The 46,937-nt window shown below is 64.1% G+C and carries 50 protein-coding genes and 1 pseudogene; 23 read left to right on the top strand and 28 right to left on the bottom strand.

Features of this window, described 5'->3' with window-relative positions; genetic code table 11:
• Positions 1-54: 54 nt before the first annotated feature.
• The 5 genes and pseudogenes from Q7T45_RS18595 to Q7T45_RS18575 all read right to left on the bottom strand — a co-directional run bounded on the left by Q7T45_RS18595 (position 55) and on the right by Q7T45_RS18575 (position 2,450).
• Positions 55-495 carry a nuclear transport factor 2 family protein gene (locus Q7T45_RS18595; protein ID WP_304872535.1) on the bottom strand — a complete coding sequence of 147 codons (441 nt, stop codon included), beginning with the start codon at positions 493-495 and terminating at the stop codon, positions 55-57.
• A gap of 175 nt (positions 496-670) precedes the next feature.
• Positions 671-932, bottom strand: a pseudogene (locus Q7T45_RS18590) (hypothetical protein).
• A gap of 120 nt (positions 933-1,052) precedes the next feature.
• Positions 1,053-1,502 carry a nuclear transport factor 2 family protein gene (locus tag Q7T45_RS18585; RefSeq protein ID WP_304872533.1) on the bottom strand — a complete coding sequence of 150 codons (450 nt, stop codon included), beginning with the start codon at positions 1,500-1,502 and terminating at the stop codon, positions 1,053-1,055.
• Positions 1,503-1,558: 56 nt separating this feature from the next.
• The gene (locus Q7T45_RS18580) at positions 1,559-2,044 is read right to left on the bottom strand and encodes a nuclear transport factor 2 family protein (protein ID WP_304872532.1); all 486 of its coding nucleotides are present in this window, start codon (positions 2,042-2,044) and stop codon (positions 1,559-1,561) included.
• Between the two features lie 262 nt (positions 2,045-2,306).
• Positions 2,307-2,450, bottom strand: coding sequence for a hypothetical protein (locus Q7T45_RS18575; protein WP_304872531.1), 144 nt, complete (start codon positions 2,448-2,450; stop codon positions 2,307-2,309).
• A gap of 223 nt (positions 2,451-2,673) precedes the next feature.
• Here Q7T45_RS18575 and Q7T45_RS18570 point away from each other — a divergent pair, with 223 nt between their 5' ends.
• From Q7T45_RS18570 to Q7T45_RS18560, 3 genes are all read left to right on the top strand, one after another.
• On the top strand, positions 2,674-3,780 hold the full coding sequence (locus Q7T45_RS18570; RefSeq protein WP_304872530.1) for an alpha/beta fold hydrolase: 1,107 nt from the start codon (positions 2,674-2,676) through the stop codon (positions 3,778-3,780).
• Between the two features lie 357 nt (positions 3,781-4,137).
• The gene (locus tag Q7T45_RS18565; protein ID WP_304872528.1) at positions 4,138-4,617 is read left to right on the top strand and encodes a hypothetical protein; all 480 of its coding nucleotides are present in this window, start codon (positions 4,138-4,140) and stop codon (positions 4,615-4,617) included.
• Positions 4,618-4,663: 46 nt separating this feature from the next.
• Positions 4,664-5,263 carry a hypothetical protein gene (locus Q7T45_RS18560; RefSeq protein WP_370691314.1) on the top strand — a complete coding sequence of 200 codons (600 nt, stop codon included), beginning with the start codon at positions 4,664-4,666 and terminating at the stop codon, positions 5,261-5,263.
• An 87-nt stretch (positions 5,264-5,350) separates the two neighbouring features.
• Here Q7T45_RS18560 and uvrB read toward each other — a convergent pair whose 3' ends face one another.
• Complete coding sequence (uvrB, locus tag Q7T45_RS18555) at positions 5,351-8,473, bottom strand: excinuclease ABC subunit UvrB (protein ID WP_304872526.1); 3,123 nt, start codon at positions 8,471-8,473, stop codon at positions 5,351-5,353.
• A gap of 73 nt (positions 8,474-8,546) precedes the next feature.
• Here uvrB and Q7T45_RS18550 point away from each other — a divergent pair, with 73 nt between their 5' ends.
• From Q7T45_RS18550 to pgm, 3 genes are all read left to right on the top strand, one after another.
• On the top strand, positions 8,547-10,535 hold the full coding sequence (locus Q7T45_RS18550; RefSeq protein ID WP_304872523.1) for an alkyl/aryl-sulfatase: 1,989 nt from the start codon (positions 8,547-8,549) through the stop codon (positions 10,533-10,535).
• A gap of 157 nt (positions 10,536-10,692) precedes the next feature.
• The gene (locus tag Q7T45_RS18545) at positions 10,693-13,497 is read left to right on the top strand and encodes an ATP-binding protein (RefSeq protein ID WP_304872520.1); all 2,805 of its coding nucleotides are present in this window, start codon (positions 10,693-10,695) and stop codon (positions 13,495-13,497) included.
• A gap of 89 nt (positions 13,498-13,586) precedes the next feature.
• Positions 13,587-15,266, top strand: coding sequence for a phosphoglucomutase (alpha-D-glucose-1,6-bisphosphate-dependent) (gene pgm / locus Q7T45_RS18540; protein WP_304872518.1), 1,680 nt, complete (start codon positions 13,587-13,589; stop codon positions 15,264-15,266).
• Between the two features lie 146 nt (positions 15,267-15,412).
• Here the strand turns inward: pgm and Q7T45_RS18535 are convergent, their stop codons facing one another.
• The 3 genes from Q7T45_RS18535 to Q7T45_RS18525 form a co-directional block, all read right to left on the bottom strand.
• Positions 15,413-15,613, bottom strand: coding sequence for a hypothetical protein (locus Q7T45_RS18535; RefSeq protein ID WP_304872517.1), 201 nt, complete (start codon positions 15,611-15,613; stop codon positions 15,413-15,415).
• A 23-nt stretch (positions 15,614-15,636) separates the two neighbouring features.
• Complete coding sequence (locus Q7T45_RS18530) at positions 15,637-15,885, bottom strand: hypothetical protein (protein WP_304872516.1); 249 nt, start codon at positions 15,883-15,885, stop codon at positions 15,637-15,639.
• Positions 15,886-15,963: 78 nt separating this feature from the next.
• Positions 15,964-16,863: a LysR substrate-binding domain-containing protein gene (locus Q7T45_RS18525; RefSeq protein ID WP_304872515.1), complete on the bottom strand. Its 900-nt coding sequence runs from the start codon at positions 16,861-16,863 to the stop codon at positions 15,964-15,966.
• 102 nt (positions 16,864-16,965) lie between these two features.
• Between Q7T45_RS18525 and Q7T45_RS18520 the strand changes: the two genes are divergently transcribed.
• Positions 16,966-17,736 (top strand): sulfite exporter TauE/SafE family protein, encoded by a 771-nt coding sequence (locus tag Q7T45_RS18520; protein WP_304872514.1) that lies wholly within the window; start codon positions 16,966-16,968, stop codon positions 17,734-17,736.
• A 16-nt stretch (positions 17,737-17,752) separates the two neighbouring features.
• Complete coding sequence (locus Q7T45_RS18515; protein WP_304872512.1) at positions 17,753-17,989, top strand: hypothetical protein; 237 nt, start codon at positions 17,753-17,755, stop codon at positions 17,987-17,989.
• Positions 17,990-17,997: 8 nt separating this feature from the next.
• Here the strand turns inward: Q7T45_RS18515 and Q7T45_RS18510 are convergent, their stop codons facing one another.
• Positions 17,998-19,437 carry a carbohydrate porin gene (locus tag Q7T45_RS18510; RefSeq protein ID WP_304872542.1) on the bottom strand — a complete coding sequence of 480 codons (1,440 nt, stop codon included), beginning with the start codon at positions 19,435-19,437 and terminating at the stop codon, positions 17,998-18,000.
• 177 nt (positions 19,438-19,614) lie between these two features.
• Here Q7T45_RS18510 and Q7T45_RS18505 point away from each other — a divergent pair, with 177 nt between their 5' ends.
• The 5 genes from Q7T45_RS18505 (at position 19,615) to Q7T45_RS18485 (ending at position 24,171) form a co-directional block, all read left to right on the top strand.
• Positions 19,615-20,517: a metal ABC transporter substrate-binding protein gene (locus Q7T45_RS18505; protein ID WP_304872539.1), complete on the top strand. Its 903-nt coding sequence runs from the start codon at positions 19,615-19,617 to the stop codon at positions 20,515-20,517.
• Entirely contained in the window at positions 20,514-21,425 is a 912-nt protein-coding gene (locus tag Q7T45_RS18500; RefSeq protein ID WP_370691313.1) for a manganese/iron ABC transporter ATP-binding protein, read from the top strand. Before Q7T45_RS18505 ends, Q7T45_RS18500 begins: the two co-directional genes overlap by 4 nt.
• Positions 21,425-22,294 (top strand): metal ABC transporter permease, encoded by an 870-nt coding sequence (locus tag Q7T45_RS18495; RefSeq protein WP_304872536.1) that lies wholly within the window; start codon positions 21,425-21,427, stop codon positions 22,292-22,294. The genes Q7T45_RS18500 and Q7T45_RS18495 overlap by 1 nt, the downstream gene beginning before the upstream one ends.
• On the top strand, positions 22,291-23,166 hold the full coding sequence (locus tag Q7T45_RS18490; protein ID WP_304872510.1) for a metal ABC transporter permease: 876 nt from the start codon (positions 22,291-22,293) through the stop codon (positions 23,164-23,166). Before Q7T45_RS18495 ends, Q7T45_RS18490 begins: the two co-directional genes overlap by 4 nt.
• Before the next feature lie 297 nt (positions 23,167-23,463).
• Positions 23,464-24,171 carry a glutathione binding-like protein gene (locus Q7T45_RS18485; protein ID WP_304872509.1) on the top strand — a complete coding sequence of 236 codons (708 nt, stop codon included), beginning with the start codon at positions 23,464-23,466 and terminating at the stop codon, positions 24,169-24,171.
• Positions 24,172-24,352: 181 nt separating this feature from the next.
• On the opposite strand, the gene Q7T45_RS18480 is transcribed toward Q7T45_RS18485, so the two are convergent.
• Positions 24,353-25,144 (bottom strand): crotonase/enoyl-CoA hydratase family protein, encoded by a 792-nt coding sequence (locus Q7T45_RS18480; RefSeq protein WP_304872508.1) that lies wholly within the window; start codon positions 25,142-25,144, stop codon positions 24,353-24,355.
• 82 nt (positions 25,145-25,226) lie between these two features.
• On the opposite strand from Q7T45_RS18480, the gene Q7T45_RS18475 reads away from it, so the two are divergent.
• Positions 25,227-25,910 (top strand): TetR/AcrR family transcriptional regulator, encoded by a 684-nt coding sequence (locus Q7T45_RS18475; RefSeq protein ID WP_304872507.1) that lies wholly within the window; start codon positions 25,227-25,229, stop codon positions 25,908-25,910.
• On the opposite strand, the gene Q7T45_RS18470 is transcribed toward Q7T45_RS18475, so the two are convergent.
• The 7 genes from Q7T45_RS18470 to Q7T45_RS18440 form a co-directional block, all read right to left on the bottom strand.
• Entirely contained in the window at positions 25,807-26,451 is a 645-nt protein-coding gene (locus Q7T45_RS18470) for a SagB/ThcOx family dehydrogenase (RefSeq protein ID WP_304872506.1), read from the bottom strand. The genes Q7T45_RS18475 and Q7T45_RS18470 overlap by 104 nt on opposite strands.
• A 2-nt stretch (positions 26,452-26,453) precedes the next feature.
• The gene (locus Q7T45_RS18465; protein WP_304872504.1) at positions 26,454-26,726 is read right to left on the bottom strand and encodes a hypothetical protein; all 273 of its coding nucleotides are present in this window, start codon (positions 26,724-26,726) and stop codon (positions 26,454-26,456) included.
• A 266-nt stretch (positions 26,727-26,992) separates the two neighbouring features.
• Positions 26,993-27,193, bottom strand: coding sequence for a hypothetical protein (locus Q7T45_RS18460; RefSeq protein WP_304872502.1), 201 nt, complete (start codon positions 27,191-27,193; stop codon positions 26,993-26,995).
• Entirely contained in the window at positions 27,194-28,135 is a 942-nt protein-coding gene (locus Q7T45_RS18455) for an aldo/keto reductase (protein ID WP_304872501.1), read from the bottom strand.
• Positions 28,030-28,989: a 1-acyl-sn-glycerol-3-phosphate acyltransferase gene (locus Q7T45_RS18450; RefSeq protein WP_304872499.1), complete on the bottom strand. Its 960-nt coding sequence runs from the start codon at positions 28,987-28,989 to the stop codon at positions 28,030-28,032. Before Q7T45_RS18450 ends, Q7T45_RS18455 begins: the two co-directional genes overlap by 106 nt.
• Positions 28,990-29,236: 247 nt before the next feature.
• Entirely contained in the window at positions 29,237-29,698 is a 462-nt protein-coding gene (locus Q7T45_RS18445) for a GNAT family N-acetyltransferase (protein WP_304872497.1), read from the bottom strand.
• 119 nt (positions 29,699-29,817) lie between these two features.
• Positions 29,818-30,636, bottom strand: a complete 819-nt coding sequence (locus tag Q7T45_RS18440; protein ID WP_304872495.1) for a PAS-domain containing protein — start codon at positions 30,634-30,636, stop codon at positions 29,818-29,820.
• Between the two features lie 202 nt (positions 30,637-30,838).
• Here Q7T45_RS18440 and Q7T45_RS18435 point away from each other — a divergent pair, with 202 nt between their 5' ends.
• Positions 30,839-31,204 carry a DMT family protein gene (locus Q7T45_RS18435; RefSeq protein ID WP_304872493.1) on the top strand — a complete coding sequence of 122 codons (366 nt, stop codon included), beginning with the start codon at positions 30,839-30,841 and terminating at the stop codon, positions 31,202-31,204.
• Positions 31,205-31,333: 129 nt separating this feature from the next.
• Here the strand turns inward: Q7T45_RS18435 and Q7T45_RS18430 are convergent, their stop codons facing one another.
• Both Q7T45_RS18430 and Q7T45_RS18425 read right to left on the bottom strand, forming a co-directional pair.
• The gene (locus tag Q7T45_RS18430) at positions 31,334-32,527 is read right to left on the bottom strand and encodes a CaiB/BaiF CoA-transferase family protein (RefSeq protein WP_304872492.1); all 1,194 of its coding nucleotides are present in this window, start codon (positions 32,525-32,527) and stop codon (positions 31,334-31,336) included.
• A gap of 187 nt (positions 32,528-32,714) precedes the next feature.
• Entirely contained in the window at positions 32,715-33,644 is a 930-nt protein-coding gene (locus tag Q7T45_RS18425; RefSeq protein ID WP_304872490.1) for a glycine reductase, read from the bottom strand.
• Between the two features lie 113 nt (positions 33,645-33,757).
• Here Q7T45_RS18425 and Q7T45_RS18420 point away from each other — a divergent pair, with 113 nt between their 5' ends.
• The 5 genes from Q7T45_RS18420 to Q7T45_RS18400 all read left to right on the top strand — a co-directional run bounded on the left by Q7T45_RS18420 (position 33,758) and on the right by Q7T45_RS18400 (position 36,735).
• Positions 33,758-34,552, top strand: coding sequence for an enoyl-CoA hydratase/isomerase family protein (locus Q7T45_RS18420; protein ID WP_304872489.1), 795 nt, complete (start codon positions 33,758-33,760; stop codon positions 34,550-34,552).
• A 177-nt stretch (positions 34,553-34,729) separates the two neighbouring features.
• The gene (locus Q7T45_RS18415) at positions 34,730-34,999 is read left to right on the top strand and encodes a hypothetical protein (protein WP_304872487.1); all 270 of its coding nucleotides are present in this window, start codon (positions 34,730-34,732) and stop codon (positions 34,997-34,999) included.
• 268 nt (positions 35,000-35,267) lie between these two features.
• Complete coding sequence (locus Q7T45_RS18410; RefSeq protein WP_304872485.1) at positions 35,268-35,444, top strand: DUF3606 domain-containing protein; 177 nt, start codon at positions 35,268-35,270, stop codon at positions 35,442-35,444.
• A 341-nt stretch (positions 35,445-35,785) separates the two neighbouring features.
• Entirely contained in the window at positions 35,786-36,103 is a 318-nt protein-coding gene (locus Q7T45_RS18405) for a hypothetical protein (protein WP_304872483.1), read from the top strand.
• 11 nt (positions 36,104-36,114) lie between these two features.
• Positions 36,115-36,735, top strand: coding sequence for a hypothetical protein (locus tag Q7T45_RS18400; protein WP_304872482.1), 621 nt, complete (start codon positions 36,115-36,117; stop codon positions 36,733-36,735).
• A gap of 79 nt (positions 36,736-36,814) precedes the next feature.
• On the opposite strand, the gene Q7T45_RS18395 is transcribed toward Q7T45_RS18400, so the two are convergent.
• The 4 genes from Q7T45_RS18395 to Q7T45_RS18380 form a co-directional block, all read right to left on the bottom strand.
• Positions 36,815-37,963 (bottom strand): PQQ-dependent sugar dehydrogenase, encoded by a 1,149-nt coding sequence (locus Q7T45_RS18395; protein WP_304872480.1) that lies wholly within the window; start codon positions 37,961-37,963, stop codon positions 36,815-36,817.
• Between the two features lie 100 nt (positions 37,964-38,063).
• On the bottom strand, positions 38,064-38,240 hold the full coding sequence (locus Q7T45_RS18390; RefSeq protein ID WP_304872479.1) for a hypothetical protein: 177 nt from the start codon (positions 38,238-38,240) through the stop codon (positions 38,064-38,066).
• A gap of 146 nt (positions 38,241-38,386) precedes the next feature.
• On the bottom strand, positions 38,387-39,046 hold the full coding sequence (locus Q7T45_RS18385) for a glutathione S-transferase family protein (protein ID WP_304872478.1): 660 nt from the start codon (positions 39,044-39,046) through the stop codon (positions 38,387-38,389).
• 218 nt (positions 39,047-39,264) lie between these two features.
• Positions 39,265-40,497 (bottom strand): glycosyltransferase family 87 protein, encoded by a 1,233-nt coding sequence (locus Q7T45_RS18380; protein ID WP_304872477.1) that lies wholly within the window; start codon positions 40,495-40,497, stop codon positions 39,265-39,267.
• Positions 40,498-40,691: 194 nt separating this feature from the next.
• On the opposite strand from Q7T45_RS18380, the gene Q7T45_RS18375 reads away from it, so the two are divergent.
• From Q7T45_RS18375 to Q7T45_RS18365, 3 genes are all read left to right on the top strand, one after another.
• Positions 40,692-41,894: a pyridoxal phosphate-dependent aminotransferase gene (locus Q7T45_RS18375; RefSeq protein WP_304872476.1), complete on the top strand. Its 1,203-nt coding sequence runs from the start codon at positions 40,692-40,694 to the stop codon at positions 41,892-41,894.
• A 142-nt stretch (positions 41,895-42,036) separates the two neighbouring features.
• Positions 42,037-42,564, top strand: coding sequence for a DUF992 domain-containing protein (locus Q7T45_RS18370; RefSeq protein ID WP_304872474.1), 528 nt, complete (start codon positions 42,037-42,039; stop codon positions 42,562-42,564).
• Between the two features lie 193 nt (positions 42,565-42,757).
• Entirely contained in the window at positions 42,758-43,234 is a 477-nt protein-coding gene (locus Q7T45_RS18365) for a DUF992 domain-containing protein (RefSeq protein ID WP_304872473.1), read from the top strand.
• Positions 43,235-43,314: 80 nt separating this feature from the next.
• On the opposite strand, the gene Q7T45_RS18360 is transcribed toward Q7T45_RS18365, so the two are convergent.
• The 4 genes from Q7T45_RS18360 to Q7T45_RS18345 form a co-directional block, all read right to left on the bottom strand.
• Positions 43,315-43,881 carry a ferric reductase-like transmembrane domain-containing protein gene (locus tag Q7T45_RS18360; RefSeq protein WP_304872472.1) on the bottom strand — a complete coding sequence of 189 codons (567 nt, stop codon included), beginning with the start codon at positions 43,879-43,881 and terminating at the stop codon, positions 43,315-43,317.
• A 74-nt stretch (positions 43,882-43,955) separates the two neighbouring features.
• Positions 43,956-44,444: a Twin-arginine translocation pathway signal gene (locus Q7T45_RS18355; RefSeq protein ID WP_304872470.1), complete on the bottom strand. Its 489-nt coding sequence runs from the start codon at positions 44,442-44,444 to the stop codon at positions 43,956-43,958.
• A gap of 171 nt (positions 44,445-44,615) precedes the next feature.
• Positions 44,616-45,755: a hypothetical protein gene (locus tag Q7T45_RS18350; protein ID WP_370691312.1), complete on the bottom strand. Its 1,140-nt coding sequence runs from the start codon at positions 45,753-45,755 to the stop codon at positions 44,616-44,618.
• A 138-nt stretch (positions 45,756-45,893) separates the two neighbouring features.
• Entirely contained in the window at positions 45,894-46,646 is a 753-nt protein-coding gene (locus Q7T45_RS18345) for an SDR family NAD(P)-dependent oxidoreductase (protein WP_304872467.1), read from the bottom strand.
• Positions 46,647-46,937 lie beyond the last annotated feature (291 nt).

Below are 46,937 nucleotides of genomic sequence, written 5' to 3'. Positions count from 1 at the left end.
GCCTGCCGATGGTATTGATGGGTGCACATCGGCGCGAAATTGTGGCGGCCGAACTTACGCGAACGACGCCATCTTCGGCAGATGAATCGGACGGCCGAGCGCCTGCTCCACCAGGTCGAAAGTATCGACCAGGATCCGGATGTTGAGCAGGCGGCCGGCCCTGAATTGCGCGAAGTGCGCGACCCGCAGGCTGAGCGGCTTGTCCGAATCCAGCGCGGTCAGCGAATAGCGCAGCATCGAGGCCGCCGAGTCCACGCCCAGCATGATGGTCTCGCGATCGAAGCGGTGCACCCGGACGTTGTGCGCGATCTGCCTGACGACGTCGACCACCGCTTCGCGGCCGCGGCGCGCGCCGAAGAAGGGGAACATGTCGATCGGACCATAAATGGTCCAGTCGACGTCGTCATCGATCAAGGCTTCGAGGTCTTCGAACCGGCGTTCATTGATCGCGCGATGCAACGCGCGCGAAAAACGCCAGAGACTGTGCTCTGTCATTTGATGTAGGTCCTGAAACTCTGGAATTGGCAAAAACAGCATATGGCCGCAATGAGCGTCATTCGCGACGCCTGGCTCAGATGCTGCACTTCGTTGTTGGCATTACAAATACAAGACTTTGACTAAAACTCAACGGACATTTTTGCATTGCACAAATGCGGCTTGTTCCACTTGTTTACCGGTCGCGCCGGCGCGCCGGCTCCTGCTCGATGGCGATTTCGGCATCGCGAATCGCGATCACGCCGAACAGCAGCGCGCCGCCCGCCGATCGCGGCCCCCAGCGGCATGAAGGTGAAGAACACCAGCATCCCGCTATAGCCTTCAAAATTCGAGGTTTTGAAGAATTCCACCCAGGCGAGCCCGGCGCCGATTCCAAGTGCCGCGCCGCCCAGCGCCCCCAACAACAGGCCGAGCAGGACAAGCAACGCAATTTTCATGGATGTGGTTTCTTTGTGTCGGTGGCCGCAAAACCTCGTGATGGGTCGCGGCAGGGTGCGGGAAGGTTCAATGCGGCGGTCGCGAATAAAATGCCAGCCGCACGCCAGGGGCAGCAGCGCTCAGCTGTTCCCGGGTTTGGTATCGGCCAGAACCGCGGCGACGTCGCGCTCCAGCACCTGCTGCACCAGGTCGAAGGAATCGATGACCTCGCGGATCTGCGTGATGCGGCCGTCGCGAAAGGTGAAAAAAATCGCGATGTCGAACTGCACGATTCGGTCGTTGCCGCTCTTGCGGAAGAACGCCCGCACCAGCGCGGCGACCTTGTCGCCTTCGGCGACGATATAGGGCAGCTCGTAGCGCATGCTGGAATAGCGGGTGTGGACGGTCTGCCACATCTCCCGGATCTGCGCCTTGCCCTGGCGGTGGCCCAGATGCGGCAGGATATCGATCGGCGCGGCCGCCATGTAATCGATGTCGTCGCTGAGGCGGGCCAGCGCGCCCTCGAGATCGCGGGAGTAGAACGCGTCGAACAGATTCAGCACTCGCTGCCGGTTGATTTGCTCGATCATTGTCTTCTCCGCCGGTGTTGCGTCGGACTCGCGCTTGCCGCTCGACTAGAGCTCGACTAGATCCTGCGCGGCTTGTTCCCGGCCAGATCCGCGGCGACGTCGCGTTCGAGCACCTGCTGAACCAGATCGAATGTGTCCATGACTTCGCGGATCTGCGCGATCCGGCCGCCGCGAAAGGCGTAAAACGCCGCGATATCGATCTGGATCGTCCGGTCGTTGTCCCGCTTGTGGAGGAATGCGCGAACCTTCGCCGCGACCTTGTCGCCTTCGGTAACGATGGTGGTCATCTCGTAGCGCATGCCGGAATAGCGGCTGTAGATTGTGCTCCACATTTCCCGCATCGCGGCCTTGCCGTGCCGGTGGCCCATATGCGGCATGATGTCGATGGGGACGTTGGCGACGAAATCGACGTCGTCGGTGCAGCAGGCCAGTGCGCCCTCGATATCGCGGGAGTAGAACGCATCGAGAAAATTCCGCACACGTTGCCCGTTGAGTTGCTCGACCAATGTTTTTTCCCCGCCGGTGTCGCGCCCGACTCGCATCGCCCCGTTCCATTGTGGACGGAATTTCGTCGTTATCAATCGGCAATAAGTTCCGACCGTTTGACGTGCGCGGAGTGGAATGGGTTCACAACTCAGGGATGTATTTTGGTTGTATTTAGGGATTTCTTCCCGAAACACGCGAGCGGCAATCGCGACGCGGCGGCAGGGGAATTCGGGCCGGCGGCGCAGCGCCGCAGGCGCGCAACGCCGTCATGACCGACACCGATGCGCCGCGCCCTGCAATAGGGGCTGAAACCGGGGTCTAGCTCTTCTTGTTCGGGCTCTGCCCGGCGGGGGTCTTGCCGGCCGCGAACGGATTGACCGGCGCGGCGCCGCCCTTCTTGAGATTCTTGTCGGCCTTCGGTTTCTTCTTTTCCTTGTTGCTGCGCATCTGACCCTTGGCCATGACCATCTCCCCTGGCGCCCGGTTGAAAGACTCGGCGCGGCGGCAGACTAGCAAAGGCGCGGGCGTTTGTATGCAAGCGGCGGAAACCGCAGCGCGGTCGATTTATTCCGCACGCCCCGCCGGGCAAATCTTCGCTTGCCGGACTTGCCCGCGGCTCCGCAGCCCGTATCCTCCGGGCGCAGGAGGGCGGCCGTCAAAGTCCCTCCGCTTCCGGGAGAAGACCATGAAACGCATCGCCTGTCTCGTCGCCGCCGGCTTGTGGCTGTCGCTGCCCGCCATGGCCCATACGCCGCAGCAGCCGCCGCACCAAACCTTCGCCGAGGGCGACCTCAAGCTGGAAAGCGGCGAGGCGATCAGGGATTTTGCGATCTCCTACGTCACCCACGGCACGCTGAACGCCAAAAAATCCAACGCCATCCTGATGGTGACGGCGATCTCGGGCAACCACCACCGGCTCGATTTCATGATCGGCCCCGGCAAGGCGCTCGACCCCGACAAGTATTTCATCGTCTGCACCGACGCCATCGCCAACGGGCTGACGACCTCGCCGAGCAACTCCACCGCGCAGCCTCGCATGAGCTTTCCGAAGTTTAGCATCCGCGACATGGTGGAATCGCAGTACCGGCTGATGAAGGAGAAATTCGGCATCGACCATGTCGTCGCCGTGGTCGGCCCATCGATGGGCGGCATGCAGGTGCTGCAATGGGGCGTCAGCTACCCCAACTACATGGACGCGCTGGTGGCGATGGTGCCGCTGGCGAAGACGCCGGCATGGACCGTGGCGGTGCTGGAAGCCTCGCGCAAGGCGATCATGACCGATCCGGCGTGGAAGGACGGCAATTATGACGCGCCGCCGGAGAAGGGCATCCGCTTGTGGCGCGACATTCTCAGTTTTCTTTCGGCGCGCACGCCGGAAATGTATTCGGCCCAGTTCAAGAACGGCATGGACGTGCTGCCCTGGCTGGAGGCGCAGGAAACCGCGCTGCTGAAGGCGTTCGACGCCAACAACTGGATCTACCAGACCTGGGCCTATGAGCGGCACGACGTCGGCACCACCAAAGGCTTTGACGGCGACACCGCGAAGGCGATGGCCTCGATCAAGGCGAAGACCCTGATCCTGACCGGCACCAAGGACCTGCTCAATCCGGAATTCGAACCGATCGAACTGGGCAAGAACATCCCGGGTGTGAAGATGATGACCATCAGCCCGGGCACCGTGACCGGCCACGCCTCGGCCGGCGGCGGCATGCCGGCGGATGTCGAATTCCTCAACCGCGAGACCGGCGCGTTTCTGGACGCGGTGACGGAAGGCGGGAAGAAGTTGAATTGAGCGAGTGTCCATCACCGCTCGTCATTGCCGGGCTTGACCCGGCAATCCAACCGCTTCGCGAGGGTAGGGTGGGCAAAGCGAAGCGTGCCCACCATCTTTGCCGAGCATCACATGGTGGGCACGGCGCGAAGCGAGCGCCTTTGCCCACCCTACGCCGCTACGCCGCTGTCCGAACTGCGGATCAACGGGCTTAGGTAAAGAAGCGCCAGTGAAAAGATGGCCGAAGTTCGTGGGTGAACGCGATTTTTAGCGTTTGCGTGCACTGCAAACCCGTTTCTCGCTTGAATTGTGAGCGTAGCCAGCCTTCTATGTTCGGCCTCAACTCTGGAGTCGAACTCCCAAGCGGAATTGTCGATTATGGCTGGAAATCGCCCACTTCTTCTCACGAGACTTTCCGAACGTCTGCACGGGCTGTTTGACGGGCTGATCAACCTAAATGATGTTGCCGGCAAGCCTGAGAAAGATATTGAGAATTTCTTTTTAACCAGATCATTAGCGGCATTATCGCTTATGGACGACGCCGATCTTCGACCGGATCAGGCCGCAATCTGCGTTACCGATGGCGGATCTGATGACGGTATTGATGGGCTCTACATAGATGAGAAAAAGAAGGTCATCTATTTTGTCCAAAGCAAGTGGCGTTCTGGAACCAAAGGAGTTGAGCTTTCGGACTTCACGAGATTTAGGGACGGCGTGAAAAGCGTCTTGGAATTGAAGTGGACAACCGACAACTCCAACCTTCATCCATTTATTCCAAAAATTGAAAATGCCCTAAAAGATATCGAGACTACACTCGTTATCATTCTGGCGCATAATCTCGCTACAGGGAACGCCTGAGGGGTTCGCTTCCAGCGTTACCAGGTCAAACAATACTCAAAACGACTTGAACGCTTCCGACTTCGTCGCTTTTGATCCGAATCAGGAGCGATTGAGACGTGAGGCGGTCCAGTTAGGCATCACGTATGCGTTTAGGAGAGGCGAGCCGGACCCGCCCCCTGGTTCGGGTTTCAATATTCGAACAGCGACAGTGGCTGCTGCCTGCGCTTCTGGCGATCTAAAATTGGCTGTCTCTGCGAAGCGTTACATCAGTGGCCTGTGGGATGATATTAAGAAGGAGCCGTATACAAAGCTCTTCAATGACGGCACGAGTGCCGCTTACCTATGGAATATTGTTCAATTAATGGCGGTCGTAGATGGAAAGTTGGCCGGGGAAGCAGACGAACTTGAGGGCAGGGAGCGCCTAATTGCTGTTCACGGCAATCGCTTCATTTTGTTTCGTGTCTTTTGTCTGATTGATTTGGAGGCGCTGAAGGACTCAAATTTCGATTTGGGATCCATGAAGATTACGTGCGAAAAGATGGCCGTCGAGATTCTGAACGCGATAATCCCTGCGATCAATGAGAAATTTCCCGACGCTTATCCGGGGAATGTCTTTAAGAATCAAGATCGCCAAGCTGAATTATTGGCAGCCATCTCATCGTAATCGCTATCGAATTGTCCTGATAGCTAGATCATGACGTTAGTCGTTTGGTGTCCTTTCCGCATGCCGACTAATGTTTGCTAAATAACATCACCGCTTCTTCCACCCACCCCGATGCCCCGGCGCACCGCCTGAGGATCGCGGCACCGGGCCGAATTCTGGCCCCGATTGTCGCGAGTCGGTGGGCTGGAAGATCTTGCTGCCGCTGCCTGCACCCGCGTCACCGAGGGAAGGTTTGCGCGGGCGTTTGCCGTCTGGACGGTAGGGCAGGGATTCCGCGGTGTGCATTTCGTCGAGATGGGGCTTGTGGACCTTTGAGCCCGTGCCCGGCGAAGATGACGATGCCGCCCGCGGCGTGTTGTTACCGCCGCGCTTCGATGAGCCCTTCGGCAAATTCGCCGACTCGCCGTATTTCTTCGTGCCGGCATAGGCGCCGGCTTTCGTCGCGACACCGCGCTGTTTGATCGTGGGGTCGTCGACCACGGCCAGTTCGGTCGCGCGCAGGCGTTTGACTTCGTCGCGCAGGCGGGCGGCTTCCTCGTAAGTGAGGTCGGCGGCGGCTTCGCGCATCCTGGCTTCGAGATCGCCGAGCACGGCCTCGAAATTGTGGCCGATGCTGATGACGTCGTCGGCCATGCCGCCGTCGCCGATTTCCACCAGCACATGGTCGCGCTCGTAGACGCTGTTCATGATGTCGCCGATGGATTTCTTGATGCTTTCGGGCGTGATGCCGTTGATGGTGTTGTATTCGACCTGCTTTTCGCGGCGCCGGTCGGTCTCGGCGATGGCGCGCTCCATCGAACCCGTGACCTGGTCGGCGTAGAGGATCACGCGGCCGTCGACGTTGCGCGCGGCGCGGCCGATGGTCTGCACCAGCGACGTCTCGCTGCGCAAAAAGCCTTCCTTGTCGGCATCGAGGATCGCGACCAGCGCGCATTCGGGAATGTCGAGGCCTTCGCGCAGCAAATTGATGCCGACCAGCGCGTCGAACGCGCCGAGGCGGAGATCGCGGATGATCTCGATGCGTTCGATGGTGTCGATGTCGCTGTGCATGTAGCGCACGCGGATGCCCTGCTCGTGCAAATATTCGGTGAGGTCCTCCGCCATCCGCTTTGTCAGCACGGTGATCAGGCTGCGATAGCCGGCATTGGCGGTGGCGCGGACTTCGCCGACGAGATCATCGACCTGGGTTCGGGCCGGGCGGATGTCGACCGGCGGATCGATCAGGCCGGTGGGGCGGATCACCTGTTCGACGAACACGCCGCCGCTCTCGTTCAGCTCCCACGCCGACGGGGTCGCCGACACCGCGACCGTTTGCGGGCGCATCATGTCCCATTCCTCGAACCGCAGCGGGCGGTTGTCCATGCAGGAGGGCAGACGGAAACCGTATTCCGCCAGCGTCGCCTTGCGCCGGAAGTCGCCTTTGAACATGCCGCCGATCTGCGGCACCGTGACGTGGCTTTCGTCGGCGAAAACCAGCGCATTGTCGGGGACATATTCGAACAGCGTCGGCGGCGGCTCGCCGGGTCGGCGGCCCGTGAGGTAGCGCGAATAGTTCTCGATGCCCGCGCAGGAGCCGGTGGCTTCCATCATTTCGAGATCGAAGGTGGTGCGCTGCTCCAGCCGCTGCGCTTCCAAGAGGCGGCCCTGGTCGTGCAGCTGGTCCAGCCGCCATTTCAGTTCCGACTTGATCGACTTGATCGCCTGCACCAGCGTCGGCCGCGGCGTCACGTAATGCGAGTTGGCGTAGATCTTGATGAATTCGAGGTCGTCCTGGCGGTGGCCGGTGAGCGGATCGAACTCCTCGATGTTCTCCACGGTATCGCCGAACAGGTTCACGCGCCAGGCGCGGTCTTCATAGTGGGCCGGGAAAATGTCGATGACGTCGCCGCGCACCCGAAAGGTGCCGCGGGTAAAATCGGCTTGCGTGCGTTTGTATTGCAGCGCCACCAGGTCGGCGATCAACTGGCGCTGGTCGATGCGCTCGCCCTTCTTCAGCGCAAAGGTCATCGCGGTGTAGGTTTCGACCGAGCCGATACCGTAGATGCACGACACCGAGGCGACGATGATGACGTCGTCGCGCTCCAAGAGCGCCCGCGTCGCCGAATGGCGCATGCGGTCGATCTGCTCGTTGATCGAGGAATCCTTCTCGATATAGGTGTCGGTCCGCGGCACATAGGCCTCGGGCTGGTAGTAGTCGTAGTAGGAGACAAAATACTCGACGGCGTTGTCGGGAAAAAAGCTCTTGAACTCGCCGTAGAGCTGCGCCGCCAGCGTCTTGTTCGGCGCGAGAATGATGGCGGGCCGCTGCGTCGCCTCGATCACCTTGGCCATCGTATACGTCTTGCCGGAGCCGGTGACACCGAGCAGTACCTGGGTGCGGTCGTTGCGCGCGATGCCCTCGACCAGTTCCTTGATCGCGGTCGGCTGGTCGCCCTTCGGCTCGTATTCGGATTTGATGACGAAGCGGACGCCGCCCTCGGATTTTTCCGGGCGCGGCGGGCGATGCGGGGTCCAGATCTTGACCTGGCCGTCCTCGCCCTTGAATTCGGGACGGCCGTCGCGGATCAGGCTTTCCAGCGCGTCCGCGGTGGCGGCGACGCCGAGCGCCTCCATCTTGTTGCGCGGCGGCCGCGCCAATGCGGCGAGGTCTTCCTCCTCGGTGGTGAAGCCGAGCTGCTTTGCCAGTTCCGGATCGAGGGTGGGGATGGTGGCGGATGTGCCGTAGTTGGCGGGCGCGAATTCGCGCTGCGGGGATTCGCCGAGGCCTTCTTCTCCCCTCCCTCCGCGCGCCCTGGCGCGTGGCGGGGAGGGGTCGGGGGTGGGGGGTCTATCGGCTGGAGCCGCTGCATCGGTGAATGCCGCGCCACCCCCCACCCCCGACCCCTCCCCGCCATCCGCCTTCGCCCAAGGGCTACGGCGGACGGGGGGAGGGGAGGAAGATGACACATCGCGCTTCGCCACATCGTCGCTGCTGCCGCGCGTCGACGCCCGCGCGCGATGCAGCGCGGCCTCGCCGCCGGAGCGGCGGTCTTTCGAATTATCCGGCGGCGGCCGCAATCCGGTGCCCGAACCCATGCCGGCATCGCCGCGGTTGATCGCGGGATTGAGCAGTTCCGCCAGCGCAGGGCCGATTGGCTGCACATCGGGTCGATGGGCCTTGGATTTCGGGGTTTTCGAGGGCTTTTTGGGATTGTCTGGATTCTTCGCCATGGCACGAATATGGGATGAGTCCGGCTGACATAAAAGGGCAAAGAGCCCTCGAGAGCCGTTGGGGAAAACGCGGATGAAAAGTCTTCTCAGGACGGTGGCATTGCTTGCCTCGTTCACCGTCGGTTCGCTGCATTGTCAGCAGGTGTCAGCACAGACCAAGGACGCGGAACCGGCGACACGCGCGGCCAACGATGCCTTTGTGAAATCGCTGCCGTTTGCCGATCGCGCCGATTTCGACGACGCCAGGCGTGGTTTCATCGCGACGCTCGGGGATGGTGTGGTGGCGGGCGTTGGCGGCAAGCCGGCCTGGGACTTGAGGCCTTACGCGTTTCTGCAGAAGGACGCGGTGCCGGCGACCGTCAATCCCAGCCTGTGGCGGCAGGCGCAGCTCAACGCGCTCAACGGCCTGTTCAAGGTGACCGATCGCGTCTACCAGGTGCGCGGTCTCGATCTCGCCAATCTCACCATCATCGAGGGCGACAGCGGCCTGATCCTGATCGACCCCCTGCTGTCCAACGAGACCGCGAAGGCCGCGCTCGATCTCTATCTCGCCAACCGCCCCGCCAGGCCGGTTGCAGCCGTGATCTATTCCCATAGCCACATCGATCATTTCGGCGGCGCCAAAGGCGTGATGTCGGCCGAGGACGCCGCCTCCGGCAAGGTCAAGGTGATTGCGCCGGACGGATTCATGGAGCACGCGGTGGCGGAAAACGTCATCGCCGGCAACGCCATGAGCCGCCGCGCACAATACATGTACGGCCTGCCGCTGCCGATCAATGAACGCGGGCAGGTCGATGAGGGCCTCGGCAAGGCGCTGTCGAAAGGCACGATCTCGCTGATCGCGCCGAACGACCTGATCAGGCAGGCCTACGAGACCCGCGTGATCGACGGCGTCGAGATCGAGTTTCATCTGGTGCCGGGCTCCGAAGCGCCGGCGGAGATGATCATGTACTTTCCGCAGTTCAAGGTCTTGAACATGGCGGAGGACGCCACCCACAACATGCACAATCTCTACACCCTGCGCGGCGCGCAGATCCGCGACGGCCGGCTGTGGTCGCGCTACCTCAACGAGGCGATCGAACGCTACGGCGACAGGACCGATGCCGTGATCGCGCAGCATCACTGGCCGATGTGGGGCAACGCACGCATCGTCGCGTTCCTGAAAAAACAGCGCGATCTCTACAAGTTCATCCACGACCAGACCGTGCGGCTGCTCAATCACGGCCTGACGCCGACCGAGATCGCGGAGAAGCTGAAATTGCCGGCGAGCCTGGCCGGCGAATGGTCGGCGCGCGGCTATTACGGCACGCTGAGCCACAATGCCAAGGCGGTCTATCAGTTCTATCTCGGCTGGTACGACGCCAATCCCGCCGATCTCAATCCGCTGCCGCGGGTGGAAACCGCGCGAAAGCAGGTCGAATATATGGGCGGGGCCGAGGCGGTGCTGAAGCGCGCCCGCGCCGATTTCGCGGCCGGGCAATATCGCTGGGTGGCTGGTGTCACCAGCCAGCTGGTGTTCGCCGATCCCGCCAACAAGGCCGCGCGCGAGCTCGGCGCCGATGCGCTGGAACAACTGGGCTATCAGAGCGAGGCCGCGACCTGGCGCAACGCCTATCTGCTCGGCGCCGCCGAATTGCGCGGCGGCGTGCCTGCGGCGCAGGGCGGATCGACCGCGAATGCCGAACTGCTGAAGGGCGTCTCGATCGACCTCGCTTTCGATTTTCTCGGCGTCCGGCTCAACGCGGCGAAGGCCGAGGGCAAGCGCATCGTGATCAACTGGACGTTTACCGACCGCAACGAGACCTATGTGATGAACCTGGAGAACTCGGCGCTGACGCACCGCGCAGGCCCGCTCGACGCCAATGCCGACGCCGGCGTCAAGCTGACCCGCGCCGCGCTCGACGCCATTACGCTGAAGCAGCGCAGCTTCGTCGGCAGCATCCTCACCGGCGACGTCTCGGTCTCGGGCAATCCCCTGAAACTGCGCGAGCTGTTCGGGCTGCTCGACGATTTCACGCCGGATTTCGAAATTGTCGAGCCGAGAAAGGTGATGGTGGACTAGCAGGCGGACGGCCGCGCGGCCGATCTCAGGTTGCGCAGCGCATTGATGAGTCTTTCTGAATGCGCGGCTGCGGCGGTGATGCGGCGACATCAGGAACATTTGGGATTGACCGAGGTACCCATTGAGGCCGACGATAGCGCGGTCCAGAGGGCAATCCATGAGGTTGTCGACTCGACTGACGATTGCGATGGTCGCGCTGGTGGTGCTGGCGACGGCTGCCGTGGGCGTGCTGACCTACCGCAATATAGCGGCGTTTGCCCTGCCCCGGGCATTGGAGCGGCTTGACACCCACGCCTATCTGCTCGGCAGCGAGCTCGCGGCCTCGGTTCGCGGCGCACGCGCCGACGTGATCGGCTTTCGTTCCGCTGTCGCCGTCAGCGACATCATGGCGGCGCACCTCCGTCGCGGAACAGATCCGGCCGCTGCCGCCACCGAGGCGGAGGCGCGGCGGCGGATGGCCCAGCGCTACGCGGTGGAACTTGCCACCAAGCCGAATTACTACGCGTTTCGAATCATCGGGGTAGACGACGACGGGCGCGAACTGGTGCGGGTCGACCGTTCCGGCCCCGATGGCGCCATACGCATCGTTCCGGACGACGAGTTGCGGCGGGAGGGCGATCGAGTCGCCTTTACCGAAACGATCCGGCTGCCCGCCGGCGAAGTCTATGTCTCCCCGGTCAATCTCAGTCAACGCAACGGCGAGATCGAGACGCCGCACGTGCCGGTGATGCGGGTCGCAACGCCGATACACACGCCGGACGGCAAGCCGTTCGCGATCGTGATCATCAAGGTCGATATGCGATCGACCTTCGACCGGATCCGCTCCAACCCGATCGACGGCGGCCGCAGCTACGTCGTCAATAATCAGGGCGGCTATCTCGTTCATCCCGACCGGGATCGCGAGTTCGGCTTCATCGTCGGCAAGCCCGCGCATATCCAGGACGAGTTTCCGGATTTCCCGAAACTACTCGCGAGCGGCGATACCACGCCCCGCGTGATGCAGGACCGGGCCGGCAATCGCTTCGGGGTCGGGTTGGCGATCCAGCGGCTGGCGGACGGTCCGCGAATTGCGGTGATCCAGGCGGTGCCGTATTCGGACCTGATGGCAACGACATCGGCGGTTCGCGACGCCAGCCTGCTGGCTGGACTGGGTGCGGCGTCCTTGGCCTTCCTGCTCGCCGTCATCGTGGCCCGCTCGCTGACGCGGCCATTGGTGCAGATGACCAAGGCGGTCGCGGGTTTTACCCGCGGCGAGACGATCGCGCTGCCGACCGGAGGAGGCCAGGAGATCGGGGCGCTGACCCAGGCGTTCGCGGATATGGCGGCCGAGTCGCGCGCCAAGACGGCGGCGCTCAACCAGGAGATCGAGGAGCACCGTCGCACCGTCGAGGAACTGCGCGAAAGCGAGCGGATGGCGCGGGACGTCATCGCCAACGCCTTTGAAGCCGTTATCCAGACCGACGACGCCAGTCACGTTCTCGAATGGAATCCGCAGGCCGAGGCGATCTTCGGATGGTCGCGGCAGGAGGCGCTGGGGCAGTATCTGCCGACGCTGCTGCTGTCGGACGCGCTACTGCCATACTGCCAGGAGATGAAGGAGCGGCTGCTGCGCAACGCCGCCGATGCCGCGGCCGGCGAGCGCTTTGAAATCAGGGCCAAGCGGAAGGATGGAAGCACCGTCAAGATCGAGGCGTCGCTGAACGCGCTTCGCCGCCGCGGCGGCCACGTGTTCAATTTGTTCGCGAGGGACCTGACGCAAAGGATCGCGGCGGAGGAGCAGCTGCGGCAGGCCCAGAAGATGGAGGCGCTCGGCCAGCTCACCGGCGGCATCGCGCATGACTTCAACAATGTGCTCACCGTGATCTCCGGCACCATCGAAATTCTCGCCGAGGAGGTATCCGCCAAGCCGGAAGCGGCGGCCGTCGCCAAATTGATCAGCGAGGCGGCCGACCGCGGCGCGGAACTGACCTCGCATCTGCTCGCCTTCGCCCGCAAGCAGCCGCTGCAACCGCGCGAGATCGACGTCAACCGCCTGATCGTCGAGTCGGCCAAGCTGTTCCGGCCGACACTCGGCGCGCAGATCGAGATCGAATCGATGCTGACGGATTCGGTCTGGACCGCCCTGGTCGATCCCGGCCAGCTCAGTTCCGCGCTGCTCAATCTGGCGATCAACGCCCGCGATGCGATGCCGGAAGGCGGCAAGCTGACGCTGGAGACCCGCAACGTCACCTTCGACGCGCATTTTGCCGCCGCCATCGGCGACCTCAAGCCCGGGAATTATGTGATGATCGCGGTGAGCGACACCGGTACCGGGATTCCGGAAGCGATCCGCGACAAGATATTCGATCCGTTCTTTTCGACCAAGCAGGTGGGCAAGGGAACCGGACTGGGCTTGAGCATGGTCTACGGCTTCGTCAAGCAATCCGGCGGACACATCAAGGTCTACAGCGAGGAGGGCTACGGCACGACGTTCAAGCTCTATCTGCCGCAGGCGGATGCCCCGCCGGAACGGATCGCGGAAGAGCTGTCCAGCTCCGGGATCGAGCGCGGCGAGGAGACCATCCTGGTCGTCGAGGACGACCCGCTGGTGCGCGCCTACGTCAACACCCAGTTGCAGAGCCTCGGCTACAAGACGCTGTCGGCCGCTAACGGCGTCGAAGCCCTTGCGATCGTCGATAGTGGTGCTGCCTTCGACCTGCTGTTCACCGATATCATCATGCCCGGCGGGCTGAACGGCCGGCAACTCGCCGCGGAGGTAGCGTCGCGGCGTCCGTCGCTGCGGGTGCTGTTCACGTCGGGCTATACCGAGAATGCCATCATCCATCATGGCAGACTGGATCTCGGCGTCCTGCTGCTGGCCAAGCCCTACCGCAAACAGGACCTTGCGCGCATGCTTCGGGTGGCCCTGACCTCGGCCGGAATCCTCCCGGCCGCGAAGCCGCCGGCTGAAGCGCAACGCTGATGCGCGAGGCTGAAGCCGGACATCGCGGCGGCGCGATCGCCGATGCTGGTCTCTTGTCCGCGACTGTGGCATTCATCCAGAATACCGGAATGCCAAAACATCGAGGAGACCACGTGGCCGCTGAAATCAATCCGCTTGCCGGCAAGATCGTCGAACCCCGGATGCTGGCAAACGTGCCGCGGCTGGTGACGGCCTATTTTGCCGGCAAGCCCGACCCGTCGTTTCCGGCGCAACGCGTGGCGTTCGGCACTTCGGGGCATCGCGGCTCCGCGCTCAATCACGCCTTCAACGAGGCGCATATCCTGGCGATCAGCCAGGCGCTGTGCGATCACCGCAAACGCAGCGGCATCGATGGGCCTGTCTTCGTCGGCATCGACACCCACGCACTGGCCGAGCCGGCGCTGGCGAGCGCGCTCGAAGTGTTCGCGGCCAACGGCGTCGAGGTGATGATCGACGCGGATGACGGCTATACGCCGACGCCGGTGATCTCGCATGCCATCCTCACCTACAACAAGGGCCGTGAAAAAGGCCTTGCCGACGGCGTCGTGATCACGCCGTCGCATAACCCGCCGGAAGACGGCGGGTTCAAATACAATCCGCCCAATGGCGGACCGGCGGATACCGACATCACCTCGGGAATCGAGCGCGCCGCCAACGGCTTCCTGGAAGACGCGCTGCGCGGCGTCAAACGCATCCCCTATGACCGCGCGCGCCAGGCGGCTTGCGTTCACCGCCACGATTTCATCGGGCCCTATGTCGCCGACCTCGGCAACGTCATCGACATGGAGGCGATCCGTTCCTCCGGCGTTCGCATTGGCATCGACCCGTTGGGCGGCGCCGGCGTGCGCTACTGGCAGCCGATCATCGCGCGCTACGGTCTTGCCGCGACCATCGTCAGCGATGCGGTCGATCCGACGTTTCGCTTCATGACGCTCGACTGGGACGGCAAGATCCGGATGGACTGCTCCTCGCCTTACGCGATGGCGCGGCTGATCGGCATGCGCGACCGGTTCGATGTCGCCTTTGCCAACGACACCGACGCCGATCGGCACGGCATCGTGACCGGCTCGAACGGGCTGATGAACCCGAACCATTACCTCGCCGCATCGATCGCCTATCTGTTTCAAAACCGTCCGCAATGGCGCGGCGACAGCGCGGTGGGCAAGACCATCGTCTCCAGCGCGATCATCGATCGCGTCGCGAAAAAGCTCGGCCGCGGGCTGGTCGAAACCCCCGTCGGGTTCAAATGGTTCGTCGACGGCCTCAGCGACGGCGCGTTCGGCTTCGCCGGCGAGGAAAGCGCCGGCGCCTCGTTCCTGCGCAGGGACGGCTCGGTCTGGACCACCGACAAGGACGGTATCATCTTGGGACTGCTGGCCGCCGAGATGACGGCGCGCACCAAATCCGATCCCAGCCAGTTGTTCACGAAGCTGACCGACGAACTCGGCATGCCCTACTACGAGCGGATCGACGCGCCGGCGACATCGGTTCAGAAGAATCTCCTGAAGGCGTTGTCGCCTGAGAAGCTGGCGATGGCGGAACTGGCCGGCGAGCCGGTTCGCGCGGCGTTCACCGCGGCACCCGGCAACGGCCAGCCGTTCGGCGGCATCAAGGTGACGTCAGACAGCGGATGGTTCGCGGCGCGGCCGTCGGGCACCGAGGATGTCTACAAGATCTATGCGGAGAGCTTTCGCAGCGAAAAGCACCTGCGGCAGATCCAGGACGAGGCCCAGCGCGCCATCGCGCATGCATTCGAGGTCGGTGGCTGAGGGTCCGTAGCCCGGATGAAGCCAGAGGTCGGCGCGAAGCGCCTCCCGATGGCGTAATCCGGGTTTTCTGGCACCGCTCCCGGATTGCGTCCTAGGGTAACGCCGAAGGCGTGACCCAAGGCCTCCATCCGGGCTACGAGGTGATGCTACGCCGTGTGCGGCAACGGCGCGGGCTTGACGATATCCAGATGGATCCCGCCGCACTCGGTGCATTGCATGGCCCAGTATTCGGACCCCGCCCGCCCGGCGATGACGCTCAGCACCGCCAGTTCGGCATCGCATTGCGGACAAAAGCACATAACCGTGGGGGAAGCTGACTGGGCCGATTGGAATTCGGAATCAAGCATGGGACGCTTACCTCTGGGTCAAATCACGCGGCCGACAGCTCCTGTTGCGGCACTTGCGCGACCGCGGCGTATCGGGTGAGCTTGAGGCGATCGATCTGGTTCTTGGCATCTGCTGCGGCGGACTCCGGATCGGGCCAGGCGAAGCCGATTTCAATCGCCGAAAACGCGACGCCGCCGACGATCATGGGATTGCGGTCCGGCCGCCTGAGCCTGGCGTGCCACAGGCCCCTGCCGGCCTGGTAACACTCGATGGCAAAGCCCTCGTAGGTCATCTCGTCACCCCAGCTACTCCTGGGACCGAGGGAAACACGCGCCGGCCAAGACGAATGTGAACCCGTTCACATTTCCGGCTATTTTTTCCGAACCCTGTCCCCGGCCGCGGGTCCGGCCGCTGCGCGCATGATCCAGCGCCGGAACGCGGCGAAATCGCGCTGCCCGGTCTGGAAGCTGCGATAGACCAGATACCATCGCATGCCCTTCGGCACCGTCAGCGCGAACGGCGCGACCAGCCGCCCGGCGGCGAGGTCGTCGTCGATATAGGGCCGGATGCCCATGGCGATCCCGAGCCCGTCGACGGCGGCCTGCAGGGCCTGGCCGTAAAACTGAAACTCCGGCCCGCGCGCGGTCACCCGCCCGACGCCCGATGCCTTCAGCCATGACGGCCAGTCATCGGGCGAATGGGCGACGCGCAGCAGGCTCTGCCCCTTGAGGTCGGCGGGCCGCTTCAACTGCTGCGCCAGCCGCGGCGCACACACCGGCAACAGATCGGCTGCGAACAGGGGCTCGGCGACCAGGCCCGGCCACTCGCCGTCGCCGAGCTTGATGCCGCAGCTCCAGTCGTCGCCGAACGGCGCCGCCGCCCCGCCGGTGGTGATGCGCACCTCGATATCGGGCTCCACTTTCCGAAAATCCGCCAGCCGCGGGATCAGCCAGCGCATGGCAAAGGTCGGACCGACGCCGATGGTCAGCACCCGGACGCCCGACGGCGCTGATACCTGCGCGGTCAGGCTCGCCAGCGCGTCGAAGATCGGCGTCAGCCCGCTCTGATAGGCGCGCCCCGCCGCCGTCGGCGCCAGCCGGTTGGCCTTGCGCTCGAACAGCGCGACGCCGAGCCGCTGTTCCAGAAGATGCACCATCCTGGAGACCGCCGCCGCCGACACGTTGAGCTCGGCTCCGGCGCCCGCAAAACTGCCGGTTCGCGCCGCGGCCTCGAACGCCTTGATACCGTTGAGAAAGAGCAGCCGCCGCATTTTACCCCGGGAGTTGCTACCCTCAGCAAAACTGATGCCAGGCCAAGCTAACTCAGTTTGCGCCGCCGGTACAGGCAAGGCAGATAGGGGGCGGAGATTCGCATGACGCCGCTTCTGATCGCCGCGCTCGGCTTGCTGATGGTCGCGACAGCGTTCCTGTCCGGCCTGTTCGGCATGGCCGGCGGGCTGATCCTGATCGGCGTGCTGCTGACCGTGCTGCCGCTGCCGTCGGCGATGGTGCTGCATGCGATCACGCAGATGGCGTCGAACGGCTGGCGCGCCTTCCTGTGGCGCGGCCACATCAGGTGGCGGCCGGTCGCGATCTACCTGATCGGCGCCGGGCTGGCGCTCGGCGCCTGGTCGATCACCCGCTACGTGCCGGACAAGCCGATCGCGCTGTTGCTGCTCGGCGTGACGCCGTTCATGGCGCGGCTGACGCCGAAGGGCCTGAAGCCCAATCCCGAGAGTATCGCGCAGGGCAGTTTTTATGGCTTCATCTGCATGGGGCTGATGCTGATGACCGGTGTCTCCGGCCCCCTGATGGACACCTTCTTTCTCGGCGGCAATTTCGGCCGCCGCGAGGTGGTCGCGACCAAGGCCGCCTGCCAGGTCGCCAGCCATTTTGTCAAACTGGTGTATTTCGGCGGCATCATTGATCAGGCCGCTACGCTCGATCCGTTGCTCGCCGTGATCGCGGTGGCGGCGTCGATGACCGGCACCACATTGGCGCGGCGCTTCCTCGAGGCCATGACCGACCTGCAATTCCGCACCTGGGCGGGACGGCTGATTACGGCGGTGGCCTGCTATTACATCATCTACGGAAGCTGGCTGCTGCTGGCGCCCTATTTCGAAAGCAAGGCGCTCGCCTTTTGAGGGAAGGAGATGGCGGATGGTCGACAGCACAGACCCGCTGGTGCTCGATCTCGTCGAATGGATCGCCCGGGAGCCACGGCTCTATTCCGAGGTGATCGAGACATGGCGCACCTCGTGCCCGCGCCTGACGATCTGGGAGGACGCGGTCGATCGCGGTTTTGTCACGCGCGAGATGGTTGCAGGAGCGGGTGTGAGAGTGGCGGTCACCGAGGGTGGCGCCATGTTGCTACGCGCGCATGGTCGCGCAGGCTGAAGTAGCCGCTAGAACGCGACCGTACTTCTCACACCAACCAGCGCCCCGCTCTTGATCGCCAGGTTCGGAGAAATCGGGTCCGGCACATGGCCGCCGGGATGGATGATGTATTGAAAGACCGGCTGCATGGTCCAGCCTGGCTTGATCTGGGCCTGGTAGCTGAGCTCGATCGTCATTTCGTAGGCCCGGATCGGGTGAGCGACGCCCGCGAACGCGATCAGGTCGTAGTCGAGTGCGCGGGCCCAATCGGACATTCTCGCATAGATGAAGGACGCGCCGAACTTGTCGTCGGGGCGGGCGGGGAGCATGCCGGCGAAGACGACGCCGCCGTCCAGGAAGAAGTTGACCAGGTTGCGATCGGACGGAGCCCCGGAAATGCGGCTGAAGACGCTGATGCCGCTGTCGGGGCCGCCGCCTTCGGGCCGGTATAGTTGCTGGTCGACGATGCCGTAGATGCCGCTGGTGCCGCGGAACTGGCGGGCCACGCCGTTACTGAGCGGATCCGCCAGCGAATGCCCCGCATGGTCGAATCTCAGATCATCGAATTTGCCGAAATGGTGCCAGCCGCCGAGCCGGAGCGTTCCCGCCAGCCCGCGGGATTCCTTGTCCTGATTGTAGCGATGCTGAATCTCGCCCATCAGAAGCGGCGGGTCGTTGACCCGGAAGTTGGTGCCGGTGCGGTTGACCGAGGCCTGATTGCCGGGATCGCCATTGTACAGTCCGACCAGCATCGACCAGTTCGCGCTGGCGTCGAACTTCCATCGGATGCCGGGGGTAGCGAGCGGGTAAGCCGGCCCGCCGCTCGGCACGTTGGCACCCATGATGGTGGGCCAATCGCTGCTGATGAACATCTTGCTGTAATCGCTGATGAAGAATTCCGCGTCGGTCGTCAGCTGTCCGATGCGGATACCGAAGCGGTCATCAAAGAACTTCTGTTCGAACCAAAGCTCCGACAGGCGTGTCGAGGAGAATGCCTCGATGTTGCTGATGGTGATCATGCTGGTGAAGTGCTCGTCGCGCGGGCCGGAGGTGCGGTGGATCTGAAAGGCATTGGAGAAGAAGCTCAGTCCCTGCCATCCGATCAGCTTCTCGAGGTTGGCGCTGACAGCCACTTCGAGCTTGCCGCCATACAGCGCGCCCTGGTGGATGCCGCCCGAGACGTTGCCGAGCGCTTCGCCGGTATAGACCACGCCATAGGTGACGCCGCGTTCGCTGAGCCATTTGCGGATACCGGCCGGGTCGCCGTTATCAGGCAAACTGGTTGCGATCGACGGGGACGGGATTCCGCCGGACGGCTCGGTCGCTTCCGCAAGGGCTGGGAACGCGCCGGCGACGACCGCGATTGCCAGTGAAATGCCCCTCAACGAGCGGCAGCCCAGCCATTTATGCGACTGCGACTTAATCGCAGAATTTGGCCGGATCCCGCCGAAGACGTTGAAATCGCACATGGTTTTCAAAACGGATTTCCCTAAATGCGAATAGATCGCAATAAGGATTGACACAGGTTCCCATTCCACGCAATCGTTCTTGCGATTAAGTCGCAACAGCAACTGGGTTTGGCGCGGCGGTGCTGCTATTCGGGACGCGGCCATGATTTGGAGAACAGGCGTATGAAGTCGAAGCCGATGAGCCGGTGGCGCGTGGCGACTGCCGTTGCTGCGGCGTGCGCTGCCGCCGTGCTGGCCGCTCCCGCGCAGGCGCAGTCCCGCAAGCCGTTTCGGGTCGTGACCACCTTCACGATCATCCAGGACATCGCGCAGAACGTCGCCGGCGACAAAGCCATCGTGGAATCGATCACCAAGCCGGGCGCCGAGATCCACGATTACCAGCCGACGCCGCTGGATATCGTGCGGGCGCAGGCGGCCGACCTCGTGCTGTGGAACGGTTTTAATCTCGAGCGCTGGTTCGAGAAATTCTTCGAGAACGTCAAGCAGGTGCCGAGCGTGGTCGTCACCGAAGGCATCGAGCCGATGGGGATCACCGAGGGTCCCTACAGCGGCAAGCCCAATCCACATGCCTGGATGTCGTCGTCCACGGCGCTGATCTATGTCGAGAACATCCGCAAGGCGCTGGTCAAATACGACCCTGATAACGCGGAAGCCTACACGAAGAACGCCGCGGCCTATTCGGCGCGGATCAAGGCGCTCGACGAGCCCTTGCGCAAGCGGCTCGAAGCCATCCCCGAAAACCAGCGCTGGCTGGTTTCCAGCGAAGGCGCCTTCAGCTACCTGACGCGCGATTACAAGCTGCGGGAAGCCTATCTGTGGCCGATCAATGCCGACGAGCAGGGCACGCCGCAGCAGGTCCGCAAAGTGATCGACCTCGTGCGCAAGAACAGGATTCCCGTCGTGTTCAGCGAGAGCACGATCTCCGACCGCGCCGCCAAGCAGGTCGCGCGCGAGACCGGCGCCCGCTATGGCGGCGTGCTCTATGTCGACTCGCTCAGCGCCGCCGGTGGTCCGGTCCCCACCTATCTGGATCTGCTAAATGTGACCGTCGAGACCATCGCGAAGGGATTCGGCAAGTGAACGCATCCGCGCCGTTCACCGGCATCGCGCCGGACAGGGCCAAGGGAGCTACATTCGGCTCCAGCATTTCCGTGCGCAATCTCACCGTCAGCTACGCCAACGGCCTGACCGCCGTGCATGACGCTTCCTTCGAGCTAGACCCCGGCACGATCTGCGCGCTGGTCGGTGTCAACGGCAGCGGAAAATCCACCATCTTCAAGGCGATCATGGGGTTCGTGCAGCCCGCGGCGGGGGAGGTGAGGCTGTGCGGTCTCAGCGTCAATGAAGCGCTGAAGAAGAACATCGTCGCCTATGTGCCGCAAAGCGAGGATGTCGACTGGAATTTTCCGGTGCTGGTCGAAACCGTGGTGATGATGGGCCGCTACGGGCACATGAACTTTCTGCGGATGCCGTCGCGCGCTGATCGCTACAAGGTCGACCAGGCGCTGGAGCGCGTCGGCATGAGCGCGTTCCGCCATCGCCAGATCGGCGAGTTGAGCGGCGGCCAGAAGAAGCGCGTCTTCCTGGCGCGCTCGCTGGCGCAGGAGGGCCGCATCATCCTGCTCGACGAGCCTTTTACGGGCATCGACGTCAAGACCGAAGCCGCCATCATCAGCCTGTTGCGCGAATTGCGGGCGGCCGGCCACCTCATGCTGGTCTCGACCCATAATCTCGGCAGCGTGCCGGAGTTCTGCGACCAGGTCGTTCTGATCAACCGCACGGTGCTGGCATCCGGCCCGACCGCGCAAGTCTTCACGCAAGGAAATCTCGAGCGCGCCTTCGGCGGCGTGCTGCGCAACTTCCAGCTCGGTGGCCCCGCGTTGCACGACGATGCCGACACCAGGCGGGTCACGGTGCTTACCGACGACGAGCGGCCGTTGGTGTTCTATGATCGCGCTGACTCCCCCAACAATACGAAGCCAGAGTGATGGAGCCATTCTTCGCCGAGCTGCTGGTCCCATTCAGCTACAATTACATGCTGAAGGCGATGTGGGTGAGCGCGCTGGTCGGCGGCGTCTGCGCCTTCCTCTCGGCCTATCTGATGCTCAAGGGCTGGTCGCTGATGGGCGACGCGCTGGCGCACTCCATCGTGCCCGGCGTCGCCGCGGCCTATATCGTCGGCGCACCGTTTGCGGTCGGCGCCTTCTTTGCCGGAATTCTCGCCGCCGGCGGCATGCAGTTCGTCAAGCTGAACTCGCGCCTGCGCGAGGACGCCGTCATCGGCCTGGTGTTCACGACCTTGTTCGCGCTCGGCCTGCTGATGGCGTCGATCTGGCCGACCTCGGTCAGCATCCAGACCATCGTGCTCGGCAACATCCTGGCGATCTCGGATGAAGACGTGGTCCAGGTCGCAATCATCGCGGCGGTCTCGCTCGCCATCCTGGCGGTGCTCTGGAAAGACCTGATGGTGACGTTCTTCGACGAGAACCATGCCCGCAGCATCGGGCTCAATACCAGGGCACTCAAGATATTGTTCTTCACCCTGCTGAGCGCCTGCACGGTCGCGGCGCTGCAGACCGTCGGCGCCTGTCTCGTCATCGCCATGGTCGTGACCCCCGGCGCCACCGCCTATCTGCTCACCGATCGCTTCGGCCGGCTGATCCTGATCAGCGTCGCGCTCGGCATGGTCACCAGCTTCGCCGGCGCCTACATCAGCTTCTTCCTCGATGGCGCCACCGGCGGTGTGATCGTCACCCTTCAGACGTTGTTGTTCATCGTGGCATTCTATTTCGCGCCCAAGCACGGCGTGATCGCCGCCCGCCGCCGGCGTCTCGCCGTCGTGGAGGCGGAAGCATGATGGCCGTGACCGAATGGATATCAGGGCCGCTGGCCTATCCCTTCATGCAGCGGGCGCTGCTGGTGTCGGTGATGGTGGCGGCGGTCTGCGCGGTGCTGTCCTGCTACCTCGTGCTCAAGGGCTGGTCGCTGATGGGCGACGCCATCTCGCATGCCGTGCTGCCGGGCATCGTGCTCGCCCATGTGCTGAACCTGCCGCTGGCGCTCGGCGCCTTCGCGGCCGGCCTGTCCTGCGCGCTGCTGACCGGCTATCTCAAGGAGAACAGCCGCGTGAAGGAGGACACGGTGATGGGAATCGTGTTTTCGGGGATGTTCGGGCTGGGGCTGGTGATCTTCACCAAGGTGGATACCGACCAGCATCTCAATCACATCCTGTTCGGCAATGTGCTGGGCGTGACCGCGCGGGACCTGATCGAAACCGCTCTCGTGGCCGGCGGCACGCTGCTGGTCGTGCTGGTCAAGCGGCGCGATCTCCTGCTCTATTGCTTCGATCCCAACCACGCCCGTTCGATCGGCCTGCCGGTGCGGGTCATGCATTATGGCCTGCTGGTGCTGCTGTCGCTCACCATCGTCGCCTCGCTGAAGGCGGTCGGCATCATTCTCGTCATCGCCATGCTGATAGCGCCGGGCGCCACGGCCTATCTTTTGACCGACAGTTTCGAGCGCATGCTGGTGATCGCGACCGCTACCGCCACCGTCTCGGCAGTATCAGGAACTCTCATCAGCTTCCACATCGACGGCGCCACCGGCGCCTGCATCGTGCTGACCCAGGCCCTATTCTTCATCCTGGCATTTTTGTTCGCGCCGAAACGCGGCATCCTGATGCGAACGCGGGTTGTTCCGGATGCGCCGCTTCCGGACGCGGACACCTAGCGCGATTCTCTGTTGCTTCATCCTGCGAGACGCATCGGCTTGCGATGCTTCGCTCCCCTCCCTCCGCGCGCCCTTGCGCGTGGCGGGGGGGGTCGGGGGTGGGGGGTGCTTCCGCAAATTCGCAGCCAGTCGAATCCGTTGATAGACCCCCCACCCCCGACCCCTCCCCGCCGCTTCGCGGAGGGAGGGGAGAAGAAAGCAAGCCAAACGGCTGCCATTGACTCCGCGTATCCGTTGCGGTGAAGTTCATGCAATCGCATCCAAATCGAGATCCGCGAGCAGGACAGGGTACGCGCCATGATCGACCTCTATTACTGGACCACGCCGAACGGCCACAAGATCACGATGTTTCTCGAAGAGACCGGGCTGAAATACAAGGTCATCCCCGTCAACATCGGCAAGGGCGAACAGTTCAAGCCGGAATTTCTGGCGATCGCGCCGAACAACCGCATCCCCGCGATGGTCGATCACGAGCCGAAGGGCGGGGGCAAGCCGATCTCGATCTTCGAATCCGGCGCGATGCTGCTCTATCTCGCCGAGAAGACCGGAAAATTCCTTCCCGCCGACCTCTACGGACGCTACGACGCGATCCAGTGGACGTTCTGGCAGATGGGCGGGCTCGGACCGATGGCCGGGCAGAACCACCACTTTCGAAACTACGCCGTGGAAAAAATCAAATACGCCATCGACCGCTATGTGAACGAGACCAACCGGCTCTATGGCGTGCTCAACAAGCGGCTGTCCGATCGCGAATTTATTGCCGGCGAATACTCGATCGCCGACATGGCGAGCTATCCCTGGGTGGTCGGTTACAAGAACCAGGGTCAGGAAATCGACGACTTCCCGCATCTGAAGCGCTGGCTCGAAACCATCCGCGAGCGGCCGGCCACGGTGCGCGCCTACGCCATGGCCAAGGAGATCAATCCGAATTTCGGCCAGCCGGTGAACCGCACCGAGGAAGAGCGCAGGATCTTGTTCGGCCAGACCGCGGCGGTGGTGCGGTAGCTCCGCAATCCCCGTAGCCCGGATGGAGCCCAATGGCCGGCGCGAAAGCGGCGGCCAATGGGCGCAATCCGGGGAGGTCGTTACACCGGCCCCGGATTACGCGATCGCCACGGCGCTCTCGCGCCGGCCGATCGCTCCATCCGGGCTACGGAGCTCCTCGCAATGACGACGTAGCCTATCGTCACCGCCCGCCGTAAACCGGCGGCCGGCGCGCGATCCAGGCGGCGAGGCCTTCGCCGAGGTCGTGGCTCGGCGCCACGCGGGCGAATTGCTCGCTCTCGACCTGCAGCCCCTCGGCAATGCCCATGTTCAAGCCACGCGTGACGGCGGTGATGATGCCGCCGACCGCCAGCGGTGAGTGGCGGATGATGCGTGCGGCGAGATCGTGCGCGGCCGGCAGCAGCTCGTCATGGGGCACCACTTTGTTAACCAGCCCGATTTCCAGCGCCCGCGACGGCGCGAACGGCTCGCCGGTGAGCAGCAATTCGAGCGCGCGCTTTCGACCCGCCAGCCGCGGCAGCCGCTGGGTGCCACCGAAGGTCGGCGGCATGCCCAATGCGATCTCCGGCTTGGCGAAGCGCGCCCGGTCGCTGGCGATGGCCAGGTGCACGGCCTCGGTGATCTCGCAGCCGCCGCCGAACGCGATGCCGTTGATCGCGGCGATCACGGGCTTCCTGAAGGCTTCGAGCCGTGCGGTCATGGCCTGGCCGCGCCGGACGAAGTCGCGGACCGCCGTATCGGTGCCGCGGCGAACGCTCGAGGAAAATTCATGGATGTCGGCCCCGGCGGAAAAGGCACGATCGCCGGCGCCGGTCAGAATGACCGCGCGCACACCGGCATCGCCCTCGATGCGGTCCAGCAGCGCCATCAGGCGGTCGATCAATTCGTAATTCAATGCGTTGAGCTTGTCAGGCCGGTTCAGCGTGACAAGGGCGATCCCGTCACTGACGTCGAGCAGCACTACCTCGGACATGTTCCGTCTCCCCAAAATCCATGGGCTCACCCTATGGGCCCTGGGTCGTTGAGTATATTCACTGGACGGTATACATGGGGGCATGGCACGGCCTGTTACCGATACACGTGAACGCATCATCGCCGCGGCGAGCAAGCTGTTTTACAGCGACGGCATCCGGGGCGTCAGCGTCGACGCGGTGGCGGCCAGGGCCGGGCTCACCAAGCGTACGCTCTATTATCACTTCCGGAGCAAGGACGACCTCGTGGCGGCCTATCTGGCCGCCCGCGATCAACCCAATCTCGCGCTGTTTCAGCGCTGGTTCGCCGAGACCGAAGGCGGATTGCCGGACAAGGTCGAGGGCATCTTTCGCAACCTCGCCCGCTCGGCGCGGCATCCGAAATGGAAGGGCTGCGGTTTCCTGCGCACGTCCGCCGAACTCGCCAACATGCCCGGCCATCCCGCGATCAAGATCGGCGCCGCGCACAAGAAGAAATTCGAAAACTGGCTGCGCGTGACCTTCGAGGCCGCAGGGATCGGCGAGGGATCACGGCTGGCCCGGCAGATCCTGCTGCTGCTGGACGGATCATTCGCCGTCGTGCTGCTGCATCGCGATCCCTCCTATATGGAGACGGCCGGCGAAGCCGCCCGTTCCCTGACGGAGCTGGCGTTGGCTGACGCCGTCAGCCCTTTGGAAACCCCACCGTCTGCGACAGCAGCACCTGATGGTCGTGGCCGAGGCCCAGCGCGTTGGCGATCGCCTCGCGGTCGATCCAGGCGCGGATGACGGTAGCAAGCCCGTTGCCGGCGGCGAACAGATAGACGTTTTGCGAGATCGCGCCGGCCGCGGCGGACGCAAAACTCTCGCGGCTCGCGACCGGCACCAGCATCATGCGGCCGTGGTCGGCGACGTAGACGAGGTCGAGCGGCGCCTCGTCGACGAAGTCCTGATAGCCGGTCACGCGCCGCAGATCGCTGCCCGCGACCAGCTGCAGTTCGTTCGCGGCGGCGTCGTAGAGATAGGCGCCGGAGGGCAGTGCGACATAGATGTCGATCTCCTGCGCATGCATCGCCGAAGGCGCCGTGCGTCCGCCATCCGGGCGGTTGACGCCGTTGGCGGCCCACAACAGGCTGGAGAGCATCGGCAGCGGCAATTCCTTGCGGGCGAACTCCCGTTCCGATCGCCGCTTCGCAATCGCCTCCATCAGCGGCATGCCGCCGGCCTTGTCGGGAGCGGGCAGCGCGATCTTCGGCACGGCGTCGCCTTGCGCCGGCTTGGGACGCAACCGCCCCATCGCGCCGAGCGCCAGCTTTGTCAGGGTATTCATCGTCACGGTCTCCTGTCACGCGTCGTCGGTTCGGAGGCTTGCGCCGGGGCATCGGAGTCCAGATTGGCCTCGATCAGCGCAGCATTGCCCTCGTTGATCATGGCTATCGCGCCAGCGGCGTCGGCTGCCCGCGCCTCGAACAACGCGCATTCCTCGACCTCGCCATCGATCATCATTCGCTGGGCGGTCCTGAAGCGAGCAAGCGCGGCGTCGCCCGAGGCGAACACCTTGAAATCGAAATCCTCATTGGGCCGTTTGAGACGGACCACGAACATGCTGACCTCCAGCGCGCGTCAAAAAGTAAATTAAACGCGGAATAGAGCAGGGGCGGCTTGTTCTAGATCAAGACTGACCGGGCGCGGCGAGCCGCCACAGCCGGACCTCATCCTGAGGAGCCGCGCATCTTTGCGCGGCGTCTCGAAGGATGGCACCAGGCGGCGTGCCAGATGGTTCGAGACGCGCGCCGGACAGCGCAAGGGCGCTGCCGGACGCGCTCCTCACCATGAGGGAGTTGGAAGTGCCGCTCCGGGCGCCGGCCGGGCTACCGGCTCGCAACCACCTGCGCCGCCTTGCGCAGACAATCCCGGCACAGGCAATCGCCGCCATCGACCGGCATCGGCAGCCGCACGGTTTCCTCGCTGCACCAGCACGGCCCTGACAGGCTGCACGAAAATTCCGTGCCGCAGCCGGCGCAGGCGAGGCGGCGCGAGGACGGGGCGGGGGTTTCCGGCCGGTTTGTCATCTACGCCTTCGTCATCCCGTCGATCTCCGCGATTTCTTCCGCGCTCAGCTTCCAGCCGATCGCCTTGACGTTCTGCTCGACCTGCTCGACGCGGGTGGCGCCGGCGATCACGCTCGATACCTGCGGCCGCGACGCCAGCCAGGAGAACGCCAGTTCCAGCATGCTGTGGCCGCGCTTCTGCGCAAAAGCCTGCAGCTTCTCGACGATGTCCTCGTTGCGCGGTGTGACGTAGCGGTCGCGCAGCGCGGGCGCCTTGGCGAAGCGGGTGTCGGCGGGGGCGGCGGCGCCGCGCTGGTACTTGCCGGTCAACAGGCCGCTGGCCAGCGGGAAGAACGGCAACAGCCCGAGCCTGTATTCCTGCGCGGCCGGCAGCAGATCCTTCTCGATGTCGCGCATCACCAGGCTGTATTCGTCCTGGCACGACACGAAGCGGTTGAGGCCCAGCTGCCGCGCGATCAACTCGGCCTCGGCGATGCGCCAGGCCGGGAAATTCGAATTGCCGAGGTAGCGCACCTTGCCCTGCCGCACCAGGTCGTCGAGCGCCCGCAGGCTCTCCTCGATCGGCGTCAGCGGATCGTAATCGTGCTGCTGGTAGAGGTCGATGTAGTCGGTCTTCAGCCGCTTCAGGCTGGCCTCGACCGCGGACATGATGTAGCGCCGCGAAGCGCCCTGCTTGGTGCCGTCCTGGCTCATCGGCTTGGAATATTTGGTCGCGAGCACGATGTCCTTGCGGCGGTCGCCGAGCACTTCGCCCAGCACGGTCTCGGAGCCGCCCATGCCGGCATAGATGTCGGCGGTATCGAACAGCGTGATGCCGAGGTCGATCGCCTTGTGGATCACCTTGCGCGAGGTTTCGAGATCCGTGCGCTGGCCGAAATTGTTGCAGCCGAGGCCGACGGCGGAGACACGCAGGCCGGAGCCGCCGAGATTGCGAATGTGCATGGATCGATCCTGTGGAGTGCGCGAGGCGGGATCGCATTGTGGCCTGCGGGCACCGGGCCCGCAAGATGCGCCGATGCTGCGCCGCGAAGGGCCGCCGCGGTCATGCGCCGCACCGATTGTTCGGCATCGCGGGTGATCGCCTTGCGGTCCGCGCTGATATCGTAGGCGACAGCCTGGCCCCAGCTCACGGTGACGTCGACGGCGCCCGATGCCAGCACGGCCAGCAGATGCGGGATCAGCTCGGCGTCGCCGTACCACGCCACCCGCTGGCGCAGGCCGCGGCCCATCGGCACACCGCCGAGGCTGCGATAGGCCAGCGACATCGGCTGCACGGTGACGTGGCTATGCTGCGAGTTGCCGAGCGCGTGATGCACCGCGCCGACCAGCGAGGAGCGGAACGGCAGCACCCGGATGCCGTCGCCCGAGGTGCCCTCGGCAAACAGCACCACGGCGTCGCCGCCGAGCAAGCGACCGGCGATTTCCCGGCTCGCCGCGCCGGTCTGATGCCGGGCCTGCCGGTTGATGAAGATGGTTCGCTGCAATTGGGCCAGCCAGCCGAACACCGGCCAACCCGCCACCTCGCTTTTGGCGACGAACACCACCGGCGAAAGCGCCGAGATCACGCAGATGTCGAGCCAGGAGACATGGTTCGACAGGATCAGCGCGGGGCTATCCGCCGATCGCGTGCCGATTTCGCGAATCCGCACCCCGATCAGCGTGCAGAGAATGCGATGATACCAATGCGGGAGGGTGCGCTGCAGCCGCAGGCCGAGGGCGATGCCGGCGAGCTGAAACGGCAGCAGCATCAAAGTGAGGACGATGAAGGCCAGCAGGATGGAAATGGCGCGGATCATGAGGTCAGTTCGTTGAGTCGGGACCGGCGCGGCGATCACGCTGCGCGGGCATGCACAGCGCGACCGCTGACATCACAAAAAAAGCGGCCCCGGTCAGACGCGGCGACTGACGGGGACCGCTGGGGGCGCATGATCCGTGACGGGGGGCCCTGATCAGGCGCCCGCGCAACCTAGCCGGGCTTTGTTACGCCCCGGTGACATCAGGATTTATCCACAGGCCGGCGAAGGGGGCCCCGGGGAACGCCCATCAGAACACCTTGCGATAGACCACGATGCCGGTCTTCTCCGCCACCTTGTCGTAAAGCTGCATCGCGGTGTGGTTGGTGTTGTACGTGAACCAGTACACCCGCGGCGATCCGGCCAGTTTGGCCTGTTGGTAGACGCCGTTGATCAGCGCGCGGCCGACGCCCTTGCCGCGCGCGGCTTCGCTGGTGAAGAGATCCTGCAGGTAGATTGTCGGTTCGATGGCGGTGGTGCTGCGGTGAAACAGATAATGCACCAGCCCGAGCAATTCGCCGTCGCGTTCGGCGACGAGGGCGTGCACCGGCTCATAGGCATCGAAGAATCGCGCCCACGTCATCGCGGTGATGGCGGGATCGAGCGCGGTCGGTCCCGTCCGCTCGTAGAACGCGTTGTAGCCGTCCCACAAGGGAAGCCATCTTGCGTAGTCCTGTCGGGTGACAAAGCGAATCGAGACGTCGCCGGGCATGCTTGAGTCCGTGTTCGGGGAAGGAGCGGCGTCGTCGACGCGCGGGCTGATAAAGCCAGCCTACAGGCGCCACCGCAAGGGATCAATCGCGCGGCGAGACAGCGGGTGTTCCGGTGCACCTATTCCGCGGCGCGCAGGTGCCGGGCGAGGTCGCGGTCGCCGCCGCCGCCGCGCATCGAGCGGTAGTAGTCGGCGCCGGCGGGATCGTCGGTGTGGCGGACCAGGTCGGTCACCGGCGTATAGCTCAGCATGCGCCCGCCGTCCGGCAATGCGGTGCAGCTGAACCGCAGCACCTCTCCGTCCCTGAGCTTGATGTTGATCGGCGTCGAATCGCCCGACCGCATCATCTCGGTGCGCCCGGCGATGAAGTGGCTCAGTTCGTCCTCCGGCAGTTCGAAGGCGCCGGTATCGCGGCCGTGATACATCAGCGCGATGAAGGGCGGCCTGGAGTCGGCCTTTTCGTCGGGAAGCGAGAAATAATGGCGAAAAGCGCGGTTGATGAATTCGGCGCGGGTGTCGGCATCGAGCAGCACGATGCCGATGTCGACCTGGTCGAGCGCCGCCCTCAGCCGTTCCGCGGTGGCGTGATGCCGGCGCTGTGAGGCGAAGGCGTCGATCCATTTCTGGCGCAAATGGCCGGTGATGATTGCGGTGCCGGCCGCGGTGATCGCCAGCAGCAGCATGCGGGCCAGATCCGACATGTCGTAGCCGGGCAGGGCGCGGTGGTTGAGGAAGAACATCGCCGACGAGACCACGGCAATGACGGCGCTGGTCAGCCCGGAGGCGGTGCCGCTGAGCGAGGCCGCGAAAGCCACGATGCAGACGAACAGCGGCGCGGGATTGGGAACGGCAACCAGCGTGCGGTCGACCACGAAGGCGATCAACGCCGTCGCCGCTGTCAGAACCGGACCGGAAAGTGCGCGCCAGTCGAACTGCATGCTCGCTCTCGTTGCCACGAGGGATAACGGCCGCAGCATGACGCATGGTTGCAACAGCGGTGAAATTTCCCGCGCCATGCCTAAAAAGCGGTTGATCCGGCAGACGCGGATTTCCGAACGCTTGAATCAAATGGTATTCGATCGCCGGGGAACCGGCTTGGGACCTGGTGTATTGAGCCGCGGACATTTCGAAAGGATATTCATGCCCACCATTTCGCCGCAGATCTTGTCACCACAGGTCTTGCCGATCCTGATGCTGTTCGCCTCCAATGTCTTCATGACCTTTGCCTGGTACGGCCATCTCAAGTTCAAGGAGAGCTGGCTGCCGGCCGTCGTGCTGGTGAGCTGGGGCATCGCGTTTTTCGAATACTGGCTCGCGGTGCCGGCCAATCGCTGGGGCAGCGCGGTCTATTCGGCGGCAGAGCTGAAGACCATGCAGGAGGTGATCACGCTGATCGTGTTCGCCGGCTTCTCGGTGTTTTATCTGAAGGAGCCGCTGGGCTGGAACCACGGACTGGGTTTTGCCTTGATCGCGGCGGGCGCGTTTTTCATTTTTCACAAGTGGTGAGCTGCGTAGCTGCGTAGGGTGGGCAAAGCCAACGGTCGCGCGAATGCGCGGCCGTTGGCGTGCCCACCGTCTTTATTTGCGTAAGATGGTGGGCACGGCGCAAAGGGCGCCTTTGCCCACCCTACGAACTCACACCACGTCGCGCGCGCGCAAATCCGCGATCGCCTCGGCGCCGTAGCCGAGCGAGGCCAGCACCTCGTCGGTGTGGGCGCTGAGTTCGGGCGCCATGGTATCGAGCCGGCCGCCGCCATGGGCGAGCTTGAAACCGCTGCCGGCGAAGCGCAGCCGGCCATACGGCGTATCGATCTCCTGAATGGCGCCGCGCGCCGCGATCTGCGGGTGATCGATCACCTCCTCGATCTTCCAGATGCTGGCACAGGGCGCGCCCGCCGCCTCCAGGATCTTCTCCCACTCGCGCGGAGTCTTTTTCGCAAGCGCCTGTTCGATGATGGCGCGCAGCGCCGGCTCGTTTTCCTGCCGCGCGAACCAGTCGGCGAAGCGCGGGTCATCCAGCGCGTCGGCACGGCCGAGCGCGGTCATCAGCGCGCGGTATTGCTTCTCGCTGTTGACCGCGAGCAGCAGGTAGCCATCGCCCGCCTTGAACAGATTGGCGGTCGACCGGCGGCTGACGGCCTGGTTGCCGGAGAGCTGCTGACGATGGCCGGCGACGGTGTAGTCCGCCACCTGTCCCGACAGGAACGCCAGCGATGCCTCCAGCATGGAGACGTCGACCAGCTGGCCCTTGCCGGTATGGGTGCGCTGGAACAGCGCGCTGGAGATGCCGAACGCGGCGGTCGCCCCTGACAGCACGTCGCAAACGGCAAAACCGGCGCGCGTTGGTCCGGTTTCCTCGTGGCCGGTGATCGCCATGATGCCTGACAGCGCCTGGATCTTGCCGTCATAGCCGGCGCCCGACCGTTCCGGGCCGGTCTGGCCGAAGCCCGAGACGGCGCAATAGATCAGTTTCGGATTGATCTGCGAGAGTGCAGCGTAGCCGATGCCGAGCCGGTCCATCACCCCGGGACGAAAATTCTCCATCACCACGTCGGCCAGGCCCGCGAGCTGTTTGACGATGGCGATCGCCTCCGGCTTCGACAGGTCGAGCGTCAGGCTGCGCTTGTTGCCGTTGATCGCCTGCCAGCCCGGGGCGAGGCCGCGATCGGCCCATTCGCGGCTGAGCGGGGTACGGCGCATGTCCTCGCCTTCGCGGCGCTCCACCTTGATGACGTCGGCGCCGAGCAGCGCCAGCTGGTAGCTGGCATAGGGGCCGGCCAGCACCTGCGTGAAGTCGAGAATCTTCACGCCTTCGAACGGTCGGGTCATGGTGGGTGTTCTCCCTGTTCTTCTTCCTTCCCTCTCCCCTTGTGGGAGAGGGTGGCTCGAATGCGCGTAGCGCATTCGAGACGGGTGAGGGGTTGGCTCAACGAACAGACTGCCCGCGGATAGAGACCCCTCATCCGGCGCTTCGCGCCACCTTCTCCCACAAGGGGAGAAGGGAAGGGCCCCCCGATCACGCCGCCCGGTTGCCGCGCGCGATTTCTTTTTGCTTGTCGAATTCGGCGCGACGCCGCGCCAGTTCTTCCGGGCTCATCTGCGCGATGTTGTTGTAGTCGAGCTTCCACGAGGCATCCGCGCTCCAGCGCAGCGGCGACTGCACCGTGGTGCGGGCGACGAAGGCCGTCTCCAGCAAGCGGAACGCCAGTTCCAGCGTCTCTGCCTGCGAGGCCACGTCGTGCGGCCGGCCGGCGGAGTTGCCGAGCGGAAAATCGGAGAACAGGAAGCGCGGCACCGCCGCGTGCTCGACGATGTCCTTGGCGCAACCCATCACCACGGTCGAAATGCCATTGGCTTCGAGGTGGCGGGCCACCAGCGCTGATGTCTGGTGGCAGACCGGGCAGTTCGGCACCAGCACGGCGACATCGACCTGGTCGGCGAGGCAGTGGGCGAGGATTTCAGGCGCATCGACCTCGATGGTGACCCGGTGGCTGCGGTTGGTCGGCGCGCCGAAGAAGCGCGGCGCGACCTCGCCGATCCGGCCTGCGGCCTTGGCCTGCAGCAGCTGCGGCAGCGGAAACCACGTGCCGCTGTCGGTCGCCGACGTGTGCTTGCGGTCGTAGCCGATATGCGAGATGCGCAAATCGTGCGGCTGCGAGGTGTCGCCGTCATAGACCTGGTAGAATTTGGCGCCGCCGTTGTAGGCCGCACCGGGGCCCTGGTCGCCCTTGGCGGGATCATAGGGGGCGGCGGTGGTAATGATGGTGACGCGCGACTGCGCCAGCGGCTTCTTCAGCGGCTGGAACGGCGCCTCGACATGGTGCGCCCAGCGATAGGGCGTGGTGTAGCCGATCGCGGTGTAGTAGTCGCGGGTCCGCTGCATGTAGGGGATCGGGGAATCATAATCGGGCGCAAAGCCAAGTTGGTCATCGAGCGAGCCCGGCATGGTTTGGTCCTTCCGTGTTTCCGCCGTTAGATTATCAATCGACCTTCGGCCAGACTAGAGATAGCCCGGCTCCGGTCAAGAAGTGATCTTTAGAGTCCGCGAAGGAGAATGGGATGCGAGCCGATTTCGAGACCATCACTGTGGCCCGCCATGACGATCACATCCTGCTCGTCACGCTGAACCGGCCGGCGGCGTCCAACGCGCTCAATACTCGGATGGGCCTCGATCTCGTGGAAGTGTTCGAAACATTCTCGGTCGACCTCGCTGGCCTGCGCGCCGTTGTGATCACCGGCAGCGGCGACAAGGCGTTTTGCGCCGGCGGCGACCTCAAGGAGCGCAACGGCATGACCGACGCAGAATGGCAGTCGCAGCATTTGATCTTCGAGCGAATGGCGCGGGCGCTGATGGCATGTTCGGTCCCGCTGATCGCGGCCGTCAATGGGGCGGCTTATGGCGGCGGCTGCGAGATCGCGGCGGCGTCGGATTTCGTCTATGCCGCCAGCCATGCGCGTTTTGCCCTGACCGAGGTGACGCTCGGCATCATGCCGGGTGCCGGCGGCACCCAGAACCTCGCCCGCGCCGTCGGCGAGCGGCGCGCCAAGGAACTGATCCTGTCGGGGCTGCCCTTTAGCGCTGCAGAGGCGGAAGCATGGGGGCTGGTCAATCGCGTGGTCGAACCCGCCGGCCTGCTGGAAGCCACGATGACGACAGCCCGACGCATCGCTGCCAACGGGCCGATCGCGGTGAGGCAAGCCAAGCAGGCGATTCATCGTGGCCTGCAGATGTCAGTGTCGGACGGCATGGCCTTCGAGATCGAGGCCTACAATCGCCTGGTCCCCACCGCCGATCGCCGCGAAGGCGTGCTGGCGTTCAACGAAAAGCGCAAGCCGGTGTTTCGGGGGGAGTGAGGCCGCATTTCTCCCGCATTGCCTGAATCGAGGAATAAGCCCCGTCCGGGAACAAGTGGCAACGTCCGGAATTAAAGGGCTGGTGCAGCGATGCACACAAGCACCTTGCGGCCTCAGCATGTGTTCCCCCGAGATGCTGAGGCCGTCCTTGCTCTGCTGGAGAGGTCACGACGGCGAATGGATGGCTCTGAAGTTCAGGTGAGATTTGACGTTCCAGCTGTCGTCCGCAAATGGCCCTCGTTGAAAAACGCCCGTCTGACCGACGGCGCAGGTCCGTACCTGGTTTTCGAGGGTTCGCTGGATGAATGCATTCGCGAATTCATGGCCAGACCTGAATCCGTTCGTCATCTCTATGAAATCCAGGCCGCGCCGCAGGCCCCACTGATAACCGACACATTATCGGCCGACCACGTCGCCGAGCTGGCACGCCTGCGTGAGTTTCTCTGAAGTTGAGTCCGTCGATGCCAGGTAAACCACCCCGAGATCGCGATCGCGATATGGATGCCGAAGCCGATGCTGATGACGCTCTTGATGCCGCCCGATCAATGACGCCTGGCCAGGACAAGGCCGAGGCCTTGAAAAAGGCGGGCCTCCTGCGCAGAGCCGCCGACGCCGGCAGAGTTTCCTTCGCCAGGCGTGGAAGACCATCTAAGTAAGGCCGCTGCTGAACGAAAGTTGTCCGAAACGATTTGTGACGCGATCCGGAGCATCGAGTATGGACGATTCAAGGAGCAGGGCTGTGCAGGACCGGTCGAAGATCTACATGCACGAGCCTGATCAGGTTCAGTACTGGACCAGGCATCTGAACATATCGAATGAGCAGCTTCAGAAGGCAGTGGACAGGGTCGGCAACGCCGCTGCGGCAGTGAAAAAAGAGTTGGGCCTTACCTAAAGCCCTGGCGCCATTCGCTAGCGAATAACGAGAGATGTCGCCCTACGGGGCGACGTCGGGGCTGCAAAATTCCAGCCGATCAAGGTTTCGTCTGTGTTTATCAGTCGCCTACCGGACGGATCACTCCTCCGAATTCACGAATGAGCTCGCATTCTCCTCTCCCCAATCCTGATCGCGATCGCTCTCTTCGTGTGGCGACACAGCGGAACGATTCACTCATCAATCGATTTCATATTCCCGCAACGTCTGCGCGGTTCGGGAAGAAACGGCATCTCGTTTACAGTCGCCGGAACAATCCGGAACAGGGAAAGTTACGAACACCTACTCACATGGAGAAAAAAATGAAGCGTCTATTCTTCACGGTTGCGACGGCCGCCTTGCTCGTCGCCGGATCGGCTGCCGCGCAACAGCCGGCGCAATCCGGTCCGAACAACAATGCCGTCAATAGCCCGGGTCAGAACAATTCGAATGCGCCGGTCGCCGGCCGAAACAGCTTCACGGAAGGCCAGGCCAAGTCGAAAATCGAGGAGGCTGGTTACTCCAACGTCACTGAGCTGAAGAAAGATGACAACGGGGTTTGGCGAGGCAAAGCCAAGAAGGGCAGTGCATCTGCCAGCGTAAGCGTCGATTTCCAAGGCAACGTGAACCCCGTAAAGTAAGGACATTGAAAATGACCGTTACAATCTCTCGGCTCTACGACACCTATCCCGATGCCGAACGTGCCGTAAGGGCGCTGGAAGCAGCCGGCGTGCCTCATTCGGAGATCAGCATCGTCGCCAACAATTCGGACAACTGGTACAGCGCCGACAAGAAGGTGGACCGCGATCGCGACGGCGTCGATGACCGCGCTGAAGGAGCGGGGACCGGCGCTGGCATCGGTGCTGGCCTCGGCGGTGCCGCCGGTTTGCTGGCCGGGCTTGGCCTGCTGGCCATTCCCGGACTCGGACCGGTTGTCGCGGCGGGCTGGCTCGCATCGACCGCGCTCGGAGCTGCCGCGGGCGCCGCGACCGGTGGAATTGTCGGCGCGCTGACCGAGGCCGGCGTGTCGAAGGATGACGCCGCAATGTATGCCGAAGGCGTGCGGCGTGGCGGAGCCTTGGTTACTGCCCGCGTCGCCGATGCCGACCGCGCTCGTCTTGAGGCGGTCCTTGGGCAATCGGCAGTCAACCTTCAAGACAGAAGCGCTGCCTGGCAGAAGTCTGGATGGAAGACATTCGATCCGGCGAGCAAGCCATACGGCGCCGACGACGTCCGCAAGGAACGTCAGCTATATGGCGCCGGTATGCGCTAAATGAAGTAATCGCCGGGGCAGTCCCCGGCGGTTTTCATATGGTGAAGGCGCCGCGCCCACGTTGCACGGCAGGGCGTCCTCATTTCGCCGACGGCGACACCCGCAAAATCCGTCCGGCCGAACTATCGGTCAGCAGCCACAACGCGCCATCCGGACCCTGCCGGACGTCGCGGATGCGTTCGTTGAGGTTGGGGAGCAGGCGTTCTTCTGAGGTCACGGTGTGGCCGTTGAGCTGCAGCCGCACCAGCATCTTGCCCGCCAGCGCGCCGGTGAACAGGCTGCCGGTCCATTTCGGAAACAGTTTTGCGGAATAGAACGCCAGGCCGGACGGGGCGATCGACGGCACCCAGTATTTTAATGGCTGCTCCATGCCGTCCTTGGCGGCGGCCTCATGGATCTTGGCGCCGCTGTAATCGATGCCGTAGCCGATCACCGGCCAGCCGTAGTTCTTGCCCTTGCCGACGAGGTTGATCTCGTCGCCGCCGCGCGGGCCGTGCTCGCTTTCCCAGAGATCGCCGGTTAAGGGATCGATCGCGAGGCCCTGCTCGTTGCGGTGGCCAAAACTCCAGATTTCCGGCTTGGCGCCGTTGCGGCCGACGAACGGGTTGTCGGCCGGCGCCGTGCCGTCGGGCGCGATCCGGATCAGCTTGCCGATATGGTTGCCGAGATTCTGCGCCTCGTCGCGGGCGCTGAAATGATCGCCCAGCGTGACGAACAAATTGCCGTCACCGGCTTGCGCGATGCGGCAGCCATAATGATTGCCCGACGACAGCGGTCCCTCCTGCCGGAAGATGACTTTTGTCTCGTCGAGCCGGCCGCTGCCGTCGTTCAGTCTGGCGCGCGCCACCGCGGTACGGCCGCCGCCGGCGCTGCGCTCGGCGTAGCAGAAGTAAATGGTCTTGCTCTGCGCGAAATTCTTGTCGGTGATGACGTCGAGCAATCCGCCCTGGCCGGAGGCCCACACCTCGGGCACGCCCTTCAGCGGCGGCGAAACCTGGCCTTCCGGCGTAACGATGCGCATGCGGCCGGCGCGCTCGGTCACCAGCATGCGGCCGTCGGTAAGGAACGCCAGCGCCCATGGATTGACCAGGCCGCTGGCGACGGTCTGGACGTCGAGTTGCCCCGCCGACGACGCAAACGAGGTGTTTTCGCCGCGGGTGGAGGTGACGATCAGGAACGTCGCCGTCAATACGATCGCAACCGTCAACGACGCCGTCACAAGGACCATTGGAGTCTTAGTCGCGTTCATGATGGCCCGATCGCGATGACATTATCGCTGGCAGTTGCGGTGCTGGAAAGCGTGCGGCCTGCACCAGGGATTTTGAGCGCTACGCCGGAATGGGCATCGCTGTGGCGACTTCGATCGACAGCACCGTGAGGGCGACGATCAGGCACAGCGACAGCCCGCCGATCGCCAGCCGGCCGGCGACGACGTGGGTCAGTCTGGTCAAAACGACGGGCGCGGAACGGACGTGATGGTCCGTAGCGCCGGACGACCGGATCATGGTCGAAATCCCTGAATAAGCGGGCGAACGAATCGCCCAACACCTTGGAATCTCGCAATAATCGCTGGCAACATTGCGGCGGTTCCGCCTCCGAACATGGCAAAATAACGGCGAAAGGCCGGGTTATGCCCGCTATTCGCGCCCTATCACGCCTCGGCGGCGATGCCGGGGGCGTCGACCTCGGCCTGGGAGGCGCCGGGTTGCCAGTCCATCGGCACGAAACCGCTGGTCTGCTCGACCCTGCGCAGCCAGGTGCGGATGGCGGGGAAGGTCGCGAGGTCGAAGTCGCAGCGGTCGGCGACATGGGTGTAGCCGTACATCGCGATATCGGCGACGGTCAGCTGCCCCGCCGCAAAATACTCATGGGTCTTGAGGTGGTTTTCCATCACCTGCAGCGCGGCATAGCCGCGCTCCATCCAGTCTTCCAGCGCGTGGGTCTGCAGGTCGCGGCCGCCCTTGACCAGCGCCAGCCAGAAATAGGCCGCACCGATGTTCGGCTCCAGCGCGTGCTGTTCGAAGAACATCCACTGCAGGGCCTCGGCGCGTTCGATCCGTGATTCCGGCGCCAGCGGGGTGCCGCCGGCGACATACCAGAGGATGGCGTTGGATTCGGCGAGATAGCGTCCTTCAGCGACTTCCAGCAGCGGCACCTGCCCTGAGGGATTCTTCGCGAGAAACTCCGGCGTGCGGCTCTCGCCGCGCAGGATGTCGACTTCGATGGCGCGATAGGGCGCATTCAACAGCGCCAGCGCAAGGCGGACCTTGTAGCTGTTGCCGGAGCGCTGCATCGAATAGAGCTTGTACATCTTCAAATCAGTTCGATCGGAGAAACGCGGCCATGAGGCCGTCGTGCGAGGCTTTGCTTTCAAGGTGTTGGCCTTCACGGCTTTGCCTTGTCGCGCCGCAACGCGGCTAAACAATGATGCCGTTGCGGTTGTGTCGCAAGGCCCGCGCAGTGGAAAAAGTCGAAAACCTCTATTGCACTGCAACCGCGCCAAAAATCCTGCCAGCACGCGTTAACAATTCAGATCACGCCTGCGCCATCTTGTCGGCGTTCGCGTTCGGCGACCGCGCGCCGCATGGTGCAAGCGAAAGTCAGCAGCAACACGATCAGGCCAAGCGGTATCCCGCTGACTCCGGCGACGCCGCGCGACAGCAGCGGAACCAGCCACGCCGCGGCCAGCAGGCTGATTTCGAACGGTGCGAAGCCGCGGCGGAGTCCATGGCGCGCGAGCCAGGCGATCGCGACCGCAAGCACCGCCAGGTCGTAATCGAGCACGTAGGGTGTCGCGAGCAGGCTGCCGCTCGCCAGCGCCGAAGCCTTCAGGTCGAAGGCGGCATCGCTCCGCCACAACCACGCCAGACATGCCGCGAGCATGACCGCCAGCGCGATCTGCGCGGCATAGGCCAGCGGCACGCCGGCGCCCCACATCCGCGCCGCCGAAAATATCGATTGGATCTTCTCCCAGCCGGTGCCGCCCTGTTCGAGCACCACGGTTTGCGTAAAATTCATGGAATCCGCGAAGGCGTGCCAGACGCCGCCGCCGAGCGTGGCAAAACTGACGGCGACCAGCGCCGCCACCGTGGCCGCAGCAGCCGCGATGGTGCTCCACCGTCCGCCCGCCAGCAGCGCCACCGGGATCAACACGCCGAATTGCGGTTTGTAGGCGAGGCAGCCGATCAGCACGCCCGCGAGCCAGGGCCTCCGATCGAGCAGGTGCAGCGCGCCGCCGAGCAATGCTGCGGTGAGAAATCCGTTCTGGCCGTGGCCGATATTGACGACTACGGCGGGGAAGGCTGCCGCGATCAGCCAGGTTTCCGGGCGCGGCAGGATCGCGCGCATCACCGCCAGATAGGCGGCGAAGCTCGCCGCCAGCCAGATCGCCAGGCCGAAAGCATAGGGAACCGCGGCGACCAGAACCGCGACCGCGAAGAAGAACGGCGGGTAGTGCCAGCCATAAAACGGCACCTCGCGGCCGCCGAACACGGCCTTTTCGGCGGCGTGCTGCAGGGCAGGCACATAGGCGTCCGCGGGCCGGCCCTGCCAGGTCAGGGTGCCCGCGGCATAGACGTTGGAAAAGTCGGTGCCGAGTGGCTTGCCGTTGCGGTCGATCAGGCCGTCCGACAGCGCGATCCAGCCCGATATCGCCACGGCGCAGACGCCGAGCAGGATCAGGCTGTAGCCGCGCGCGCGCGCGGCAGTGAGCCAACCGCCGGAGCGCAACCCTTGCCAGACGCTTTGCCAGAAATGAGTCATTTTGCCGCAGAAATTGTATGAATATTGCGCTGTTCTAGCCGGGCCGTTTTAACGTTCCCTAAAGTTTGGCCGCATCGGCCCAAGCTTCTTGCGATGCGGCGTAACGCGCTTTAGGGTGCCTCGATCCCAACAAGACGAGTCGTGGATCGGTGTGACCTCACCCGTGGATTCACCACGCCTGCAAGGAGACGATGATGCCTTTCCTGTCCGCTGCGCTTGACCGTGTGAAGCCGTCCGCGACGATCGCGGTCACGGATAAAGCACGCGCGCTGAAAGCGGCCGGCCGCAACGTCATCGGCCTTGGCGCCGGCGAGCCCGACTTCGACACGCCCGCCAACATCAAGCTGGCGGCGATCCACGCCATCGAGGCCGGCAAGACCAAATATACCGACGTCGGCGGCATTCCCGAGCTGAAGGCGGCGATCATCGCCAAGTTTCAGCGCGAGAACGGCCTGACCTACAAGCCGAACCAGATCATCGTCGGCACCGGCGGCAAGCAGGTGCTCTACAACGCCCTGATGGCCACCATCAATCCGGGCGACGAGGTCATCATTCCCGCGCCCTATTGGGTGAGCTATCCGGAAATGGTGGCGCTGGCCGGCGGCGAATCCGTGCCAGTGATCTGCACCGCCGCCGACGGTTTCAAACTGAAGCCCGAGGCGCTGGAGAAGGCGATCACGCCGAAGACCAAGTGGATCATCCTGTGCTCGCCGTCGAACCCGACCGGCGCGGCCTATACGCGCGCCGAATTGAAGGCGATCACCGACGTATTGGTGAAGCATCCGCATGTCTGGGTGATGACCGACGACATGTACGAGCACCTGGTCTACGACGATTTCGTCTTTACCACGCCGGCGCAGGTCGAACCGAAACTGTATGACCGCACGCTGACGGTGAACGGCGTTTCAAAAGCCTATTGCATGACCGGCTGGCGCATCGGCTATGCCGGCGGGCCCGCCGAACTCATCAAGGCGATGCAGACCATCCAGTCGCAGTCGACCTCGAACCCGTGTTCGATCTCGCAATGGGCCTCGGTCGAGGCGCTCAACGGTCCGCAGGATTTCATCCCCTTGAACAACAAGGTGTTCAAGGAGCGGCGCGACCTCGCGGTGTCGATGCTGAACCAGGCCAAGGGCATCGACTGCCCGCGGCCGGAAGGCGCGTTCTACGTCTATCCGTCCTGCGCCGGCACCATCGGCAAGACCTCGCCGTCCGGCAAGGTGATCGCCAATGACGAGGATTTTGTCACGGAGCTGCTGGAAACCGAAGGCGTCGCGGTGGTGCAGGGTTCGGCGTTCGGGCTCGGCCCGGCGTTCCGGATTTCCTATGCGACCAAGACGTCGGACCTTGAAGAGGCCTGCAAACGTATCCAGCGTTTCTGTGGCAATTTGAGATAGTCAAATCACTTCGCCGTCGAAGTCGTGACGGTTTGATGTCAGCGTTTGGGAAGCGCCTTGTTTCGGACAAGGCGCTTTCTTCTTTTGGACAAGCCATTTTCTTCTCGTAGCTCCGCAAACACCCTCAGCGGAGATCAGATTTATGCGAGTTTCAACCATCGCCCTTGCCGTCGCCGCGCTCGGCGCCTCGATCGCAAGCGTTCATGCGGCGCCGCAGGTGCGCGCCGGCCTGCTGCAATGCCAGGGCGGCCAGAATGTCGGCTTCGTGGTCGGCTCGGTCACCTCATTCCAGTGCGTATTCCAGAGCGACGGCCGCCGTCCCGAACCCTATCTCGCCACCGTGCGCCGCTACGGCGTCGATCTCGGCTTCACCGACCAGACCCGGCTGGTCTGGGCGGTGAACGCGCCCTCGAGGCGGGTGGGACGCGGCGACCTCGCCGGCAATTACGGCGGCGTCGGCGCCAACGCCTCGGTCGGCGTCGGCTTCGGCGGCAATTTCCTGGTCGGCGGCCCGGAAAATCCCTACGCGCTGCAGCCGATCAGCGTGCAGGGCCAGACCGGTCTGAACGTCGCGGCGGGGATTGCCGACATCGAGCTGGCGCCGGTCCGGTTCGGGCGTGGCGGCACGCCCCGTCATCACCGGCATCACAAGCATCGCCGTCACGGCTGACGCCCGAGAACGACAAGAGTTCAACGAGAGGCCCGCGAAAGCGGGCCTCTTTTTTTGGGCGCTTGCGCTGGCGCAATAGAGGGGAGCGCAAATCTGGCACGCTTAGTTGCATTATGTCATAGAGAACCACGCGCCAGGGCAGCGGCGCGCGCCTTCCCTGCTCGCATCACATCTTTCAGCCGGAGATTTCCCCATGTCCCGTTCCACCCTCCTTGCCGGCCTCGCCGCGACCGTGCTGGTCGCGACTTCCGCCGCAGCCCAGGCGATGCAGCGCGTGCAGGTCGGAATCCTCGAATGCCGCGGCGGCGCCAGCGTCGGCTTCATCGTGGGCTCGGTGACCAATCTCGGCTGCGTGCTGCGCGTCGACGGCCTGCCGGAAGACCGCTATGTCGCCACCATCCGCAAAGTGGGGCTCGATCTCGGCATCACCCAGGAATCGGCGCTGGCCTGGGGCGTGTTCGCGCCGGTGGCGCGGCTCGGTCCCGGCGACCTCGCCGGCAATTACGCCGGCGTGCAGGGCAGCGCCACGCTCGGCGTCGGCGCCGGCGGCAATTTGCTGGTCGGCGGCTCCAACAACACCATCGCGCTGCAGCCGCTCAGCCTGCAGGGCCAGGTCGGCATCAGCGTCGCCGCCGGACTGGAAAGCCTGGAACTTCGCCCGGGGAGGTGAGGGCGTCTCTCGATGTCGTAGGGCGGGTTCTCTTTAACCCGCCGCTCCACCGCGAGATGGCGGGTTAAAGAGAACCCGCCCTACCTGTTCTCTCCGCGCAGCGTCCCGCGCGTTCGCCACACCTGCAGGTCCACCATCACCTTGATGGTCGCGCCAAGGACCAGCGCGCAAAGCGCCGCCTTCGACACTGTCTCCATCGTCCCCTCGATGAGGATGGCATGGACCACACTCCCTGCGACGATGACGATCGCAAGCGGCATATGGACGATGCGCCACGTTCGCGCTCGCAGGCCCAGGCGCCGGCGCAGTGCAGCTATGATCGCGACGGCGAAGATGGCCCACATGGCGATCACACCAAAGGGAGAGAACGGCGTCGGCGATGAGAAGGTGAGGGCGTCGATCATGTCAGGCGGACTGGTGAACCAGAGACCCCCGACGTGGAGCACCACCGCCACCACCAGCGCGCCTCCGATCCAGTGATGGGCACGCCGTCCACGATACGCCGACAGTCCCGGCAAGTATCCGCCAATCAGCAAGGGCTGAACCAGCACAAGACCCAGTGCGATAATCCCTGCGAACCCGGCCAGGATGTAGACCGCATCGCGCCATGCGAGCAGCGGGCTCAAGGCTGCGGCCGCGATCGGCACGCCAATGGCTGCCGCCAGGGCGACCCAGATCAGGGCCGTCCGGGCCGATCTCCATTGCTGCGTTGGCAATTCGGTCAGACCGGCTGAAGCACGAAGTGCGCCTCCAGGCTGGTCTCCTTGGCGCTGCGCATCACCGGCCGCAGAAAGACGGCTTTGAACTCACCGCTGTCATAGGCGAGGTGGCCATGCGGCTGGCCGAACACGGGAATGATCTGCGGCATCTCGAGACGGAACACCCCGTTCTTGTCGGTGAGCGTGGCGCCATGGCTCTGCGGTTCGTGCTCCTGTCCTTCGGTCGTGTGCGCCCAGATCTGGATGCGCTGCCCGGCCAGCGGCGCCCCGTCGCCCGCGCGGCGCACGGTGCCGGTCATCCAGAAGCCACCCTTGCCGATCCGGTCCACGATCGCTGCGCCCTCGCGGTAGTTGTTGGTGCCGCCCCGCATCGAAGGCGTCGGCGCGAGGCCTTCCGCGCGGGCGGGCAACAGCAGCCCGGAAACCCCTGACGCCAGCACGGCGCCGCCGGCGGCGAGCAGGGTGCGGCGGTTGAATACGATGGTGGTCATGCAGGTTCCCTTGGACGGTCGTGCAATTGCTCCGCCGAGAATACAACAAGCGCCGCCGAAGCGCGCGACAGCGCGCATAACAGTGTTGTGAACGCGTGTGGCGATCGCCGTAGGGCGGATTCCCTTTAATCCGCCATCTCGTGGGGATCGGCGGGTTAAAGTGAACCCGCCCTACAGCCGGGGAATCCAGCCCGGACGGCTCAACATATATTCGACCATTCGCGGGGGAATGCTCAGGGAGCTCGCGATCTCGCGTTCATCCCCAGGCAATCCCGCGAGGATCGAGGCTTCGCGCTTGCTTCGGACCTTGGAAAGCCACTCCGGATCGACCACCACGGCGCGTCCCACCGCGACCAGATCGGCGCCCAGTTCGATCGCCCCCTCGGCATCCCCGCATGTCCTGATCCCGCCGCTGGCCATCACCGCGCTGCGGCCCGCGATGACGCGGGCCAGTTCCGTGACGGGATTTTTCGCCGGGGTATCGCTGTGCTCGACCGAACCATCATAGACGCGGGTCTCTCGCTGCGGCCGGCTCTTGCGGTAATCGTCGAGCGAAACCGAGATGTAGTCGAGGCCGAGCCTGGCCAGTTCGTCACACAGCAGCTTGGCGTCCTCCAGCGTATAGCCGTCCGCCTCGGCCTCGAACGGCGTCACGCGATACCCCGCGATCAGCTTCGGGCCGAGCGCGTCGCGCACGGCCGCTGCGACCGCGAGCGGAAAGTTCATGCGCTTCGCAAGCGTGCCGCCCCAATGATCGTCGCGATGATTGGCCCGGGGCGAGAAGAACTGGTGCACCGCGTAGTGGTTGGCGCCGTGGATCTCGACGCCGTCGAAACCGGCTTTGCGGGCGAGCGCGGCGGCCTTTCGAAAGCTGCCAACCAGGCTTTCGACCTCGCCCGACGTCATCGCCCTCGGCGTCCTGGCGCCGGGACGCAACGATGCGACCGCCGACGGCGCCCGCATGGTTTGCTCGCCGATCAATTCGGGCTTTGCGATGCGGCCGCCGTCATAGATCTGCAGGATCGCAAGGCCTCCCGCGACGCGCATCGCCTCGGCGAGCCGCTGCAGGCTGGGCAGGTGGCCGTCATGCGCCGCGCCTATTCCCTGCCAGGAGCGCCCGTCGTCTTCCACGTAAGCGGCGGAAGAAATCGTGGCGCCGAATCCGTTCGCCGCGCGCCGCCGGACGAATTCGAGTTCGTCTTCCGCGGCCGTCCCGTCGTCATGGGAAGCATCGGTCGTCATCGGCGCAATCGCAAACCGGTTCGCCATCTCGCGTCCGCAGTTGAACCTGAAAGGAGACCACACGACCATCGATCGAACCTCGGTTATTTCTTGCTTCTCCCCTCCTCCCGCTGCGTCCGCCGAAGCCGTTTGGCGAAGGCGGGCGAAGCGGTGGGGAGGGGGAAGAGCATCGCCAAGCGATGCGACAAACCTGTCTGGCCTGTCGTCCTAGTGAAAAATCCGTCCGGAGTCGATGACGACGGTCTGGCCGGTCATGGTCTCGGTGCGGCACATCGCGACCACCATGTCGGCGCAGTCGTCCTTGTCGGCCGGCTTTTTCAGGATCGAGGAGGAAGCGGCGCGCTCGACATGCTCGGCGCGCAGATTGGCGGTCGCGCGGGTGCCGTCCAGCAGGCCCGGCGCCACGCAGTTGACCAGCGTCTCCGGCGCCAGCGCCACCGCCATGCAGCGCGTCAGGTGGATCAGCCCCGCCTTCGACACCGCAAAGGCGATCGAGGAGCCGGTCGGGCTCAGCCCCGCCACCGAGGCGATGTTGACGATGCGGCCTTGCCCCTGCGCCTTCATGACCGGGGCCACCGCCTTGATCAGGCGCATCGGCCCGGTCAGGTTGATCGCCATGATCTTCTCCCACACCTCCGGCGTCAGGGCGTCGAGATCGCCGAACGGGATCGCGATATTGTAGGCGGCGTCATTGACCAGCACGTCGAGCCGGCCGAAGGCCTTGATTACCTCGCCGACCAGCCGCTCCACATCGGCGCCGTCTGATATGTCGCAGCCGAACGCCCGGGCGTTGACTTGATACTGCGACGCCAGTTCGCCGGCGACGCCCTCCGCCTGCTCGCGGCTGCGCGCATACACGACCGCGACATGCGCGCCCTCCCGCGCCAGCGCGTGGCAGATCCGCTGCCCCAGCCCGCCATTGCCGCCCGTCACCAGTGCGACGGTGCCCGAAAGGTCCATCGATTCGTTCCTTTGATGTGAATGCGCTGTCGCATCGCCATCACCATGTCTGCTCATCTTCAAAGAGCAGTCAAGGGAACGTCGAGTTTGTCAAATCCATTCTGTCGAACGACTGCGGCGCGCGCCTACGAAGCTGACGAATGTCTATTTGTGAGGACAAAGCGGACGCTGCGGCAGCGCCCGTCGATGTCGGAAGTTGACCCGCAACGGACATTTGCCTGTGCACCAGTTAAAGCAGCGGCTCCAAAACGCCGCTGCTTCCGATTTGCCTAACTCGGCTGGAATTCCAAT

It is taken from the genome of Bradyrhizobium sp., assembly GCF_030646015.1.
Lineage (GTDB): Bacteria > Pseudomonadota > Alphaproteobacteria > Rhizobiales > Xanthobacteraceae > Bradyrhizobium.
The sequence above is the reverse complement of the archived record's forward strand: the minus strand, read 5'-3'. Positions and strand labels throughout refer to the sequence as shown.

What these genes read in the sequence shown, in the direction of transcription:
- Q7T45_RS18595 (WP_304872535.1), bottom strand. Translation starts at nt 495, where the DNA reads ATGACAGAGCACAGTCTCTGGCGTTTTTCGCGCGCGTTGCATCGCGCG.
- Q7T45_RS18585 (WP_304872533.1), bottom strand. Translation starts at nt 1,502, where the DNA reads ATGATCGAGCAAATCAACCGGCAGCGAGTGCTGAATCTGTTCGACGCG.
- Q7T45_RS18580 (WP_304872532.1), bottom strand. Translation starts at nt 2,044, where the DNA reads ATGCGAGTCGGGCGCGACACCGGCGGGGAAAAAACATTGGTCGAGCAA.
- Q7T45_RS18575 (WP_304872531.1), bottom strand. Translation starts at nt 2,450, where the DNA reads ATGGCCAAGGGTCAGATGCGCAGCAACAAGGAAAAGAAGAAACCGAAG.
- Q7T45_RS18570 (WP_304872530.1), top strand. Translation starts at nt 2,674, where the DNA reads ATGAAACGCATCGCCTGTCTCGTCGCCGCCGGCTTGTGGCTGTCGCTG.
- Q7T45_RS18565 (WP_304872528.1), top strand. Translation starts at nt 4,138, where the DNA reads ATGGCTGGAAATCGCCCACTTCTTCTCACGAGACTTTCCGAACGTCTG.
- uvrB (WP_304872526.1), bottom strand. Translation starts at nt 8,473, where the DNA reads ATGGCGAAGAATCCAGACAATCCCAAAAAGCCCTCGAAAACCCCGAAA.
- Q7T45_RS18550 (WP_304872523.1), top strand. Translation starts at nt 8,547, where the DNA reads ATGAAAAGTCTTCTCAGGACGGTGGCATTGCTTGCCTCGTTCACCGTC.
- Q7T45_RS18545 (WP_304872520.1), top strand. Translation starts at nt 10,693, where the DNA reads ATGAGGTTGTCGACTCGACTGACGATTGCGATGGTCGCGCTGGTGGTG.
- pgm (WP_304872518.1), top strand. Translation starts at nt 13,587, where the DNA reads ATGCCAAAACATCGAGGAGACCACGTGGCCGCTGAAATCAATCCGCTT.
- Q7T45_RS18535 (WP_304872517.1), bottom strand. Translation starts at nt 15,613, where the DNA reads ATGCTTGATTCCGAATTCCAATCGGCCCAGTCAGCTTCCCCCACGGTT.
- Q7T45_RS18530 (WP_304872516.1), bottom strand. Translation starts at nt 15,885, where the DNA reads ATGACCTACGAGGGCTTTGCCATCGAGTGTTACCAGGCCGGCAGGGGC.
- Q7T45_RS18525 (WP_304872515.1), bottom strand. Translation starts at nt 16,863, where the DNA reads ATGCGGCGGCTGCTCTTTCTCAACGGTATCAAGGCGTTCGAGGCCGCG.
- Q7T45_RS18520 (WP_304872514.1), top strand. Translation starts at nt 16,966, where the DNA reads ATGACGCCGCTTCTGATCGCCGCGCTCGGCTTGCTGATGGTCGCGACA.
- Q7T45_RS18515 (WP_304872512.1), top strand. Translation starts at nt 17,753, where the DNA reads ATGGTCGACAGCACAGACCCGCTGGTGCTCGATCTCGTCGAATGGATC.
- Q7T45_RS18510 (WP_304872542.1), bottom strand. Translation starts at nt 19,437, where the DNA reads ATGTGCGATTTCAACGTCTTCGGCGGGATCCGGCCAAATTCTGCGATT.
- Q7T45_RS18505 (WP_304872539.1), top strand. Translation starts at nt 19,615, where the DNA reads ATGAGCCGGTGGCGCGTGGCGACTGCCGTTGCTGCGGCGTGCGCTGCC.
- Q7T45_RS18495 (WP_304872536.1), top strand. Translation starts at nt 21,425, where the DNA reads ATGGAGCCATTCTTCGCCGAGCTGCTGGTCCCATTCAGCTACAATTAC.
- Q7T45_RS18490 (WP_304872510.1), top strand. Translation starts at nt 22,291, where the DNA reads ATGATGGCCGTGACCGAATGGATATCAGGGCCGCTGGCCTATCCCTTC.
- Q7T45_RS18485 (WP_304872509.1), top strand. Translation starts at nt 23,464, where the DNA reads ATGATCGACCTCTATTACTGGACCACGCCGAACGGCCACAAGATCACG.
- Q7T45_RS18480 (WP_304872508.1), bottom strand. Translation starts at nt 25,144, where the DNA reads ATGTCCGAGGTAGTGCTGCTCGACGTCAGTGACGGGATCGCCCTTGTC.
- Q7T45_RS18475 (WP_304872507.1), top strand. Translation starts at nt 25,227, where the DNA reads ATGGCACGGCCTGTTACCGATACACGTGAACGCATCATCGCCGCGGCG.
- Q7T45_RS18470 (WP_304872506.1), bottom strand. Translation starts at nt 26,451, where the DNA reads ATGAATACCCTGACAAAGCTGGCGCTCGGCGCGATGGGGCGGTTGCGT.
- Q7T45_RS18465 (WP_304872504.1), bottom strand. Translation starts at nt 26,726, where the DNA reads ATGTTCGTGGTCCGTCTCAAACGGCCCAATGAGGATTTCGATTTCAAG.
- Q7T45_RS18460 (WP_304872502.1), bottom strand. Translation starts at nt 27,193, where the DNA reads ATGACAAACCGGCCGGAAACCCCCGCCCCGTCCTCGCGCCGCCTCGCC.
- Q7T45_RS18455 (WP_304872501.1), bottom strand. Translation starts at nt 28,135, where the DNA reads ATGCACATTCGCAATCTCGGCGGCTCCGGCCTGCGTGTCTCCGCCGTC.
- Q7T45_RS18450 (WP_304872499.1), bottom strand. Translation starts at nt 28,989, where the DNA reads ATGATCCGCGCCATTTCCATCCTGCTGGCCTTCATCGTCCTCACTTTG.
- Q7T45_RS18445 (WP_304872497.1), bottom strand. Translation starts at nt 29,698, where the DNA reads ATGCCCGGCGACGTCTCGATTCGCTTTGTCACCCGACAGGACTACGCA.
- Q7T45_RS18440 (WP_304872495.1), bottom strand. Translation starts at nt 30,636, where the DNA reads ATGCAGTTCGACTGGCGCGCACTTTCCGGTCCGGTTCTGACAGCGGCG.
- Q7T45_RS18435 (WP_304872493.1), top strand. Translation starts at nt 30,839, where the DNA reads ATGCCCACCATTTCGCCGCAGATCTTGTCACCACAGGTCTTGCCGATC.
- Q7T45_RS18430 (WP_304872492.1), bottom strand. Translation starts at nt 32,527, where the DNA reads ATGACCCGACCGTTCGAAGGCGTGAAGATTCTCGACTTCACGCAGGTG.
- Q7T45_RS18425 (WP_304872490.1), bottom strand. Translation starts at nt 33,644, where the DNA reads ATGCCGGGCTCGCTCGATGACCAACTTGGCTTTGCGCCCGATTATGAT.
- Q7T45_RS18420 (WP_304872489.1), top strand. Translation starts at nt 33,758, where the DNA reads ATGCGAGCCGATTTCGAGACCATCACTGTGGCCCGCCATGACGATCAC.
- Q7T45_RS18415 (WP_304872487.1), top strand. Translation starts at nt 34,730, where the DNA reads ATGGATGGCTCTGAAGTTCAGGTGAGATTTGACGTTCCAGCTGTCGTC.
- Q7T45_RS18410 (WP_304872485.1), top strand. Translation starts at nt 35,268, where the DNA reads ATGGACGATTCAAGGAGCAGGGCTGTGCAGGACCGGTCGAAGATCTAC.
- Q7T45_RS18405 (WP_304872483.1), top strand. Translation starts at nt 35,786, where the DNA reads ATGAAGCGTCTATTCTTCACGGTTGCGACGGCCGCCTTGCTCGTCGCC.
- Q7T45_RS18400 (WP_304872482.1), top strand. Translation starts at nt 36,115, where the DNA reads ATGACCGTTACAATCTCTCGGCTCTACGACACCTATCCCGATGCCGAA.
- Q7T45_RS18395 (WP_304872480.1), bottom strand. Translation starts at nt 37,963, where the DNA reads ATGGTCCTTGTGACGGCGTCGTTGACGGTTGCGATCGTATTGACGGCG.
- Q7T45_RS18390 (WP_304872479.1), bottom strand. Translation starts at nt 38,240, where the DNA reads ATGATCCGGTCGTCCGGCGCTACGGACCATCACGTCCGTTCCGCGCCC.
- Q7T45_RS18385 (WP_304872478.1), bottom strand. Translation starts at nt 39,046, where the DNA reads ATGTACAAGCTCTATTCGATGCAGCGCTCCGGCAACAGCTACAAGGTC.
- Q7T45_RS18380 (WP_304872477.1), bottom strand. Translation starts at nt 40,497, where the DNA reads ATGACTCATTTCTGGCAAAGCGTCTGGCAAGGGTTGCGCTCCGGCGGT.
- Q7T45_RS18375 (WP_304872476.1), top strand. Translation starts at nt 40,692, where the DNA reads ATGCCTTTCCTGTCCGCTGCGCTTGACCGTGTGAAGCCGTCCGCGACG.
- Q7T45_RS18370 (WP_304872474.1), top strand. Translation starts at nt 42,037, where the DNA reads ATGCGAGTTTCAACCATCGCCCTTGCCGTCGCCGCGCTCGGCGCCTCG.
- Q7T45_RS18365 (WP_304872473.1), top strand. Translation starts at nt 42,758, where the DNA reads ATGTCCCGTTCCACCCTCCTTGCCGGCCTCGCCGCGACCGTGCTGGTC.
- Q7T45_RS18355 (WP_304872470.1), bottom strand. Translation starts at nt 44,444, where the DNA reads ATGACCACCATCGTATTCAACCGCCGCACCCTGCTCGCCGCCGGCGGC.
- Q7T45_RS18350 (WP_370691312.1), bottom strand. Translation starts at nt 45,755, where the DNA reads ATGGTCGTGTGGTCTCCTTTCAGGTTCAACTGCGGACGCGAGATGGCG.
- Q7T45_RS18345 (WP_304872467.1), bottom strand. Translation starts at nt 46,646, where the DNA reads ATGGACCTTTCGGGCACCGTCGCACTGGTGACGGGCGGCAATGGCGGG.